Source organism: Plantibacter sp. ME-Dv--P-095, assembly GCF_030209365.1.
Classification (GTDB): Bacteria; Actinomycetota; Actinomycetes; order Actinomycetales; family Microbacteriaceae; genus Plantibacter.
In genome coordinates this window covers 171,634-229,304 of sequence record NZ_JARVSB010000007.1, presented here as the reverse complement: position 1 = coordinate 229,304, position 57,671 = coordinate 171,634, and the positions used below count along the sequence as shown (strand labels likewise).

At 69.6% G+C, this 57,671-nt stretch carries 45 protein-coding genes (1 of these 45 running past the window's edge); 7 read left to right on the top strand and 38 right to left on the bottom strand.

Going from position 1 to position 57,671, the window contains the following annotated elements; translation table 11 throughout:
- The 28 genes from QRN26_RS10980 to QRN26_RS10845 all read right to left on the bottom strand — a co-directional run.
- A protein-coding gene (locus QRN26_RS10980) for a DUF4012 domain-containing protein (RefSeq protein WP_285036751.1) crosses the window boundary here: on the bottom strand, window positions 1-713 show its start. Its footprint begins 1,057 nt before the window's first position; only the first 713 of its 1,770 coding nucleotides appear in the window; its start codon is at window positions 711-713; the stop codon falls past the left edge of the window.
- 225 nt (window positions 714-938) lie between these two features.
- On the bottom strand, window positions 939-2,129 hold the full coding sequence (gene tuf, locus QRN26_RS10975; RefSeq protein ID WP_056008160.1) for an elongation factor Tu: 1,191 nt from the start codon (window positions 2,127-2,129) through the stop codon (window positions 939-941).
- 141 nt (window positions 2,130-2,270) lie between these two features.
- The gene (gene fusA / locus QRN26_RS10970) at window positions 2,271-4,385 is read right to left on the bottom strand and encodes an elongation factor G (RefSeq protein WP_194669304.1); all 2,115 of its coding nucleotides are present in this window, start codon (window positions 4,383-4,385) and stop codon (window positions 2,271-2,273) included.
- 87 nt (window positions 4,386-4,472) lie between these two features.
- Entirely contained in the window at window positions 4,473-4,943 is a 471-nt protein-coding gene (gene rpsG / locus QRN26_RS10965) for a 30S ribosomal protein S7 (RefSeq protein ID WP_056008166.1), read from the bottom strand.
- The gene (gene rpsL / locus QRN26_RS10960) at window positions 4,943-5,317 is read right to left on the bottom strand and encodes a 30S ribosomal protein S12 (RefSeq protein ID WP_056008169.1); all 375 of its coding nucleotides are present in this window, start codon (window positions 5,315-5,317) and stop codon (window positions 4,943-4,945) included. The genes rpsG and rpsL overlap by 1 nt, the downstream gene beginning before the upstream one ends.
- A 346-nt stretch (window positions 5,318-5,663) precedes the next feature.
- Window positions 5,664-7,136: a zinc ribbon domain-containing protein gene (locus QRN26_RS10955; protein WP_285036746.1), complete on the bottom strand. Its 1,473-nt coding sequence runs from the start codon at window positions 7,134-7,136 to the stop codon at window positions 5,664-5,666.
- Between the two features lie 137 nt (window positions 7,137-7,273).
- Window positions 7,274-7,915, bottom strand: coding sequence for a hypothetical protein (locus tag QRN26_RS10950; RefSeq protein WP_056008174.1), 642 nt, complete (start codon window positions 7,913-7,915; stop codon window positions 7,274-7,276).
- A 37-nt stretch (window positions 7,916-7,952) separates the two neighbouring features.
- Window positions 7,953-10,406 (bottom strand): transglutaminase-like domain-containing protein, encoded by a 2,454-nt coding sequence (locus QRN26_RS10945; protein WP_285036742.1) that lies wholly within the window; start codon window positions 10,404-10,406, stop codon window positions 7,953-7,955.
- Window positions 10,403-11,776, bottom strand: coding sequence for a DUF58 domain-containing protein (locus tag QRN26_RS10940; protein WP_285036741.1), 1,374 nt, complete (start codon window positions 11,774-11,776; stop codon window positions 10,403-10,405). Before QRN26_RS10940 ends, QRN26_RS10945 begins: the two co-directional genes overlap by 4 nt.
- Entirely contained in the window at window positions 11,773-12,741 is a 969-nt protein-coding gene (locus QRN26_RS10935; protein ID WP_056008184.1) for an AAA family ATPase, read from the bottom strand. Before QRN26_RS10935 ends, QRN26_RS10940 begins: the two co-directional genes overlap by 4 nt.
- 46 nt (window positions 12,742-12,787) lie before the next feature.
- Entirely contained in the window at window positions 12,788-18,058 is a 5,271-nt protein-coding gene (locus QRN26_RS10930) for an Ig-like domain-containing protein (RefSeq protein ID WP_285036737.1), read from the bottom strand.
- A gap of 77 nt (window positions 18,059-18,135) precedes the next feature.
- Complete coding sequence (locus QRN26_RS10925; RefSeq protein ID WP_194669298.1) at window positions 18,136-18,885, bottom strand: hypothetical protein; 750 nt, start codon at window positions 18,883-18,885, stop codon at window positions 18,136-18,138.
- A gap of 70 nt (window positions 18,886-18,955) precedes the next feature.
- Window positions 18,956-20,590, bottom strand: coding sequence for a serine/threonine-protein kinase (locus tag QRN26_RS10920; RefSeq protein ID WP_285036734.1), 1,635 nt, complete (start codon window positions 20,588-20,590; stop codon window positions 18,956-18,958).
- 1 nt (window position 20,591) lies between these two features.
- A complete protein-coding gene (locus tag QRN26_RS10915; RefSeq protein ID WP_285036731.1) occupies window positions 20,592-21,947 on the bottom strand; it encodes an FHA domain-containing protein in 1,356 nt (451 codons plus the stop codon).
- Between the two features lie 10 nt (window positions 21,948-21,957).
- Entirely contained in the window at window positions 21,958-22,779 is an 822-nt protein-coding gene (locus tag QRN26_RS10910) for a PP2C family protein-serine/threonine phosphatase (protein ID WP_056008201.1), read from the bottom strand.
- Window positions 22,776-23,288, bottom strand: coding sequence for a hypothetical protein (locus tag QRN26_RS10905; protein ID WP_056008204.1), 513 nt, complete (start codon window positions 23,286-23,288; stop codon window positions 22,776-22,778). The genes QRN26_RS10910 and QRN26_RS10905 overlap by 4 nt, the downstream gene beginning before the upstream one ends.
- 60 nt (window positions 23,289-23,348) lie before the next feature.
- Window positions 23,349-24,998, bottom strand: a complete 1,650-nt coding sequence (locus QRN26_RS10900; protein ID WP_056008207.1) for a hypothetical protein — start codon at window positions 24,996-24,998, stop codon at window positions 23,349-23,351.
- Window positions 24,995-25,939 carry a hypothetical protein gene (locus tag QRN26_RS10895; RefSeq protein ID WP_056008210.1) on the bottom strand — a complete coding sequence of 315 codons (945 nt, stop codon included), beginning with the start codon at window positions 25,937-25,939 and terminating at the stop codon, window positions 24,995-24,997. The genes QRN26_RS10900 and QRN26_RS10895 overlap by 4 nt, the downstream gene beginning before the upstream one ends.
- Entirely contained in the window at window positions 25,939-26,490 is a 552-nt protein-coding gene (locus tag QRN26_RS10890; RefSeq protein WP_327078809.1) for a putative T7SS-secreted protein, read from the bottom strand. The genes QRN26_RS10895 and QRN26_RS10890 overlap by 1 nt, the downstream gene beginning before the upstream one ends.
- Window positions 26,491-26,536: 46 nt before the next feature.
- Complete coding sequence (locus tag QRN26_RS10885; RefSeq protein WP_056008215.1) at window positions 26,537-26,833, bottom strand: WXG100 family type VII secretion target; 297 nt, start codon at window positions 26,831-26,833, stop codon at window positions 26,537-26,539.
- Between the two features lie 121 nt (window positions 26,834-26,954).
- Entirely contained in the window at window positions 26,955-31,475 is a 4,521-nt protein-coding gene (locus QRN26_RS10880) for a type VII secretion EssC family protein (RefSeq protein ID WP_056008217.1), read from the bottom strand.
- A gap of 108 nt (window positions 31,476-31,583) precedes the next feature.
- Complete coding sequence (locus QRN26_RS10875) at window positions 31,584-32,198, bottom strand: hypothetical protein (RefSeq protein ID WP_285036726.1); 615 nt, start codon at window positions 32,196-32,198, stop codon at window positions 31,584-31,586.
- Window positions 32,199-32,212: 14 nt separating this feature from the next.
- On the bottom strand, window positions 32,213-32,896 hold the full coding sequence (locus tag QRN26_RS10870; RefSeq protein WP_056778786.1) for a hypothetical protein: 684 nt from the start codon (window positions 32,894-32,896) through the stop codon (window positions 32,213-32,215).
- Window positions 32,893-35,220: a hypothetical protein gene (locus tag QRN26_RS10865; protein ID WP_285036724.1), complete on the bottom strand. Its 2,328-nt coding sequence runs from the start codon at window positions 35,218-35,220 to the stop codon at window positions 32,893-32,895. Before QRN26_RS10865 ends, QRN26_RS10870 begins: the two co-directional genes overlap by 4 nt.
- A complete protein-coding gene (locus QRN26_RS10860) occupies window positions 35,220-35,495 on the bottom strand; it encodes a hypothetical protein (protein ID WP_285036722.1) in 276 nt (91 codons plus the stop codon). Before QRN26_RS10860 ends, QRN26_RS10865 begins: the two co-directional genes overlap by 1 nt.
- 135 nt (window positions 35,496-35,630) lie before the next feature.
- Window positions 35,631-36,944 carry an FHA domain-containing protein gene (locus QRN26_RS10855; protein ID WP_285036720.1) on the bottom strand — a complete coding sequence of 438 codons (1,314 nt, stop codon included), beginning with the start codon at window positions 36,942-36,944 and terminating at the stop codon, window positions 35,631-35,633.
- An 89-nt stretch (window positions 36,945-37,033) separates the two neighbouring features.
- Window positions 37,034-37,528, bottom strand: a complete 495-nt coding sequence (locus QRN26_RS10850) for a DUF6121 family protein (protein ID WP_285036718.1) — start codon at window positions 37,526-37,528, stop codon at window positions 37,034-37,036.
- Between the two features lie 2 nt (window positions 37,529-37,530).
- Window positions 37,531-38,544 (bottom strand): hypothetical protein, encoded by a 1,014-nt coding sequence (locus QRN26_RS10845; RefSeq protein ID WP_285036717.1) that lies wholly within the window; start codon window positions 38,542-38,544, stop codon window positions 37,531-37,533.
- 262 nt (window positions 38,545-38,806) lie between these two features.
- Here QRN26_RS10845 and QRN26_RS10840 point away from each other — a divergent pair, with 262 nt between their 5' ends.
- Window positions 38,807-39,808 carry an amidase domain-containing protein gene (locus QRN26_RS10840; RefSeq protein WP_285036714.1) on the top strand — a complete coding sequence of 334 codons (1,002 nt, stop codon included), beginning with the start codon at window positions 38,807-38,809 and terminating at the stop codon, window positions 39,806-39,808.
- Between the two features lie 27 nt (window positions 39,809-39,835).
- On the opposite strand, the gene QRN26_RS10835 is transcribed toward QRN26_RS10840, so the two are convergent.
- From QRN26_RS10835 to QRN26_RS10810, 6 genes are all read right to left on the bottom strand, one after another.
- Window positions 39,836-40,600: a hypothetical protein gene (locus QRN26_RS10835; protein WP_285036711.1), complete on the bottom strand. Its 765-nt coding sequence runs from the start codon at window positions 40,598-40,600 to the stop codon at window positions 39,836-39,838.
- Between the two features lie 112 nt (window positions 40,601-40,712).
- Window positions 40,713-44,594: a DNA-directed RNA polymerase subunit beta' gene (locus QRN26_RS10830; protein ID WP_056008241.1), complete on the bottom strand. Its 3,882-nt coding sequence runs from the start codon at window positions 44,592-44,594 to the stop codon at window positions 40,713-40,715.
- 45 nt (window positions 44,595-44,639) lie between these two features.
- A complete protein-coding gene (gene rpoB, locus QRN26_RS10825) occupies window positions 44,640-48,131 on the bottom strand; it encodes a DNA-directed RNA polymerase subunit beta (RefSeq protein WP_056008244.1) in 3,492 nt (1,163 codons plus the stop codon).
- 236 nt (window positions 48,132-48,367) lie between these two features.
- The gene (locus QRN26_RS10820) at window positions 48,368-49,237 is read right to left on the bottom strand and encodes a 5-oxoprolinase subunit C family protein (protein ID WP_350223919.1); all 870 of its coding nucleotides are present in this window, start codon (window positions 49,235-49,237) and stop codon (window positions 48,368-48,370) included.
- On the bottom strand, window positions 49,234-49,914 hold the full coding sequence (locus QRN26_RS10815; RefSeq protein WP_285036708.1) for a 5-oxoprolinase subunit B family protein: 681 nt from the start codon (window positions 49,912-49,914) through the stop codon (window positions 49,234-49,236). Before QRN26_RS10815 ends, QRN26_RS10820 begins: the two co-directional genes overlap by 4 nt.
- Window positions 49,908-50,696 (bottom strand): 5-oxoprolinase subunit PxpA, encoded by a 789-nt coding sequence (locus QRN26_RS10810; protein ID WP_285036706.1) that lies wholly within the window; start codon window positions 50,694-50,696, stop codon window positions 49,908-49,910. Before QRN26_RS10810 ends, QRN26_RS10815 begins: the two co-directional genes overlap by 7 nt.
- Window positions 50,697-50,751: 55 nt before the next feature.
- Here QRN26_RS10810 and QRN26_RS10805 point away from each other — a divergent pair, with 55 nt between their 5' ends.
- The 5 genes from QRN26_RS10805 to QRN26_RS10785 all read left to right on the top strand — a co-directional run bounded on the left by QRN26_RS10805 (window position 50,752) and on the right by QRN26_RS10785 (window position 54,901).
- Window positions 50,752-51,606 carry a spermidine synthase gene (locus tag QRN26_RS10805; RefSeq protein WP_285036704.1) on the top strand — a complete coding sequence of 285 codons (855 nt, stop codon included), beginning with the start codon at window positions 50,752-50,754 and terminating at the stop codon, window positions 51,604-51,606.
- 2 nt (window positions 51,607-51,608) lie between these two features.
- Window positions 51,609-52,832: a PQQ-dependent sugar dehydrogenase gene (locus QRN26_RS10800; RefSeq protein ID WP_285036701.1), complete on the top strand. Its 1,224-nt coding sequence runs from the start codon at window positions 51,609-51,611 to the stop codon at window positions 52,830-52,832.
- A gap of 73 nt (window positions 52,833-52,905) precedes the next feature.
- On the top strand, window positions 52,906-53,430 hold the full coding sequence (locus QRN26_RS10795) for a SprT-like domain-containing protein (protein ID WP_056008258.1): 525 nt from the start codon (window positions 52,906-52,908) through the stop codon (window positions 53,428-53,430).
- Window positions 53,427-53,993, top strand: a complete 567-nt coding sequence (locus tag QRN26_RS10790; protein ID WP_285036696.1) for a DUF1697 domain-containing protein — start codon at window positions 53,427-53,429, stop codon at window positions 53,991-53,993. The genes QRN26_RS10795 and QRN26_RS10790 overlap by 4 nt, the downstream gene beginning before the upstream one ends.
- 86 nt (window positions 53,994-54,079) lie before the next feature.
- Window positions 54,080-54,901 carry a TspO/MBR family protein gene (locus QRN26_RS10785; protein WP_285036693.1) on the top strand — a complete coding sequence of 274 codons (822 nt, stop codon included), beginning with the start codon at window positions 54,080-54,082 and terminating at the stop codon, window positions 54,899-54,901.
- 28 nt (window positions 54,902-54,929) lie between these two features.
- Here the strand turns inward: QRN26_RS10785 and QRN26_RS10780 are convergent, their stop codons facing one another.
- From QRN26_RS10780 to QRN26_RS10765, 4 genes are all read right to left on the bottom strand, one after another.
- A complete protein-coding gene (locus QRN26_RS10780) occupies window positions 54,930-55,433 on the bottom strand; it encodes a DinB family protein (protein ID WP_285036691.1) in 504 nt (167 codons plus the stop codon).
- A complete protein-coding gene (locus tag QRN26_RS10775; RefSeq protein WP_285036688.1) occupies window positions 55,433-55,735 on the bottom strand; it encodes a DUF427 domain-containing protein in 303 nt (100 codons plus the stop codon). Before QRN26_RS10775 ends, QRN26_RS10780 begins: the two co-directional genes overlap by 1 nt.
- Window positions 55,736-55,744: 9 nt before the next feature.
- On the bottom strand, window positions 55,745-56,395 hold the full coding sequence (locus QRN26_RS10770; protein ID WP_285036686.1) for a 2-phosphosulfolactate phosphatase: 651 nt from the start codon (window positions 56,393-56,395) through the stop codon (window positions 55,745-55,747).
- Window positions 56,396-56,590: 195 nt separating this feature from the next.
- Window positions 56,591-57,064, bottom strand: a complete 474-nt coding sequence (locus QRN26_RS10765) for an EVE domain-containing protein (protein WP_285036684.1) — start codon at window positions 57,062-57,064, stop codon at window positions 56,591-56,593.
- A 65-nt stretch (window positions 57,065-57,129) separates the two neighbouring features.
- Here QRN26_RS10765 and QRN26_RS10760 point away from each other — a divergent pair, with 65 nt between their 5' ends.
- Complete coding sequence (locus tag QRN26_RS10760; RefSeq protein ID WP_056008274.1) at window positions 57,130-57,666, top strand: hypothetical protein; 537 nt, start codon at window positions 57,130-57,132, stop codon at window positions 57,664-57,666.
- Window positions 57,667-57,671 lie beyond the last annotated feature (5 nt).

Sequence of the window (57,671 nt, the reverse complement as noted above, 5' to 3'; positions counted from 1 at the left end):
GTCACGTCGAGCACCCCGTCCTCGATGTGGACGAGGACCGAAGCGCCGGCGATCCCGCCGAGTGCACGGCTCTCCGCCGAGTTCTGGAAGAGCACCGCCACATCACGCGGACCGTCCTCCCCTAGCAGCCCGGGCAGCGCGCGGAGCACCGGCGCCAGGCTGGCGCTGAGCGACGAGGCATCCTGCAGTGGTCCGTCGACGCCGTCGAGCGCCGCGGACACCTGTGGGAGCAGCGCCGAGCGGTCGAGGCGGTCGAGCCGTGCGACCTGCTCCTCCAGTCGCTCGAGCGCCCGGGCGGAGGTCCGGGCGATCTCACCCAGCCGCACGGTGTCGAGCCGACCGTCGACCGCGAGGCCGTCGAGCGGCAGGGCGAGGACCGGTTCCAGCACGTCGTCGACGACCACGTGCGCCGCCTCGACGGCTGTTCGGACGGCTTCGAAGTTGGCCCCGGCGACGGGGACCCGCTCGGCGATCCACCAGTCGACGCCCCGGGTGACTTCGAGGGCACGTTCCACCGCGCGCCCCGCGCGATCCAAGGCCTCAGTGTCGACACCTTCCGCACCGCCTCCGCCGACGCCGACCCGCACCGCTTCGAGTTCCGGCAGCGCGGCGACGAGTTCGTCACGGACGCCCAGGGCGTGCGTCGCTGCGGAGACCGTCGCGACTCCAGCGCCCAGGAGGACCGACACCCCGAGCAGACAGGGGATCAGCACGCGGGGTCGGAAGCGGCGGCGTGGAGCGGAGGACGAGCGGGACACGTGGACCTCGGGTGGGTGATGCCTGCCCGGGTTGGCAGACGTCTCATATATTACACGCCACCGCTGAACATGTGCTGCGAGCATCGGGGAACGACGAAGGGCCCGGAGCATACGCTCCGGGCCCTTCGTGGAACCGACTCGACCGCGGACGGCCGATCAGGTACTTGCGTCAGCTGATGCTTACGCGAGGACCTTCGTGACGGTGCCGGCGCCGACCGTGCGGCCACCCTCGCGGATGGCGTAGCCGAGGCCGACCTCCATGGCGATGGGCTGGATCAGCTCAACGGTCATGTCGGTGGTGTCGCCAGGCATGACCATCTCGGTGCCCTCGGGCAGCGTGATGACGCCGGTGACGTCGGTGGTGCGGAAGTAGAACTGCGGACGGTAGTTCGCGTAGAACGGGTTGTGACGCCCACCCTCATCCTTGGACAGGATGTACGCGGTGCCCTCGAAGTTCGTGTGCGGCGTGACCGAACCCGGCTTGACGACGACCTGGCCGCGCTCGACGTCTTCACGCTTCGTGCCACGGAGCAGGAGACCACAGTTCTCGCCGGCCCATGCCTCGTCGAGCTGCTTGTGGAACATCTCGATACCCGTGACGATCGTCTTCTGCGTCGGGCGGATGCCGACGATCTCGACCTCGGAGTTGATCGCGAGCGTGCCACGCTCGGCGCGGCCCGTGACGACGGTTCCACGACCGGTGATCGTGAAGACGTCCTCGATCGGCATGAGGAAGGGCTTGTCCTTGTCGCGCACGGGGTCCGGGACGTTCTCGTCCACGGCGTCCATGAGGTCGAGGATGCTCTGGACCCACTTCTCGTCGCCCTCGAGCGCCTTGAGGCCCGAAACGCGGACGACCGGAGCGTCCTCAGCGAAGCCCTGCGAGGCGAGGAGCTCGGAGACCTCGAGCTCGACGAGCTCCAGGATCTCCTCGTCGTCGACCATGTCGGACTTGTTCAGCGCGACGAGCAGGTAGGGGACGCCGACCTGCTTGGCGAGCAGCACGTGCTCACGCGTCTGTGCCATCGGGCCGTCAGTGGCGGCGACGACCAGGATCGCGCCGTCCATCTGCGCAGCACCGGTGATCATGTTCTTGATGTAGTCGGCGTGACCCGGGGCGTCGACGTGCGCGTAGTGGCGCTTCGGCGTCTCGTACTCGACGTGCGAGATGTTGATCGTGATACCACGCTGACGCTCTTCCGGCGCGGAGTCGATCGACGCGAAGTCGCGCTGCACGTTGGTCGCGGACGGGAACTTGTCCGCCAGGACCTTCGAGATCGCCGCGGTGAGCGTGGTCTTGCCGTGGTCGACGTGACCGATCGTTCCGATGTTGACGTGCGGCTTGGTCCGCTCGAACTTGGCCTTTGCCACTGTGAGTCCTCCTCAGGACGTTGTGCGGGGCGGCGGGCACCATTCGATGCCCGACGCACTGCAGGGATGTGTATTCATGTTACGCGATCCGGCTGGGTGTTCGCACACCCGGCCGGACCGCGGTGAAGAGAGAGTGAGTGACTACTCGCCCTTGTTCTTCTGGATGATCTCGTCGGCGACAGCCTTCGGGACCTCCGCGTAGCTCTCGAAGGTCATCGAGTACACGGCACGACCAGAGGTCTTCGACCGGAGGTCGCCGATGTAGCCGAACATCTCGGAGAGCGGGACGTTGGCACGGATCACCTTGACGCCGGTGGCGTCGTCCATGGACTGGATCTGTCCACGACGGGAGTTCAGGTCACCGATGACGTCGCCCATGTACTCCTCAGGAGTACGGACCTCGACCGCCATGAGCGGTTCGAGGAGGACGGGGTTGGCACGCGAGTAGGCCTCCTTGAGACCCATCGAGCCGGCGATCTTGAACGCCATCTCCGAGGAGTCGACGTCGTGCGCCGCACCATCGGTGACGATCGCCTTGACACCCACGACCGGGTAGCCGGCGAGGCCACCGACCTGCAGGGCGTCCTGGAAGCCGGCGTCGATCGACGGGATGTACTCGCGCGGGATGCGACCACCGGTCACGGCGTTCACGAACTCGTAGGTCGTCTCCGGAGTGACGTCCATCGGCTCCAGATCGAACTGGATCTTCGCGAACTGACCCGAACCACCGGTCTGCTTCTTGTGCGTGTAGCCGTACTTCTCGACCTTGCGCTTGATGGTCTCGCGGTACGCGACCTGGGGCTTGCCCACGTTGGCCTCGACGTTGAACTCGCGCTTCATGCGGTCGACCAGGATGTCGAGGTGGAGCTCGCCCATGCCCTTGATGACGGTCTGGCCGGTCTCGGTGTTCTGCTCGGTGCGGAACGTCGGGTCCTCTTCGGCCAGCTTCTGGATCGCGGTGCCCAGCTTCTCCTGGTCGGCCTTGGTCTTCGGCTCGATCGCGACCTCGATGACGGGCTCCGGGAAGCTCATCGACTCGAGGACGACCTGGTTCTGCGGGTCGGACAGGGTGTCACCGGTGGTGGTGTCCTTCAGGCCGATGACCGCGTAGATGTGACCGGCGGTGACGAAGTCGACCGGGTTCTCCTTGTTGGCGTGCATCTGGAAGATCTTCCCGATGCGCTCCTTCTTGCCCTTGGTGGAGTTGATGATCTGCGCACCCGAGTCGAGACGACCCGAGTAGACGCGGACGTACGTCAGGCGACCGAAGAACGGGTGCACGGCGACCTTGAACGCGAGCGCGGTGAAGGGCTCGGTCGAGTCGGGGTGACGCTCCACGACCTTCTCCTCGTCGCGAGCGTCGTGAGCCTCGATGGCGGGGACGTCGAGCGGGGAGGGCAGGTAGTCGATGACCGCGTCGAGCATCGGCTGGACGCCGCGGTTCTTGAAGGCCGAGCCGCAGAGGACCGGGTACATGGTGCTCGTGATGGTGAGCTGGCGGATCGCGGCCTTGATCTCCGCGACGGTCAGCTCTTCGCCACCGAAGTACTTCTCCATGAGTGCGTCGTCGGTCTCGGCGACGGCCTCGAGGAGCGCGGTGCGGTACTCGGCCGCCTTCTCCTTGAGGTCTTCCGGGATCTCCTCGATGGCGTACTTGGCGCCCATCTCGACGTCACCCTTGGCGTCTCCACGCCAGGTGAGTGCGCGCATCTCGACCAGGTCGACGACGCCCTCGAAGTTGGACTCCGCACCGATCGGCAGCTGGATGACCAGCGGCTTGGCGCCGAGGCGGCTGATGATGGTGTCGACCGTGAAGTAGAAGTCGGCGCCCAGCTTGTCCATCTTGTTGACGAAACAGATGCGCGGGACGTCGTACTTGTCGGCCTGACGCCAGACGGTCTCGGACTGGGGCTCGACGCCCTCCTTGCCGTCGAACACGGCGACGGCGCCGTCGAGGACGCGGAGCGAACGCTCGACCTCGACCGTGAAGTCGACGTGGCCGGGGGTGTCGATGATGTTGATCTGGTTCTTGTTCCAGAAGCACGTCGTCGCGGCGGACGTGATCGTGATGCCGCGCTCCTGCTCCTGCGCCATCCAGTCCATCGTCGACGCACCGTCGTGGGTCTCGCCGATCTTGTGGTTGACGCCCGTGTAGAACAGGATGCGCTCGGTGGTGGTGGTCTTGCCGGCATCGATGTGGGCCATGATGCCGATGTTGCGGACCTTGTTCAGGTCGGTGAGCACGTCTTGTGCCACGGGGTCCTCCGGGGATAGGTAGGGGTGAGCTGATTCACTCGGTGATGCGAGGGCGGACGGATCGTCCGCCCTCGCATCGGGCGGCGACTACCAGCGGTAGTGCGCGAACGCCTTGTTCGACTCGGCCATCTTGTGCGTGTCTTCACGACGCTTGACGGCTGCACCGAGACCGTTCGATGCGTCGAGGATCTCGTTCTGGAGACGCTCGGTCATCGTCTTCTCGCGGCGGCCCTTCGCGTAGCTCACGAGCCAGCGGAGAGCGAGGGTGTTGGCGCGGTGAGGCTTGACCTCGACCGGCACCTGGTAGGTGGAACCACCGACGCGGCGCGAACGCACCTCGAGGGTCGGACGGACGTTGTCGAGCGCCTTCTTGAGCGTGACGACGGCATCCTGCTGGTTCTTGGCGGTGACGCCTTCGAGTGCGTCGTAGACGATGCGCTCAGCGAGGCCCTTCTTGCCGTCCAGCAGGATCTTGTTGACGAGCTGGCTGACGATGGGGGCGCCGTAAACGGGATCGGCGACGACGGGGCGCTTCGGAGCTGGACCCTTGCGAGGCATTACTTCTTCTCCATCTTCGCGCCGTAGCGGCTGCGAGCCTGCTTGCGGTTCTTGACGGCCTGCGTGTCCAGGGCGCCACGGACGATCTTGTAACGGACACCCGGGAGGTCCTTCACACGACCGCCACGGACCAGGACCAGCGAGTGCTCCTGGAGGTTGTGGCCCTCACCGGGGATGTACGCGGTGACCTCGGTACCGTTGCGCAGCTTCACGCGGGCGACCTTGCGCATCGCCGAGTTCGGCTTCTTCGGGGTGGTGGTGTACACGCGGGTGCACACACCCGCCTGCTGCGGGTTGCTCTTCAGGGCGGGCGCCTTGGTCTTGACGACCTTGGGGCTGCGGCCCTTCCGAACCAACTGCTGAATGGTTGGCACTACTAGCTCCTTGATGATGACTGCACGGTGACAGTGGTACTGCAGCATTCGTGGGCCGGTCTCCCGGATCACGAGGTCGTATGGACCCACCGGCGCCGCGCGAATGCGCGTCGCTTGGATGGTGGGTATGCCGTGGGGGCGATCGACTGCCGGGACCAGCCCGGCCGGGATCCACCCGATGGTGCGAGACGGGCGTCCGCTCCGCGCGCCACCCTCCGAGGAAGGCGGACAGCACGAGAGCGCACGACAGTGCGCACACCCAACCAAGACTAGCCCGAGCCGGAGCTGCGGTCAAACGACGACGACCCCTGGAAGCCGTGCTCCCAGGGGTCGTCCAGCTGTCGGTCTACGGCAGGGGGACGAACGTCGCGCCCTCGTCCGTGAACCCCTCGACCGTGCCGCCGACGTTGAAGTCGACGGGGCCGCCGCCGCCGGGGCCGGTCTGGCCGGTGGCCGGGTCGGTGAGGGTGCACGTCATCGACATGCGCCCGACGGTCTCCGATTCGACGCTCCACCCGGTGCCGTTGAACTCGCCGACCGTGAAGGTCGGGCGGGTGTCGAACGTCCAGGTCACGCCGGAGGGGGTGTAGCCGGTGGCGTTGCGGATCTCGTAGGGGCAACCGGTCGGCGCGATCTCGGTCGACGCCCCGCAGCCGTCGATGTAGGTGTTGACGGCTTCCTCGATCGCCGTCGTCCCGGCGTCGGTGAGCGCGACCGAGAGGGTGGCCGGCTCAGCCGTCTGCCCGTAGCCGAGCGCCGTCGCGGTCGTGGCCTCAGCCGAGTACCAGTCGCTCTCACTGAGGGCGACGTCGTAGGTGCCCGGGAGCGCCCGCAGCTGGTAGGAGCCTTCGGCGATCGGTTCGACGTCCGTCAGGTCGACCCCGCCGACGGTCGCGACGGCGTCATCCGGTGCGACCACGTCGACCTGGACGGTACTGAGCTCGGGCGCCTCGAGCTTCCACTTGTCGAAGAGCACGGCGTCCTTCCCGACCTTCGTGAGCGTGAACTCCTGGTCGACGCTCTCGCCGCCCTGGGTGAGTCGTGCCTGCACCGTCGCGGTGTCGCCGCTCGTGGTCGTCTTGCCGATCGTGTACCCGGAGACCTTCCCCGAGGCCTCCTTGTAGGCCTCGTCGGTCAGGAGCACGTCGGCCGCGGTCACCTCGGTGCCGGAGAGTTTCAGCGCTTCCTCGGCGTCGCCCGCCTTCAGCGCGTCGAGGTAACCCTTGACCGTGACCTCGGGCGCATGGAGCGAGTTGCCGATGCTCACGCCGACGATGCCGCCGACGATGATGAGTAGGAGCGCGCTGCCACCGGCGATGATGCCGGTCAGGCCCTTCTTCGACAGCTTCTTCTTGGGCGGCTGACCGGCACCGCCGTCGTACGAACCGCCGCCCTGGCCGTACGGTGCCTGACCGTACCCGCCCGGTGCCTGTGCGTACTGTTCGGCGGGCTGCTGGCCGTACTGGCCCGTGTCCTGCTGGCCGTACTGACCCGTCTGCCCGGTCTGGCCGTACTGACCCGTCTGGCCGTACTGGCCGGACTGCTGGCTGTACTGACCCGACTGCTGTCCGTACTGACCGGTCTGCTGGCCGTACTGGCCCTGCTGCTGCCCGTACTGGCCGGACTGCTGGTCGCCGGACCCCGACGACTGCGTCGGCGACTGCCCGTAGGGCGACTGCTGGCCGGACTGCCCCGTCGGGTGCTGGCCCGAGGCGGAGGACTGCGGGCCGTTGCCCTGCCAGCCCTGCTGCGGGTCGGGCTGAGCGGGCGGCTGCTGCCACTGGGGCTGCTGCGGGTTCTGATCTCCTGGACCGGTCATGGTGTTGCGCCCCCAATGAGCATGGATCGTGCTGCTGACAAGTGCTCGAAAGTATAGTGACGCCTGTTGGACAGCACGATGGGGAGATCTCCCCTCCTGGGTCCGGGAAGACCCCGACGCCTCCCAGGCGGAGGCGACTACCAGGGGGACGTCGGTGAATCGAGTTCGAGCGCGAGGTCGTCGAGGAGCGCCGCCACCTGCGGTTCGACGTAGCGCTCGATCGCGTCATGGATGGCCCGGCGGTGTCCGATGAGGAGTTCGCACACCCGGCGACCGGTCTCGTTCGCGCACTGGTCGGCCAGGGCGATCTCGGTGCGCAACGCCTCCTTCGCGTCGTCCGACAGCGGCGGCGGGGGCGGCACGGCTCGCGCCTGGGACGCACCGAGCTCGGTCAGGGTGAAGAGGTACGGCTGGCCGGGATCCGGATCGGGGTCGAGCTGGAGTCCGTCGAACTCGGGGTCGAGCCCCTCCCCCGGCCGGTAGGCCCGCTGCGCCTCACGGAGGTCGGCCGCCCGCAGTTCAGCGCGCAGGATCGGCAGGTTCCGGTCCGTGTACTCCGCGACCGCGTGGTCGACGATCGTCTTCATGCGGGTCGCCAGGCCGTGTTGCACCTGATGCGGGACGTCGTCCACGAGGCCCGCGGCGCGGAGCACCGGTGAACCGATGCACCGTCGGCAGATCCTGGTGCGCCCGCGGTGCGCGGCGGGATGCCAGCGCGGCAACCACCGCAGCCAGGCGTCGACGGCCTGGCTCACCGTGGTCTCGAGCGAGCGCTCCATACTCACCGAGGGTAGCGCCTCGACGGCGGATCGGACCTCAGCGACGACCGTCGGCGCGCTGCCCGCCCGCGGACCGTCCCCGGAGGGACGACGGCGGCTGCAGACGACTCACGATGCTGCGCTTCGCGCGGTACCGGAACCGACTCCGCTGGCGGGCGAACCAGCCGAGCGCCCCTTGGGCACGCGACGACTCCGCCTCGGACCGACGCCACAGTTCCTCGGCGGTCGCGTCGTCGACGTCCCGGCCGGAGAACACCGCGTCGTCGGTCGTCCCGGCGAGGGACGTCAGCGTCGTGGCTCCGTCCGGTTCCTGCGTGCCGAGGGCGGTCGCCGTGCTCGACCGGGTGGCCGCCGCCGGCACGCTGTACCCGAGTTCGGCGTAGCGGTCGATGAGTTCGTCCCAGGCGCCGGCTGCCCGGCGGTCGCCGCTCCCGGCACGCCGTCGATTCGTGCGGCGACGCTTCGCGCCGGCGATGGCCAGGAGCGGGATGACGTACAGCGACACCGGCACACCCACGACGAGGGCGACCCACCACACCCATTCCGGAATGACGAATCCGTCGTCCTTGTCGTCGTCGTCGCCGTCGTCGATCGACGCCTCGGTCAGGAGGCTGTCGTCGAGGTTGTCGCTGCGCGGCGGCTGGCGCACCTGCGGCTGCGGCTCGGTCTTGGGCTTCGGGTCCTGGTCCTGCGGGATCTCCGTCTCGTCCGGCGTCGGCGAGAAGGCGACCCAGCCGTAGCCCTCGAACGGCACCTCGACCCACGCGGTGACGTCGTCACCCACGACCTGCACCGAACCCTGACCCTCGGTCACCTCGGGCGCGAAGCCCATGACGACCCGTGCGGGGTACCCGAGCGAGCGGGCCATGAGCGCGAACGCCGAGGCGTACTGCTCCTCGTCGCCCACCATCGGCGTGCGGGTGAAGAGCTCGGACATGCGATCGGCGCCGTGGCCGGCCCGCGACGGCGAGCTGTCGGAGGCGAGGCCATGGCTGAGGAACCCCGTGGTGCGGAGCGTCTGCTCGATCCTCCGCAGCTGTCCCATGGGCGTCGTCTCGGTGCCGACGAACTCGGAGGCCTTCGCGACGACGATGTCGGGGATGTTCGTGACGGGTGGCAGGTCGACCGGGGCGGTCGGCGTCGTCGCGAGGACGGTCTCGCTCGGCACCGCCTGCGTCGTCGTCCGCTCCTCGTAGTCGTCGCCCTGCCCGAGGCCGGAGGTGATGACGGCCGCCCCGCTCTCGGCGTTGTAGCGGATGTCCTCGGATCGCTCGGACGCCTTGCCGTCGAGGGTGAGCGCGGTCGGATACCCGACACTGGGCACCCAGATGTCGTCGTAGCCGGTGACGTCGACGGACACGCGTCGGTCGCCGCCCTTCGTCATGAGCTGCGGTTTCGGCAGCTGGTCGCCGACGAGTTCGAAGGCGCCGGACCCGTCCGTGGCCGTCGACGGCCCGGACACGGTCCAGAGCCGCCCGTCATAGCTGTCCATCGCCGCGAGCCGGATGCGGTCGCCGGGCTTGAGCCCCGTGGCGGTGAAGAGCTTCGTCTCGGCGAGGTCCTTCGTGTATTCGCGGAAGCCGGCGAGCGGACTCGGGTACTCCAGGGGGTCGAACGGCGGCGTGACGACCTCGCGCAGGACGAAGCGCGAGTCCGCGGGCGGCGAGGCCACGACGGCAGCACCCCCGCCGACGACCACGGCGACGGCCGCGAGGACCACGGTGCCGACGATCTTCTTGCGCCGGAGGACCGCGGTGGTCGACGCGGCGGCGTTCTCCCCGCGTCCGGCTCCGGGCCGCCAGCCCAGCCAGAGGAGGGCGATCAGCGCGAAGGCGATTCCCCGGACGGCGGCGAGGAACGGCGTCTGGGTGCCGAGGAGGACACCGACCGCGTACAGGACGGTCGGGCCGACCAGGACGACGGCGCAGCGGACCGCGATCTGCGGACGACGCGGCAGCCAGCGCACGGCGAGCACGGCGGACACGACGCCGACGAGGAGCCCCGCCACGTACGGCAGGGTCATGATGTAGGCGGGCGCGCTCAGTGGCGTCTGGAGGGTGACGAAGTCCTTCCACCCGAAGACCGCACCGATGCTGATCCCACCGAGCGTCCGCAGGTTCGGCAGGACCGCGAACGTCGCCGCCGACGGCATCGCGAGGGCGCTGCCGAAGAGGTAGAAGACGAGGACGGTCGAGAGCCCCGTCAGGATGGCGTTCAACCGCAGCGCGTGTGATGCGATCCCCACCGCGAGTCCGAGCACCAGCCCGCCGAGGCCGGCGAGGAGGAACCCGGTGCCGCTGAGGGCGGCACCGAAGCCGAGGAGGCCGATGGCCGCGAGGACGAACACCACCACGAGGTCGATCCAGGATCGACCGGGCAGCGGCCAGGGCGCGACGAACGTCGGGACGATGCCCTGCACGTCGACGTCGGCGGCCGATCCGGCGGAGGCTGACGGTGGACGCACGGTCGTGCGCTCGTCGACGCCGCTCACAGGGCCCTCGACATGACCTTGGCGAGATCGCCGAGGGCGCCCACCGTCATCACGTTCATGCCGGCCACGTCCTTGATGCTCGCTCGCGCGCCCCGTTCGACGCGGATGCCGAAGACGTTGACGTCGGGGCCGAACAGTCGCTGGATACCCCGGTACTCCTGGGCCTCGAGCCGCGAACCGGCCACGATGATGACGACGCTCGGAGCCGGCAGCCGTTTCGTGGTCTCGCGGGCGAAGGTCCGCGGCTTCTCGAACGTCCCCTCGGCCAACTGCAGGCGGCAGCTGTCGTCGAGGAAGGAGGTCACCGTGTGGGTCCGCAGGGCGAGCCGGTCGGTCACGACGCTGATCGGCACCTGGTCGAGGATCACCTGCGTCGCGATGGACGCGGTGAGGGACACCGCCAACTCGAACTCGTCCTCGTCGTCGGCGTAGTAGCGGGAGTCGGTCGTCATCACGATGGTGAGCTGCGACCGTCTCGTCTCCTCGAACTGCCGCACCATGAGCTGGCCCGTCTTCGCGGAGGACTTCCAGTGGATGTAGCGCCGGTCGTCGCCGGCGACGTAGCCGCGGAGCGCGTGGAAGGAGATGTCGTTGTTCGTGATCGTCTTCGTGACGAGACCCTCGAGGTCACGGATGAGGCCGGCAGCGGTCGGGTGCAGCCGCGTGGTCTCCGGGTGAACGAAGAGTTCGACGGGTTCCGTCCAGCGCACCTCTCGGCGGAGGAGCCCGAGTTGGTCACCGCGGACGGAGACGGCGGGGCCGGCCGGGATCACGGCACGCCGGTTCGTGGGGACGGCGAAGAGCTCCTCGTGCTCGCCGTCCTTCGGAATCACCGGGATCGCGAATTCGGCGAGCCCGTAGCCGACCGGGACCTCGAGGCGGGTCGGTGTCGTCGCGCGGCCGCCGGGGTTGGCGATGAGGACCTGCCCGATGGCGCGTTCGCCGACGGTGACCCGGCTGGGGTTCAGGTGGATGGAGATGCGGAACGTCGACCGGCCGAACAGGTAGGCGACGGAGGCGAGGATCGCGGCGAGGGGCACGAACCCGAGGAACACGAGCTCCGCCCACCCGAGGATGAAGCCGGCGACGGTCGCGACGACCCCGATGCCGAGGACCACCCAGCCGAGACCGCTGACGACGTCGAGCACGGGTTTCGCGGCGTCCCAGGCGACCGTCGCCCACGGGCCGACGACGGCGCCCACCCCGTCGACGATGCGACGGATCGGGTTCGGCCCGGCCGCGGGTGCGGCGTCCCCCGACTGCCCGGCACCGTCCAGTGAGCCCTCGACCGGCGCGCCGACCGCCGCCGCCCGGACCGCGTCGGGTCCGTCCGGCGCGGGGGTGGCGCGCTGCTCGAGGGTCTCGCTCATGCTGCGCGGTAGGCCGGCGGAGCGATGCTGACGAGGACCCGGGAGACGATGTCCTGGGCCGTCACGCCGGCGAAGTCGGACTCGGGGTCGACGATGATGCGGTGTGCGAGGACGGCCTGGGCGAGGTCGTTGACGTCGTCCGGGGTCACGTAGGTGCGGCCCTGGGAGATCGCCCAGGTCTTCACCGCACGCACGAGCGCCAACGCGCCGCGCATGCTGACGCCGAGCGCGACGTCCTGGTCGTCACGCGTGGCGGCGACGACGTCGGCGACGTACTCGAGGATGCTGCCGTCGACGTGCACCTCCGTGGCGAGCTGCGCCATGGTGATGACCGCGCTGGAGGCGATGATCGGCTGGACCTTCGTCGCCCGGGCCCGGTTGGACGCGTCGAGGAGGAGGTTCACCGAGGTCTGGCGGTCGGGGTAACCGAGCGTCGTCTTGATGAGGAAGCGGTCGAGCTGCGCCTCGGGGAGCTTGTAGGTACCGGCCTGCTCGATCGGGTTCTGGGTCGCGATCACCATGAAGGGCTTGCCGGCGTCGTAGCTCGTGCCGTCGATCGTGACGATGCCCTCCTCCATGACCTCGAGGAGCGCGGACTGCGTCTTCGGCGAGGCGCGGTTGATCTCGTCGGCGAGCACGATCGAGGCGAAGATCGGCCCCTTGTGGAACTCGAAGATCCCCTTGCCCTGGTCGTAGATCGTCACCCCGGTGACGTCGGAGGGCAGGAGGTCCGGCGTGAACTGGATGCGGGAGCTCGTGCCGTCGAGGGTGTTCGCGAGGGCCTTCGCGAGCACCGTCTTCCCCGTGCCCGGGTAGTCCTCGAGGAGCACGTGGCCCTCGGAGAGCATCGCCGTGACGACCAACTTGATGACGTGCTCCTTGCCGAGGATGGCCTGCTCGACGTTGCCGACGAGCTTGCCGAACGCGTCGGCGAACCAGGTGGCTTGTTCCTGCGTGACAGTCATAGGGGTGGGCTGCTTTCGGGTGTCAGGGGTGGTGGCGACGAGTCGGTCACCAGTCGGTGCCGTTGGTCTTTGCCAGGTCGTAGTACTTGCCGTCCGAGAGGCGGGTGAACCGGACGAACAGCGAGAAGTCCGTCTTGCCGTAGTGACGGGTGAACTGGGCGCTCCCGCTTGCTCCGGCGTCGACACTGGCGAGGGTGCTCACCACAGAGCCGTTCTCGTAGAGATCGAGTCGATAGGAGCCCGCCGGGAGGTCACTCCAATTGATGACCACGGGGTAACAGCCCACGCGTCCGTCGCTGACGCAGCGGATGGGACCTGGACCCTTGCTGATGTTGCCCTGAGGGTCTGGCGGTGGCGGATCCTTGACCGTGACCTCAGCCGGGCCCCCCTCGGGTCCGGTCCCGCCAGGACCGGTCGCGGAGACGTAGAGCTGGTACGTGCCGGCGGCGACGCCATCCTGAGATGCACTCGTGCCCCCCGTCGACCCTTGGTACACGACGCTGGACCCCTTGACGAGACGCCAGGCATAGGAGTCGATCTTGCCACCGGTGTCGGACGGTGCGGACCAGCGCATGGACAGCTTGGCGGGAGCGTCGCCGGACGAGCTGAGCGACACGTTCTGCGGCGCGCTCGGGACACCGTAGGCGGTTGCGGTCACCGTCTCCGAACTCGCACTCGGACCGACGGCGTTCGTGGCGTAAGCGCTGAAGGAGTAGCTCTGTCCGTTCGTCACGTCGAAGGAGCAGTCGTTCCCGGGCACACACTGACGGTCCTGGCCGCCGGTCCACTTGACGGAATGCGATTCGATGGGCGCGCCGTTGCTCGCGGGCGAACCGCCGACCACGACGACGATCTTTCCGCTCTTCGCGCTCTTCACGGCGATGGTCGGCGGATCGGGCACGTCCTTCACGACCACGGTGATGCGTCCCTGGACCCGTCGGTTCGGGTCGTTCGTCGCATCCTGGATCGTGTAGATCACGCTCACCGTGCCGCTCTTGGACGAACCGGGGGTGACCGTCACCGTTCCGCCGGAGATGGTGGCCGTCGCCCCGCCGGCCGGAGCGCTCTCCACGGTGGCGTCGAGCACCTTGAGCGGGGTGTCGGGGAACGGGTTGTAGTCGTTCGCGATCACGTTGACCGGCTCGGCCTTGTTCTTGCGGCCCTCCTCGACGCGGTCGTCGATGGCCCGCGGCAGCGGTCGCGTCGACGACACGACCTGCACCTGCACCGAACCGGGGATCGAGTACTCCTTGTACGTCACCGTGAAGTTCAGCGTCGCGGAGGTCCCCGGTTGCGTGCCCTGCGGCGCCGAGACGGACAGTTGCGAGCCGGACAGGGTGGCCTGGATACCGGCAGACGTCCCGGTGAGGCCCTGGTAGGACAGCGCAGCGAGGATCTTGGGGTTGGGGTGGTCGCTCGAGGCGCGCAGGTCGACGACGATGGCCGGCTCGCCGGCCTCGACGGGGATCGTCACCGGGGTGAACGTCGGCGGCACGTCCTCGAGATCAGGATCGCCGACGGTGATCGGCAGGGTGAGCAGCTTGCTCTCGCGGCCGTCGGTCGCCTCGAAACTCACCGACGCCGGACCGCGGTAGTCCTTGGCCGGGGTGAACGTGATCGTCGCGTCGTCGACGTAGCTGGAGGTGCCGTTGCCGCGGAAGTTCACGACGCTGCCCTCGGAGGCGATCGTCACCGGCTTGCCGGACGGCGCCTCGGCGATGTCCGACAGCTTCCAGGTGCGCGTCTCGTTGACCTTCACGATCTGCTCCGGCAGCGGGCTCTTCATCCGCGGTGGCTCGCCGTCGGTGGCCGCCGGCACGATGATGAACGCGGCACCGCTCAGCTGCGTCACCGGATCCGTCAGGCGGTAGGCGATCGCCTGCCGACGGTCGGTGAGCGTGACGCGGATCGTGTCGCCGTCGCGGACCTCGCCGGAGGCGGCGTTTGCCCCCTCGAGGCTCGGCTGCAGGTCGCCGACGACACCGCCGGGGTTCTGCGCGCCGTCGAGCACATCGACGTCGATGGTCGACTTGCCCACGATGTCGGCGTCTTCGAGCACGTGGTCGTCGGCCTCGGGGTACTGCGGCTTCGCGTCCTTCGTCACCTTGACCTGGATGTAGGCGCTGTCGATCCCGCCCTTGCCGTTGGTGATCTGGTAGCGGACGGTGAAGAACGCCTCCTCCTCCGGCACCTCGATGACGACGCGGCTCTTGCTGACCTCGGCGGTCAGGCCGTCGTCGACCGACAGCAGCTTCGGCGCGAGCTTCAGGGTGTAGCCGTTCGGGTCTGAGTCGTTCCCGAGTACCGGGACCGAGGCGACCTTGCCCGGCAACACCTCGACGTAGTCGTCGACGGCGTTCGGCTGCCCGTCGACCTCCGGCCGGCCGATGACGCCGATCTTGATCGTGCCGACGGCGACCGCGCCGTAGGTGTCCTTCACGCGGTACTGGAAGGTGTCCGTGCCAGAGGAGTCGGGTGCCGCCTCGTAGACGAACCAGGTGCTCCCCTGCTCGATGACCCGACCGAGGAGCGGCGCGGACGCGATGTCGTCGACCACGACGGAATCGCCGTTCGGGTCGAGGCCGTCGAGCGGGACGTCGACACGGACCGTCGCGCCGGCGAACACGCGCGAGGTGAGCAACTGCGGGACGGGCGGCTGGTTGTTCTTCTTGTCCTCGCCGACCACGTTGAACGTGACCGTCGCGGTGTCGGCCTCACCGAAGGTGTCGTAGACGCGGTAGGTGGTCGTGTAGGTGCCAGGCTCGCTCGGGGCCTGGAACCGGACCTCGTCGTCGTCGACGAACGCGAGTCCGGCGGTCGGCGGGTCGACGAGTGCGCGGTCGACGAGCATGACGGCGGCGTCCGGGTGGTAGTCGTTCTCGAGCACCGCGACGTTCGCGATGTCTCCGGCTCGGACGACGATCGCGTCATCGGTGGCGACCGGCGCCTGGTGTTTCGGCAACGGTGGCACGGGCACGACGGTCACAGCCGCCGTCGCCGTCGAGGTGCCATCCGAGACCACGTAGGTGAACTGGAGCTGCCGCTCGATCGGCGCCGAGGACGAGACCCGGATGACCGCGCTGTCGAGGACCTCGACGGACAGCGACGCCGACTCGTCGGGGACGGAGACGGACTGCACGGCGAGCACCTGCCCACCCGGCGACTCGTCGTTGGCGAGGACCGGGATCGTGATCGTCTCGTTCGGACGGAGGTAGCCCTCGTCCTTCACCGCGACGGGTGGCCGCACATCGGTCGGCTTCTCGAGGACGTCCACGCGGATGAGCCCGATGCTCGACGCGATGCCGGCGCCGAGCGTGTACTTGAGGTAATAGGTGCCCGGCTCGTTGGAGGAGACGGTGACCGACTGCTTCTCGAGGCTCGGCGACGACACGAGCCCACCCTGCAGGGCGTCGACGCCGATGAGGCCGAGCGGCGCACCGCTCGGGGACTGGTCGTTCGCGAGCGGGAGGACCTGGGCGGACTCTCCGACGAACGTCGACACGAAGTCCGGGGTACCGATCGGGCTCAAGGCACCGGCCGGCTGCACGTCGACCTTGAGCGTGCCCTCCGCCGAGGTCACGCCGTCGGACACCACGAACTTGACGTCGCGCGGGCCCATCTCGGGCGAGGCATGGGTGAACGTGACGAAGCCGTCCGGTGTGAACCGCACGAGGTCGCTGGATGCGGGCGACGCCGACTGGAGGAAGATGTCGTCGCCGTCGGGGTCGCGCCAGTCGGCGAGCACGTTGTAGGTGACCGTCTGCCCGGCCTCGACCGAGACCGCCGCCTCCCGATGGGACGTCGGCGGCTCGTTGACCTCCGGCGGCTTGATGGCGAGGCTCACGACGGCATCCGCCACACCACCAGGACGGCCGTCGTTCACGGAGTAGCGGAACGACGTCGTTCCGGCCACGAAGCCCTCAGCCGGGGTGAACTGGAGCGCCCGGCCGCCGTCGATGGATTCGAGCTTGCCCGTCTCCGCGGAGACGTCGCTCGTGTTCTGGATCGTGAGGACGTCGCCGTCCGCGTCGGAATCGTTGTCGAGGAGCGGCAGGACCGTCGCGCGGCCCGGACGGACCCCGAAGGCGTCGTCGCGGGCGATGGGCGGACGGTTCTCCTCGGTGCGCTCGGCGAGGGTGTCCTCGAAGGACTGCTCGGAGGCCTTCTCGTCGCCGTCCTCGCCGTCCTCCTCCTGCGGAGGCGTCACCTCGTCCCAGTTGTCGACGAGCCGCATGTTCGCCTGCACGAGCCAGGAGTTGCCGGTCTGGACGTTGTTGAGCGCGATCACCGAGCGGTTGACGCGGAAGACGAGCTGCTGCCCGATGGTCTCCGGGTTGATGTCCTCGATGACCGGCTTCTTGTCGGCGCACTCGGCGGCGTACCGGCTGGACGATGCCCAGGCGCCGTGCATGCAGCCGTCGAGGTTGACGGGTGCGGTGACCTCGTCCGCGCTCGTCGCTGCGGTGAGGACGTCCGCGTCGAGCACCTCCGGGTCGCCGCCACCGAGCGGGATGCGGACCAGGGAGTCACCGGTCGCGACGACGGCGCTGTCGTCCGTCGACGAAGGTTCCTGGATCTTGAGCGGATCACCCGGAAGCTCGACGACGGAACCGTCCTGCTTGATGAGGTCTCCGGACTTGAGATCGAGGATGACCGCCTGCTCACCGGCGGCGCTCAGCTGGTAGTCCTTGAGCTTCGGGAGCTTCGACTCGGTCTTCGTGCCGTCGGGCAGGATCCGGTAGAGGCGTCCCTTGGTGGGCGCCACCGCGAGGATGGTGCCCTTCGAGGTGACGACCGCCTGTCCCGCCTTGCCGATCGAGACGATCGGCTTCGTCTCGGTGGGGTCGAAGCGGAGCTCGCCGGCGGCGTCGACCGACCAGAGTTTGCCCGTCTCCCCCGCGACGACCGACAGACGGTCACCGCCGTAGTGCACCGTCGCACCGGTGGGCAGCGAGACCCGCTGGATGAGGCTGGTGAAGGCCGGGTCGATGCGCTCGAGCGAGGAGAGCGCCTTGTCCTGGAGGAAGACGTCGTCGCCGTTCTGCAGGATGTCGGCGTTGTTCGACGCCGTCGAGACCGCGCCGTCGAGCTCGGAGATCTGGTCGTTGAGGCGCCCGGCCAGGAGCGATTCGCCGTTCGTGACCCAGACATCGCGGGACTCGAGGTCCACCTCCGTCACGGGGAATCCCTGGTGGATGAGGGCGGCGGTCACGGGAACGGCGACGAGGACCGACAGGGCTGTGATCGAGGCCGCGGTCTTGCGCTTGCGCAGCCAGCCGCTCCAGTTGCTCACGATCCCCCAGGTGTGTTCGGTCAACGCACGATCGAGCGACCGCGCTGCAAACGCGGAGTCACTCTAACAAACAAGTGAGGCTTGGAAAACGGTTGCGAGGGTCAACCCCGAGCCGGTTGTCCCTCGTCGACCGCGGCCTGCTCGGCGTGGTCGAGGAGCGGCAGATCACTGGCGTCCACGAGGCGGGTCGACACGGCGTACTCGACGAGCCGAGCGCGGCGTCCGGTCGCGAGTTTGCCGGGCCCGCCGCGCAGCCCCTGGACGCCGAACTTGTCCAGTTTGTCGCAGACGTTGTCGAGCTTGCGGTTGAACGTCGTCTGGCTCCAGCCGAGCCGGGCCGCCGCCGCCGCCGAGGCCGGGATCTCGCCACGCCCGGGCGACGCCTGCCGGAGGACGTCCTCGGCGAGCGCCACGATCAGCAGGCGCTGGCTGCTCGTGAGATGGATCGGTCCGACCGTCGTGGTGCCCGCCGTGGTCGTGGAGAGCTGGGACGGGCTGAAGTACTCGAGATCCGAGGTGATCGTGAAGTCGTAGGTCGTCGTCCCGGCACTGAAGAGCACCTGCAGTTCGGGGAAGACGATCGGCAGACGCGCACCGGGGGCGAGCCAGGCCTGCACGTTGCCGGTGGTGTCGGTCACCGTCGCGGAGAGGGTGTTGCCGATGTTCGTGAGCCACCAGAGCCCGGCGTCGAAGGTGATGCTGAGGAAGGTGCGGTGCAGGAACGGGTTCTCGTCGACGACGAGGTCGCCCTCCCGCCCGATGAGGAACGGCTGCCGTGCGTCGACGTCGTACTGCTCGCCGCAGAACTCGACGCGTACCGCGGTCTTCCTCGTCGCCTCATCCGTGGTCATCGTGTGCTCCCCTTGCTGTCCGTGGTCGTCGTGTCCGTTCCCGCCGCGCCCGCAGGGCATCCCGTCGAGGTCACTGCTGTGAGCACATCTCGAGCGGGTCCGGTGAGGTGACGCCCGCTCGGACGATCACCACCTCGATGCAGAGCTGCGCGCCAGGAGCACTCGGCTTCAGGTCGACCGCGTAGGTCGACGTCGGGACCTTCGGCGAGTCCTTGCCGCCGCTCGTCACCTGGTAGATGTAGCTGTCGCCGTCCTGCGGGTCCGGGTTGTCCCAGATGAAGGTGACGACGCTGCCGTCCTCGCTGATGTTCACGCCGAACGCCTTCGGCGAGGGGACGTCGCTCAGCTGGATCGGCGCGCCGGTCGCCGCAGCCGTCGGCTTCGGATCGGTGACGGCACCCTGCCAGACGATGCCGGCGGCGATTCCACCGACGGCGAGCACGGCGACGCCACCGACCACGAGCCACCGCGTCAGGCGGCGGCGCTTGGCGAGCCTCGCGGCGTCGTCCGTCGGGTCCGTCGTCGGTTCGGTCGTGGCCGGCTCGAGGCGGTCGCGACGGATCGTCTCGGAGGGTGCCGAAGCGGAGGCACCGATGACGATGGGTGCCGACGGCTGGATCGGTTGGACGAGCGGACCGGCCGACCGCACCACCGTCTCGTCGCCGAGCGCGGGCTGCACGCCCGGCCGGGGCTGGGCCTCCACGGACGGCACCTGCCGGACGCGGGTCTCGTCGGAGGCGCTGGCGCTCGGCTCCTGCCGCGGGGCCTGCGACTGCGGTTGCACGAGGTTCGGGATGTCGATCGGCGTCGGCGCGTAGGCGAGCTCCATCTCGACCCGCTGCAACGCGCGGGCGAAGTCGACGGCGCTGTCGAACCGGTTCGCGCGGTCCTTCGCGAGACCCTTCTGCAGCGTCGCGACGAGCGAAGCGGGTGCATCGTCGCGACCGAGCGGGGTGACGGTCCCTCGTTCGATGCGGCTGATGAGGTCGGCCGCGCCGTTCGACTGGCCCGGGATCTCGAAGGGCGTCCGTCCGGCGAGCAGTGTGTAGACCGTGGCGGCCAGCGAGAAGACGTCCGACCGGACGTCGGGTCTCGGCTCGTCCTCGAACATCTCGGGCGGCGACCACGGGATCGACAGACCGACCGTCTGGGTACCCGAGGCCCCGGTCGAACCCACGTCCCCCGGGCGGCCCTCCACGGCGGACGGCACTTCGAGCTCGACGGCCTGCGAGATGCCGAAATCGGTGAGCGCGGGCCAGCCGTAGGCGTTCGTGAGCACGTTGGCCGGCTTGATGTCGCGGTGCAGGATACCGGCCGCGTGCGCGGTGGCGACCGCACTGGCGAGGCGGACACCGGTGCGCAGCGCGTCGGCGACGGGGAACCGGCGCAGCTTGGCCTGTTCGGCGAGGCTCGGCCCGGCGCAGTACTCCATGGCGAGGTACGGCCGGCTGTCGGGAGCGACGTCAGCGGTGTAGATCGTGACGATGTAGGGGTGCGCCGACAGCTGCGCCATGAGGTTCGCCTCGGCGACGAACGCTTCGCGGGTCTGCTCGCTGAGGTGCTCGGCGAGGAGGACCTTGACGGCTACCTGACGCCTCGGCAGCTGCTGCTCGTACAGGAAGACGTCGGAGAACCCGCCCGCTCCGAGCTGTCGTTCGAACCGCAGTCCGGGGATGGCCGGCGGTTGTGAGGGAGAACGACGCACGTCAGCCCTCTCGGACGCGGAGTGCGACGCCGCCGCCGAGGTCGATGACGGTTCCGACGATCACGGGGGTCGACTCCCCCGGCCGGAGGGACTGCGGCGCCTGGCCGGGGAGGACGACCTGGGTGCCGTTCCGCGAGTGCAGGTCCGTGACGACGACCGTTCCGCCCTCGACTGCCACGCGGACGTGGCTCCGCGAGATGTCGTCGCCCGCGAGGGTGACGAGCGTGGGGACGACCGATGCGGGGACCTGGGAGACGCTCGGTGCCCGACCGAGGACGACCGGTGACGCAAGAGACTGCCGGGTGCCGCCAGGGAGCTCGAGGTAGGTGAGCGGCGTGGCCGCCGGAGTGGTCGACCGGGCAGGCGGGGTCTCGGCCGCTCGACGTGCACGGAGGGCCGCGAGGTCCTCAGCGAGGATGGTGTGACCGTCGTGGTCGCCGAGCTCCGTCGCCTCCGCGACCGGGGCCTCGGGCGCAGCCTTCGCCGCAGCCTGCTGCTGGACGGCGAGCTCGGTCGCCGCGCGTTCCGCGTCGCCTGCCTCATCGACGGCTGCCGCGCCGACCGGCCGGAGCACGGTCTGGCCGAACAGGAAGTCGTAGCCCTCGTCGACGGGCTCCTCCGGGGGTGCCGGGGGCGCATCCGGGTCGTCCTCATCGTGGAAGAACTGGGTGTCGGAGACGGACGGCACGACATGGAGCGGCTGTGCCGGCTCGACGGGCGTCTGCGGGGCCGACTCGTCATCGCCGATCTCGTCGTCCGGGCCGGCCGACGACGACGCCACCGACGCGGCGGGCTCCGCCTGCGATGGGACGTGCGGGGCGGCGAGCTGCTCGGCAGCGGTGGGCGAACTGATCGACGACTCGGCGGAACGGGGCGCATCCGCCGACGGAGCGGGGACGGCGGCGGTCGCATCCTCGTCGAGCGTCGCCGTGATGGAGGTGGTCCACACGGCGCCGGACCCGAGCGGCAGCCGCACACCGGAAGGGTTCGGCTGGTCGGTGCGGAGCGTCACGCTGACCGCGTCGGCGTGGTGTTCCTCGACCCAGGTGGTCGCCCGGGCGCCCAGGACCGTCTCGGTCCCGGCATCGCTCGTCACGACGGCCGCGGCGAGTCCGCGCACGATGACCGTCGCGCCCGACTCGTCCCACACGGCCGCCGCGAACGCGGGGGTGTTCGAGAGACCGCCGGCGGCGAGGCGGTCGACGATCAACGCGAGCGAGGCGTCGCCGGGGAGGTCTGCGGCGAAGGCCGCAGCCGCGGCGTCGTCGCCCTGGGCGTCGACCAGCACGAGCCTGCCGGGCGCCGCCACAGCGAGCCAACGGCGGACCTCGGCCGGTTCCATTTCGTACGAGTACACGGCCACTCCTCTAGCCTCGCGGCATCGTCTCTTCAAGATACCCGAGACCACCCGCGTCATCGTAGCCGGGCCCGCTGGACATGAGCGAGGTCGACACGACATCGACGACCAGCGCGGTCACGTTGTCGCGTCCGCCGGCAGCGAGCGCGAGCTCCACGAGGCGGTCTGCGGCACCCTCGAAGCCCTGCGAGAGGACCTCGGCGATGCCCTCGTCGGTGAGCTCGCCGGTGAGCCCGTCGGAGCAGAGCAGGAACCGTTGCCGTCCGGCGACCGGGAGCAACCAGACGTCCGGGTCGATGCCGGCCTCGACGCCGATCGCCTTCGTCACGATGTTGCGGTCGGGGTGCTCGCGCGCCTCCGCCTCAGTCAGGGAACCGGCGTCGATGAGTTCCTGGACGGCCGAGTGGTCGACGGTGATCCGCCGGAGCACGCCGTCCGTCCACGTGTAGACCCGGGAGTCCCCCACGTTGAAGACCATCCAGTGCAGATCGGTCTGCGGGGACAGCGCGACGAGGGCGAGACCCGCGACCGTCGTTCCGATGACCCCGTTCGGTGTCGGGATGCTCCGGATGACGGCGTTGGCCGCGACGATCGTCGTCACCACCGCCTCGGTCGTCGTGGGGGTGCCGACCGGGATGCCCCGTTCGAGCGCGGCGGCCACCTCCCGGCTGGCGACCTCGCCGCGTTCGTGCCCGCCCATGCCGTCTGCGACGACGAAGGCCGGAGCGCCCGCGTAGAAGGCGTCCTCGTTGAGCCGTCGGACGAGGCCGGTGTCGGTGCGGCCCTCGCTCCGCAGGACGTGGGTGGATCGGGGCGTCTCGATCGTCGTCATCCCGTGCCTCCCAACGCAGCGGGGAGGGTCGGCACCTCGCCTGGCCAGGATCCGTACCGGGCGTCGAGGTCGGAGCTGGACAGCTCCACGGAATCACCGCCGGCGTACTGCTCGGACGCGATGTCCAGCGTCGCGAGGATCGCGATCGTCGACTCGACGGTCTGCCCGGGGGCGTCAAACGCGAACCGCACGAACCGACCGCGGTCGAGCTCGTCCTGCGAGGCGAGCTGCGCGAGGGAGTAGTCCACCAGGGCGCCGGGGTCGCCGGTGAACGCGTCGGTGGCCGAGAGCGTCGCGGTGACGTAGGCCGTCGTGCCGTCCCAGGCGCGGGCGGCACGGAAGTCGGCGCCGGGGACCTCCGCGACCGCTTCCTCGACGGCCGCCAGGGGCCGCTCAGGGCTGCGGGTCGGGTTCCGCTGCGCCGTCGGTGCTCCGGTCCCGCAAGCGGTGAGGAGCCCCAACAGCACGACCGACACGGCCCCGGATCGGACGATGGTACTGATGCGCATGGAGGGCCTCACGGTCGGAACGGGCTGCGGAGGGGCGACCCGGTGGCAGGCCGCATTCGATCATCTCCGCGTAGGACTGTAGTCGGTCACCTGTTGATCACCGCTGAAGAAGCCACTCGCCGAGTCCAGGTACGACTCGACGCTCGGGTCTCCCGACGACGTCGTCTGATCCGCCATGATCTCGTACCGCTGTGCATTGTGGGCACCCGCGATCCCTGGATCCTGCTGTTCCGGATTCACGCCGCCGAGTCTCGGTGCATCACCCTGCACGGTGGTCCAGTTCGCCGAATCCGGGTTCCCCTGCCCGTCGAGACGCGCGACGGGGTCCTCGTTGAACTCCATCGAGAGGACCTGCACGTCGTCGGGGATGTCGAACCGGGCGATCGGTGAACCCGCGGTGACGACGTGGGTGACGTTGTACCCGAGATCAGGATCCGAGGCCAACAGCCCGGCCGTGATCCCGCCGAGACTGAAGCCCTCGAGCATCACCGGGTCCGTCGGCGAGATGCCGGCCGCAGCCATCGCGTCCTTCACCGCCTGACTGAGCGCGGTCTGTCCGCCCTGCATGGCCGCGATGTCCGAGGTGAGGTCGTTCGAGATCGCTCCGCCGTGCGGGTCCCAGACCTGCGTGCTCGGGATCTGCACGATCCAGCTCGGCGGCGGTCCGGCCGACTGGATCACGCGGATGTTGCTGAGCTCTTCCTCACCCTGGTCGATGTCGGCCGAGCCCTGCATGAGGTCACCGAGGTCGGTGACCGTCCGGTCCCGAGGCACGGCAAGCGGCTGCGTCGGGTTGTCCGGGTCCATGGCGAGGCCGCCCTGGCCGTCCTCGAAGAGTCCGAACCGGCCGCCACCACCGGCGATGGCCGCGATCGCCTGTTCATACGTGAGCGGCGGCCAGCCCTGGCCGGTGAGGACCGACATGAGCCCGTTGAAGCCGGGGACCAGGCCGGGGAGGAACGTGAGGCCGGCCAGGAGACCCGGGGCACCGTCGGTGAGGATGTCCGCGATCCAGGCGTTCTCGCCCAACCACTCGTTGGCGGCCTGAGCCGCGACCGGGGCGAGGTCCTGCAGCCTCGACAGCGCGTCGGCGTAGGTCGCCGCCGTCCGGTCGACGACCTCCTGCGGCGAGTAGGCGGAGACCGAGTTGGTCGCGAACGCTGCGGCGACTCCGGCGGGCGACAGCAACAACCAGGGGTTGTCGCCGATCTGATCCAGCGTCTGCTGGGCGCCCTCCACCAGCGAGTCGACCCCCTCGACGACGACGTTCACACCGGCGACGGTGAGCATCCACGCCCCACCGACCACCACCACGCCCGCCGCGATGACGAGGCCCACCGGCACCGCCAGGACGCCGATCACGAAGGCGACACCGTTGTGCAGCGCGACCGTCGCCGCGGCGATCATCTGGTCGGCCGTCTCGTACGCGACCACGGCGCCCTCGAGGAAGACGGCAGAGACGCCGGTCTCGGTCGCGACGAGCAGCAGGGAACCGGAGGCCAGCACGATGGCGCCCTCCGCCGCCGCCCCGGTCATCGGGGACAGCAGCATCGACTCGAGCAGATCGCCGTCGACGGCCTTCGCGGCGGCCGTCCCGGAGCGGCCGATGAGCTCGTTCGAGAGCGTGGCGAGTTGCTGGGCCTGCAGACGCATGTCGTCGAGCTTCGCGCCGACGCCGCCTGTGCCTCCGGAGACCGTGATGTCGCTCATGCCCGTGCTCCCTGGATCTGGGCCGCGATGGTGAGCACCTCGGCGACGATGTCCGCGCGCCGAACCGCCCGGAGCGAGACCCGGCTCGCCTCGGCGACGGCGGTCGGATCCGTGCGCGACGGATCGATGTCCGGGGTGTCGACCGTCACGGCCACCCACCCGTCGGAGCTCCGGAGCCAGGTGTCCGTCCACCGGCGTGCTGGACTTCCGAGCCGGGACAGCGCGTCGAGCCGGAACCCACCGTCGATGCGCTTGGCGAGTCCACCGAGGAGGGACGCGGCCTGCGGACTGTGGAGCTGCTCGACGACCGCGCCGACGACATCGGGTCGGTCCTGGCGGAGGGCGAGCACGAGCGCCTCGGCATCGGCGAGCGGGAGGACGACGACGTCCGTCGAGCGGCCTCGGGAGTCGGGGACGTCGTGCAGCGCGGAGAGTGGTCGGAGGAGTTGCTGTGCCAACCCGGCCGTGTCGAAGGCGCGGATCTCGATCGCGTCCTCATCGCGTGCGGCCGTGCCGTGCTCCGCGAGCGAGGCATCCGAGTGATCGACCCGCTGCGTCCGCAACAACGCCAGGGCATGCGCGCCGATCACGGAGACGGACTGGATCGCCGTCCGGTCCAAGGTCCAGCACGACGAGTCGACGGCCGCCGTCGCGAACTGGGGCATCGACAGGAAGGCGGCGAAATCGGGATCGACGTCGGCCGTGAGGTCGTCTGGAACGCCGCCGTCGCCGTGGGCGAGGAGTCGTCGCTCTCGGAGTCGGGCGACGGCTCGCAGCTCGCGCTCGCGGATCTCGTCTGGTGACACCTCGGAGCCCCACTCGGTGTGGAAGGCGTGGGGCAGCACGAGGTGCGGGGTCCGGTGCTCGAGCACGTGCAGCTCGTCGGCGGACAGGAGGAACGCGGCGGCGGCGGGAGCCGGCCGGGTGCGCGTGGTGGTCATCAGGGGGTCCATCCTCGGCTGCGGTAGAGGTCGGCGAGATCGAGCCAGCCGCGATCGCCGGGGCTGGGGAGCGACGGGGTGGAGGCGACGATGTCCTTCGCCTGGTGGACGAGGAAGTCCGGGACCTCCTGGCCGAAGAACTCGAACACCTTCGCGGCCCCGTCCTTCACGGTCTCGACGGCGCCGGAGACGAGGTTCACCGCGTCGTTCCAGCGGTCGCCCACCCAGCGGGCGGCGTCCTCGATCATCTGCTTCACGTGGTCGACCGCGGTCGCGTGCTCGTCGAGCTTCGTCGCGGCGTCGTCGAGTTGCGTCGCGGAGGTCTCGAGCGACACCGCCCGGGTGCCGAGCTGCTCGACGAAGGTGTCCGCGGCTGTCGAGGTCCACGAGAGCTCGGCTGCGGATCGCAGCTCGCCCGCCCTGCCTCGGACCTCGGTCGCGAGGGCCCGGAGCTCGGTCGCCCGGAGTCTGATCTGCTGGGTGTCGCCGTACACGGCTCGCTCCTCGTCGGTTCGTCGGTTCAAGGCTCGACAACGACCGCGCGCCCTCACCGACGAGGTGTCGGGAGGGCGCGCAGAGCGAAGCCGACGGTGGTGACTACTGGCCGGCGCCGGCGGCGAGCGCCGCGTCGGTCTGCTCGAGCGTGGTCACAGCGTTGTTGAGGTAGCCCGACAGCTTGTCGAGGTGCTGGATGGTGACCGTCGCGCTCTGCGTGAAGGCCGTGTAGGTCTCGTTGAAGGTGCCGGACGCGGTGTCGGTCTGGAACCCGGAGGACACGAGGTTGTTGATGAGGGTCTGCAGGCGGTTGAGCGTCGTCTCGACCTCGCCCTTGCCCGTCGTCAGGTTGACGGCGGCCTGCTTGATCTCGCTGTAGTTAACGTTGATGTTGGCCATGTCTCTTGCTCCTTCGTTGTGGTCACCGGCACCGTCGGTGCCTTCATCATGTAACCACAACGCCTGTCGGGAACACATGGGGAGCACTCCCCATGCCCTCCCCGCCGGTGTCTGTCGGCCCTCAAACGAGCGGGAACTCGGGGGCGATCGGCACCTGCACGCGTGACAGCGCACCACGGTTCGCGTACATCCCGCGCCCGGGCGGGAAGTCCTTGCGGGCGAGCCGCGGGAACGTGGTCCGGAGGACGAGGTCGCCCTCCATCTGCTCCGGTTGCAGGAGGATGCCGCGCCTGGCGCTCTTGATCTCGCCCATGAGTGGCCAGGACGACGACCAGCCGGACACCTCGTTCTCGGCGATCACCAGGTGGTCGCTGCGCTTGATGGCCTTGATCAGCTCGACGAGCGGCGGGTCGGCGATGCCGTTGAGGTAGTCGGAGATCGTCTCGATGACGACGACGGTGCGCGTGGTGACCGTCTCCGCCGCGATCGCCGCCGACAACGCCTTCGCCTGTTCGACGATCGTCTCCGGGGTGACGGCCGACTCGTCGAACCGCAGTTCGCGGAGCAGGTCCGAGCGCTTGGAACCGAAGTAGACGAATCGGGTCGCCGGGTCGAAGCGGCGCATGGCACCGACGAGCGCCGCGACGGCGTTCGTGCGGCCACTCCCGGGCGGGCCACCGACGAGGAAGGCACCGGAGGGGTCGAAGCCGAGCGGCGCGAGGTCGGCGTCGCCGATGCCGAGCGTCGGGCGGTCGCCGACGCGGTCGGGGAGCTCGCGTGCTTCGATCTCCTTCGGGAGCGCGCCGATCGGTGGCGCCGTGACCGTGGCGCCGGCCCTCGACATCGCCTCGGCGAGCTTGACGGTCGCGAGCGACTGCTCCGACAGCACCGGCGAGCCGCCCAGGATGGCCACCTGGACCTCGAGACCGTCGACGATCGCGCGTCCGGCGGGCGACTCCGGCCCGAGGACGTCCTTCGGCACGCCGAGGAGCTGGTACCCCGTCTCGTCCGCCAGCCGCAGCACCACGCGGCGTTGCACACCCGCGCTGATGTTCGTCGGCACGGACCCCGGCCGGTCGGCGGAGAACGCGATGTTCACGCCGAGCTGGCGACCGTCGGTGATGAGCTGCTGGAACAGCGTGTACCAGGAGGACAGCCCGAGAGTCGTCTCGTACTCCTGCCGGAAGGACTGGAACCCGTCGACGAGCAGCAGGATCCGGCGCTCGTCGTTCCGGCCGGAGACCCGGCGGTAGTCGGTGATGGAGGACGCGTTCGCCTCCGCGTACCGGACGCTGCGGTCGTCGATGATCTCCTTGATGTGCCGGAGCAACCGGATGACCCGCTCCTGGTCGTCACCGGGGATGATCGAACCGACATGGGGCAGCGCCTCCAGCATGCGCAGGCTCCCCGCGCCGAAGTCGAGGCCGTACACCTCGACGGGCCCACCGCGCGGCGTGATGCCGGCTGCCGTCGCGAGGGTGCGCAGGACCGTGCTCTTGCCGGAACCACCGGTGCCGAAGACGGCGATGTGGCCGTCGACGTCCGGGCGGAAGTACACGGGTCGCTGCTCCTGCGAGTCGGGCAGGTCGGCGACGCCGATGAGCAGTTCGGCGTCGGACCGCTGCCGGAGCTTGCTGAGGTCGTAGACGGGCGCCAGCTCGTCGAGCCATGGTCGCCGCGGCGCGGGGATCGACGCGCGGTCGGCGGCGGCGATGATGCTGGCGACGAGCCGCTGCTGGTCGGTCGGGCCGAGGTCTCGTTCCTCCTCGGCGTCCGCGGCTCGCGGCTCCTCCCAGCGGGTGTCGCCACCGAACCGGAGTTCGCGGACCTCGATGTCGGAGCGTTCGGGTTCGTCGCTCGTCCACCCGCCGGCGTACCCGGACTGGAAGATGCTCAAGCGTCCTGGCCCGGTCTTCGCGATGCCGCGGCCGGGCACGCCGGGGTCGAAGTGCGCCGCGTCCTTGACGCCGACGACGTCCTGGCTGTCCGACTCGTCGGCCATGCGGAGGGCGACCCGGAGGTTGGTGTTGGCGCGCAGGTTGTCCTTGATGACACCGGCCGGGCGCTGCGTCGCCATGATGAGGTGGATGCCGAGGGACCGACCGCGCTGGGCGATGTCGACGACGCCGTCGACGAACTCCGGGACCTCGCCGACGAGCGCCGCGAACTCGTCGATGACGAGGACGAGGGCGGGCGGCGAGTCCGGGTCGCCGCGCTTCTCGAGCTCCAACAGGTCTTTGGCCTTCTTCCGGTTGAGCAGGTGCTCGCGGAAGTGCAGCTCGGCGCGGAGGCTCGTCAGGGCACGGCGGACGAGGTGGGGGCTGAGGTCGGTGACGAGGCCGACGCAGTGCGGGAGGGTCACGCAGTCGGCGAAGGCCGAACCGCCCTTGTAGTCGACGAAGAGGAACGAGACGCGGTCGGGGCTGTACTCCGCCGCCATCCCGAGGACCCAGGCCTGCAGGAACTCGCTCTTCCCGGCACCCGTCGTCCCACCGACGAGCGCGTGCGGGCCTTGGGAGCGGAGGTCGAGGTGCATGGCGTCCACACCACCGGAGCCCACGGTCGCGCGGAGCTGGCCGGCCCGGCGGGGCTTCGGCGGAAGCCCGGGGGTGCGGTCGTGGATCGAGGAGTTCTGCCGCCAGCGGTCGACGACGGCGTCGCTCGACGTCGTCAGCTCCGAGCCGAGCAGCGTCACCATCGAGACCGAACGCGGGAGGTCGCTCGAGTCCTCGACGAGGGCGCCCGCGTCGATCACCGAGGCCATGCGCCGGGCGTAGTCGAGCGCCGTCACGGGGTCGATGAATTCCGGACGGGCGTCGTCGACCGAGTACCCGAGTCGGACCATGCCGACGGTCGCGGGTGCGTCGACGCCTGCTCCGGCTTCGGGGACCCGCAGGAAGGTGCGGCAGGCGGCCGGCAGGGAGACGACCTCGTCGGCGATCCAGATGGGGAAGACGCCTGCGTCCGCGGCGATCTCCGCCAGCTGGACGAGCCGCGCGCGGTCGACGCCGACGTCGTCGGAGATGAGGAGCACGATCGCGGGGATCGGCGACTTCGTGCCGGTGTCGTTCGAGCTCTTCGTGCCGATGTCGGCGCCGCGTTCCTGCGCCGCCTGCTTCTCGGAGATGGCACCGCGGCGCGCGTCCCCAGCCCGGGCCGCCTGGAGCCGGGTCTGGACGAGTTCCTCGATGGCCGCCAGCAGTTGGTTGCCGCTCGACACACTATCGGCGAGGTGACCGACGTCGAGCGGACTGTTCGACGAGGAGGCGTGCGGCAGCCACTTCACCCACGACAGGGCGTTCGACCAGGCGGGCGACACGATGGCGGCGACGACGACCTCGGCCGGCGAGTGGAGCGCCGTCAGCTGCACGAGGATGCCGTTCACGGCGCCGCCGGCGGTCTGCGGCGACCCGGCGATACCGAGTGCGCCGGCGTCGTAGAGGTTGTCGATGATGGGGACGTCGGCGACCGTGGCGTACTCGTCCTTGAGCTTCTCAAGTCGCTCCTGGAACTCCGGCAGGAAGCTGTCGCGCGCCTTCGCCGACACCTCGTTCCGCGACGGCATGGTGCCGACGCCGAGCCGGAGGTTCAGGAAGGACCAGTGCTCCGGGCGGCGGGTCCACAGCAGCGGGCCGCGGGTGAGGGCGTGCTTCAGCGCCTCCGAGGTCGACGGCGCCTCGCGCATGCGGACGTCGTGCTCGATCTCCCGCTCCGCCGCGAGCTGCTTGCCGAGCGATTCGAGCCGCTCGTCGAAGATCTTGATCTGCTGCTTGAGCTTGCGCTTGTTCCGACCTCGGCCGGTGAAGTAGTTGCCGATGAGCATGAGCGGCGTCATGGCGATGAAGATGAGCGACAACGGGTTCTTCGTGAAGAAGTACATCGCACCACCGAGCAGCATCGGCGTGAGCATGCCGAGGAGCGGGAACGGCTGGTTCTCGCGCTCGGTCGGCGGCTCGGGGGCGGGGAACGTCTCCCCCGCGTACCGCTGCTCGACCCGAGGGGAGCGGTTGAAGTAGACGGGCCCGGCCTTCGGGACGACACCGGCGCGACCGACGGTCCCGGCGAAGCCGATCTCGACCTCGGTGTCGCCGATGAGCACGCGTTCCGGCTCGACCACCTTGAGCCGCGGGACGATCCCGCCGTCGACGACGATGCCGTTCGCCGCGCCGAGGTCGACGAGTTCGATCTCGCCGCCGACCTCGAGCCGCGCGTGCCGCTTGGAGACGAGCGGGTCGTCGAGGACCACATCGCAGCTCGCCTCGCGCCCGATGGTCCAGCTGCCGGCCGGCAGGGTGAACTCACGGCCGGCGTCGTCGCCCGACAGGACGCGGACGACGGCGACGGCGGGCGCCTGGCCCGTGCGCGCCGCGGAGTAGTAGACCCCGGCGTCGGCGAGTTCGATGACGGCACCGGAGCCCACCCAGGCCTCACCGATGGGTGCCTCGGGCGGGAGCGGGAGGGTCTCGGTCGACCCCGGCAGACGGGCGTGCAAGGTGAAGTCGGCGTTGGCGGAGTCGGGCCCCTGCGGGTCGACGCGTGCGATCGTCGACGCGACCTCGGCGATGCTCGCCGCCGCATCGGTGGTCACGACGATGTCGGCGGACGAACCCGACGGCCTGGTCAACGTCAGCTTGATGCGCATGCAGGGTCCCCTTGGAGGTGCGGGCCGCTCGGCGCGACCTCGATCAGCCTAGCGAGCGCCCGGACGGGCCACGATCCGGCGTGCGCCGTGTCCGAGAGCCTCGCAGGATCAGTCGGTCTGTGGGCGGACGATCTGATCGACACTCGTCACCGGAGATTCCTGAGGCGCCGGAGCGAAGAGCCCGACAGCGGGTTCTGCAGCCGCACAATCGAGGTTCGGTAAGCCGACGATGGCGTCCAGGACGGTTCGGCCGTCGTCGGTCCGTTCGAGTCGGTACTCCGCTCCGGCGGTGTCGAACGAGTCCGGAGGCGTGCCCTGCGTCGACGACCAGTCGAGCGCGACACAGGCTTGGACACTCGCGTTCCGACCGTCCGCGGACACCTCGACGCTCTGCGGCTCCAATGGCTGCGGCCCAGGGTGCACATCGGTCCGTTCGCCGGACTCGACATGATCCCGCGCGCCGCGCCACGCGGCGGACCGCACCTCGTAGGTCGACGATTCGACCAACTCCGGCAGCGTGAAGTCGTTGCGGTTCTGCGCGACGGCGAGTGCGGTCAGCGCCGTCCGTGCCGATTGCACCCAGGCGTCCTGGTCCAACTCACTCGAGGGCTCGCCGTCAGCCCAGATCACCCCGGGGAACGGCTGATCCGTCGTCGGTTGCGCCGCCGGAGTGCATCCCGTGAGTCCGAGGAGCACGGCGGTGAGTCCTCCTGCGGCCGCCACCCACGCCCGAGCCATCACTTCGGCGTGGCACGCTGCGTCGTCTGGCTGTCAGTCAGCGGACGCTCCACGTCGTCCGGGTCTGTCACGCCGGACGGCACCGGTGCGGGGTCGAAGATGCCGATGGACGGGCGCGCCGACGCGCAGTCGAGGGCGGGCACCACGATGACGGCACTGATTCTCAGGACATCATCGGTCGGCGTCAATCGGTACTCGATGCCGCTCGCGTCCATCGCAGCCGCCCCGCCGGTCGGTCGAGCGCCGCTGGGCGTCGCCCACTCGTCGAGCACACACCCTCGCACACGCCAACCGTCCCCGTCGGGAACGACTTCCGTCGGCTCGAACGGCGCCGGCCCTGGGGCCAGCAAGGTCGACTCGCCATCCTCCAAGCGCTTCTCGGCGGCCCGCCACAGGTTCGAGCGGACGTCGTACTCGACGGTCGCGACCAGCTCCGGAAGCCTGAAGTCGTTGCGATTGCTCGCGACGGCCATCGCTGCAAGACCGTCGCGAACGGCGACCACGGCGGTGTCCCCGTCGAATGGCCCTGACGGCTCACCATCAGCCCAGACGATCTCTGGGAACGGCTGTGCGGCTTGCCCGCCCTGCGGCGTGCATCCCGCGATCCCGAGCACGAGTGCCAGGCCCGTGGCGATCCGGCCGAATCGGCGGACCGCCCTGTTCTCAGTGGACGAGCGCGTCATCCTTCACCCGGGTCGTTGTCACCCTCGGCGTCTCCAGAACCATCCCGGTACGCACGAGCCAGGGAGTCGAAGGTCGAACCGCCGCGTTCCTCGTCGAGAGCTTCGAGCAGGTCGTCGAGATGTTCGTCGTACCAACTCTGCAGCTCGGAGCCGCTCATGCCGGTCGGGTCCGGCACATCTGCGAGCGGTCCGTCAGGGGTGTCATGCTCCAGCCGCCACACGAACTGAGCCGTCTGCAGTCGGACCGCTTGCAGGCTCGGGTTCTTGTTCGCCGCGAGATCCTCCACCAAAGCGGCGTGCGTGTCCCCGAAACCACCCTCGAGGGTGTCGCCTCCCCAGCCGATGAGCTGACCGACCGCGTAGCCCTGCGCTGTGTCGATGACCTGCCCCGCCACGCCGCCGACGACCGTACCGAGCCCGGGAACCGGGATCATGCCGACCACCGTCTCCAGTCCGTCGATCGCGTCCGCGACCGCCTGATCGTGGCGCGCCGCCTCGCCGAGGAGCTCACCCGACCCGGCACCGTCCACCATTCCCTGCAAGACCGCGATCCGTTCGGCGGTGCCGTGCACCGAGACGTCGTCGAACTGACCGGCCGCTCCGATGAGAGCGTCCTGATACTGGGACACGACGCCCGACAGCGCTGTGTGACCGTACGGGTCGCTCGATGCGATGCCGAGGATGTCGGACAGCAGGTCCTGGGACACGTTCGCGTAGATGCCGGTGTCCTCGCTGATACCGAAGAACGCGACCTCCTGGGTCGGAGGCGTCTGGGTCGTCTCGTCGAACAACGGGGACTCGACGAACCCTGGGATCTGCGGTGTCAGCGCTCGAACGATCGACACCGACGCGAGGCTGCTCACGTTCTCGCCGTTGAAGGACTCGTTCTCCGAGAGCTGCTGCATGATCTTCTCTGTCAGGACAGCCGCATCATTCCACGCGGCCGAGGTTCCCTCGGTCGGATGCCCGGTCGCGACACCGGGGCCGCCGGTCGCGTACTGCGTGCCGGCCCAGAGACCGCTCGGGCCCGCGAACTCGTCGTAGGTCGACCAGTCGCGGTCGCCGAACCAGTAGTCGACCCGGGCGTCTCCGAGCGAACCTTCGCCCGAGATGGTGTCGTCGGAGCCGTCGGTGAGCCAGTCGAGCGCCTCGTCCGGGTACTCTCCAAGGGTTTCCAGGACACGGCCGGCGAGGTCGACGACGCGGAGCCCCGAGAGCCCCGTCTGCTCCTCCTCGAGCAGGGCGAGCGTCGTGCCGCCGGGCAACGGCGAGCCGTCCTGCCAGATGTGGTAGTTGCCGCGCTCCTCCTGGTCGATCATGTCGGCGAGCGCGAGGGTGGTGGTCACGCCGATCGGTGCGTTGGTCGGATCGCCGAACAGGAAGCCGATCGCCGCGGGGTCGCCACCGACGGTCGTACTGGCGTTCGCCATCATCTCCTCGGCGAACTCCTGCCCGGTGAGCGGGGTCCACCGTTGCGAGCCAACGGACAGCCCGCCGCGGACGCTCTGCGCGAGCGCCAGTGCGGCGGCAGCTGGGACGCTGCCGTCCACCACGCCACGGCCGAGTTCGTCGATGAGGCTGACGACGTTCTCGCCGCCCATGTCGCGGTTCATCTGCGCCATGACCAGCGGACTGTTGCCGTACAGGTCGTAGAGCGTCTGCAGGTTCGCGACGTCCGTCTCGGAGTAGTCGCCGGACGCGATCTGGTTCCCGAGTTCTGCCATCGCCTGTGCCACGGCGCTCGGCGACAGCGAGCCGGAGTCGGTGATGCCGATGGCTGCGAGCGCCTGGCGCTGCGCCTCCCACGCGGTCGCATTCGGAGGGGTCAGCGCGAGCACCAGGGTGCTGTCGGCCAAGGTGCGCTCGTCGGCCAGGCCTTCGAGCGCATTGCGGGCGAGGGTGAGATCGCCCATGGCCGCCTGCTCCTGCAGCTGACGGTGCTGCGCCTGCTCCGGAGTCGGGCCTCCTGCGGGGTCCATGTACTGGCGATTGATGACCTGGTTCGACTCGAACATTGTCTGCTTTACCGACGTCGCGCGGGTGGCGATGCCGGACACGGTCTCGGAGTACACACCGATGGCCGTCCGAGCTGCACTCAGTGCGGTGGTGACCGCATCGATCGTCGCGACCGGGGTGTTCAGCGACGCCGACCAGGTGACCGGGGCGTCTCCGCTCCACACCTCCGCGGTCATGCCTGCCTGCGAGTTGGTCGTGACCGTCCGGGCCTCGCCGAGCGTCGTCTCCACCGTCTGCAAGCCGGTGGCGGCCGTTCCGAGCGACCCGGCGTCGAAGAGTCCCGGATCCTCCCTCGTCCAATTACCCATCAGTTGGCTCCTTCGTCGAGCAGTGCTTCCGTCTCCTGCCACGTCGCCGCGGCGTCGCGGGCGATCTGCGCAGCGTTCGTGATCTGTCCCGATGCGAGCATCGTCTGCACCGTCGCCCACATGGCGAAGCTTTCGGCGGCACCCGAGACACTGGAGCTGGAACTTCCGCTCAGATCCACGGCCACCTCGGTCGGCAGGCTGTATCCGCTCGTCTCCAGTCCGGACGCGACCGTCCGAATGGCTTCGACGTCGACGAAGAGCTGATCCCCGGCCATAGTTCCCCTTGGGTCGTCACGGAGTCGGAGACCATGCGATGGTCGCCGACAGCGGGGTTCGCCCCGCCGGGCACCAGCGTATCCGAGAGCGTCCGGCGCGACGATGGGGAGCACTCCCCATGCGCCGGAACGGCTTCAACCGGCGATCACCCGGATGGGGAACTCGCCGATCCCGATCGTCGAACCCGCCTCGACGACATAGGCCTCGCCCGGCTGGCAGACGGTGACGGCACCGGACGCGTCCGTGATGGTCGTGCCGTTCGTCGAGTGCAGGTCGGTCACCCGGAGCGACCGACGCCCGGGCACGACGGCCGTGTGCGTCTTCGACACGGACATCCGCGGGTCGACGAGTGCCCGCAGTTCGGCGTCGGGCTGCTCAGGACGCGCCGACGGGTTGCGACCGAGGAGCACCGGCCCACGGAGCCGGATGCGTTCGCCGTCGGGCAGTTCGAGGGCGAAGTCGCCGCCCCGCGTCGACGAGGAGACGACCGTCGCGCCGAGATCGGCCTGGGAAGTCGCGACGGGGCCGTCGGGCGTCCGCGTGGGGTTCGACGTCGACGCAGGCCTGTCGGACCCGGGCGGTGCCGACGCGATCAGTCCGGGCGGGACGGTGATCTGGAGTTCCGGCGCCACCGAGGACGTCGAGGAGGCGTCCTGCGACGACTGCGGGATGGCCGCCGGCGGCTGGCGGAACTGCGGCGCACCGAGCGGTGGGGCGGCGACGACGGGGACGGCGTCCGGCTCACGTTCCGGTTCCCGGTCCGATGGAGCGACGGCGGGCGCAGGCGGTTCCGGGGGCGCCGCCTGGGCATCGGGCGCCGGCACGTCAGGAGCCGGTGGCGCATCGACCGGCTGGGCGAGGAAGCTCGGCGCCTCTCCCGGAGGAGCGACGAAGGAATCGGTGCCGTCCGCGAGCTCGCCACCGGAGGAGACCGGCCACGCGGAGGCGACGGGCGCCGCGCCGGTCGGGGCGGCGGAGGGAACGGCGTCGGGCAGGGAAGACCCGCCGGTCGACGACTCCGCGGCGATCGGGGCGAGCTCGGTCCTCGCGCCGTGGACGCGCACCGTGGCCGATGCGCCCGGATCCGACTCGGCCACGAGCGCGGCCAGAGCGTGCAGGAACGCAAGGAACGGCTGCTCGCCGAGCAGCGTGCGCTGCCGTCGTTTCTTCTGGACGCCGTGCTGCAGGATGAAGGTCGCCGCTGCGGTCCCACGGGCGGACGGGGCCGTCGTGATCGCGAAGGCGAGCAGCGGTGCCGGGTCGTCCACGGAGACCACGCGCAAGCGGATGTCGGCGTTCGTCCCACCGTCGATCGCGACGTAGTGCCTGGTCGTCTGCGCATCTGCACCGGAGGCGGCGACCGCTTGCTGGACGAGCGCGACGAGCTCGTCGGCGGTGCCCGCCAGGTCGAGTTCCAGACCGGTGTCGGTCGGGTCGGGTGATCGCATCGGTGGTTCCTCCCCAGGCGCCGTCGGCCGACGGCAGCAACGCAACGATTATCGCGCAACCGGCGCGTCGGCGCGTGAGCCCGCCGGGATCAGATGCCGCCGCGCTCCCACGGCCACCGCGGAGTCGGCCGGCCGCCGGTCGACGAGGTCGCCACCGCGGCTGCGGCGAGCACGATGACGAGCGCCAACACCCCGACGGTCACCGAGAACGGTCCCGTCAGCGTCGTGACCGCGAACGCGGCCGCATCGGCTCCGTCCCGACTCGCCACCGCATCGAAGATCCCGCCGCTGACCCCGTAGGCGAGCCACGCGAGCAGCCCGGCCAGGACGGCCGATCCCACCGAGACGCGCACCGGCGTCCGGCGCGTCTCGCGGATGATCGCCCAGAGCACCACGAGTGCGGCCACGACGACCATCAACGGGCCGGTCAGCGGCCCCGCGTCCGGGTCGGTCACCACATCGAGATCCGCCAGCAGACTGATGAAGCCGAACGCACAGACCACGAGCGCGACATAGGTGATCGCCGCGAACGGAGCGACCCACCAGGGCCCTGGCGCCCCGTGCTCCCGCTCGCGGTCGGTCATGCTCAGCGGGCGGTGGTCGGTCCGGCCTCGAGGACACGCTCGTACTCGGCGCGGGCCTCGAGGTTGGCCTCACGGACCTTGCGTCCGCGGGCGGCGATCCAGCCACCGAACCAGACGGGGATCTCGCGGGCGACGACGAACGCGAGGACCGGTCCGAAGGTGAACGCGACGCCGGTGACTTCGGCGAGCACCTCGTCCACACTCAGCGTCCACGCGCGCTCCTGGATGAGGAACCCGCCGACCCATGCGAGGAAGACGACCAGCCCGATGATGAAGCCGCCGAGCACCCAGTGCACCCAGCCGGATCGGTTGACGATCGTGGCCGTGACCACCCAGGAGAGGAAGAAGCCGGCGGTCGCCAGCAGGAAGGGCCAGCTGGTCGAGATCGTGATGAGGTTCTCGACGAAGGTGCCGTCGCCCTCGAGGACGAGCTCGAGGCCAGCGACGGCGGCTGCGTACAGACCGGCGAAGATGATGGTGCCGAGCAGACCGATGAGGATACCGAAGCCGCGGTTGCCGCGGACCTCCGGCTCCGACGGCGCCTGGACGTAGAGCGGGAAGGCCTGCTGCTGCTGCTCGGTCTCCGTCGCGGCGGCGGTGTCGCTCGCTCCGGAGCGCGCGACCGGCTCGTAGGCTGCCGCCGGGTAGGGGTGCGCGCCGGTGTCGGCCTGCTGGGACGTCGCCGCAGTGGTCGACGTGGACGTGGTGTCGTCGTCGTCATCGACGTTCGAGTACGCGCGCTGCGGGGTGTGCGGGCGGTACGGGCGCGTCTCGCGGACACCGGCGTCGGCGTCACTGCGAGCTGCCGCGCGCCGGTCCTCGACGACCGGGTCGGCGCCGACGCCGTCCGCCGTCGTGATGGTGTCCTGCTGGACGGTGTCCTCGGAGAGGATGTCCCGCTCGACCACGGGGTCACCGCTCGCGGTGGTCGGACGGGCGGTACCAGACGCGGTCTGGGCAGCCGCCGGAGTGGTCGGGTCGGTCGACGATCCGGGCTCGGGGTTCTGGGTGCTCATCGCGTACTCCTTCGGCGGAAGCCTGTTCAGGAGCGCCCGCACGGCGCTCCGTCCGCCACGGTAGCAACACCGGGCCGCGATGCCCGGCAAGCTCGCCGAGCACGCGGTACTCCCGTCCGACGCGATTCAGGTCTGATTCATATCCGAGGGAAACGGTCCCCTCAGCTCCGCGCGATTGAGTGGGACTCACAACAGACACTTGTCGGATCAACGCCGATCCCGCGACGCCGCTCCCCCACGGCGGATCCCCCGGAAAGGCACCATGCCAGAGCAGCTCCCCCACGCCCAGCGCGACGACGCACGTGCCTACTCGCCGCTCCGTCGCCTCTCGGCCCGATACCGCGGCCTGCCCCTCCGCGGACGCCGCGTCGTCGCCGGTGCTGCCGCCGGTGCCGCCCTCCTCCTCGCCACCGCGGTCATCGCGCCGCTCGCGGCGAACGGCTCCGGCTCGCCTCGTTCAGGTGCCGCCGCGCAGCCGAACGGTGATGCGGCGCTGTCGGTCCCCGCGTCGACCGTGAACGCCACGGCGGTCACGGCGATCTCGGAGACGACCGGCCCCGTGGCCGGCGGCAGCACCGTCACCGTCAGCGGAACCGACGTGGACGGCGTCACGCGCGTCGTCTTCGGAGCGCAGGACGCCGAGATCCTGTCGGCGACGAGCACCGAGGTGACGGTCGCTGTGCCACCTGCCTCGGACTTCTCCCCCGCCGACGTGGGGATCGCCGTGTACGCGGACGAGCTCCGGATCGATGGAGACACCCTGAGCTACCGCTACGACATCATGAGCCCGGTCGACACGCAGATGGCCTACGTCTTCGCACACTGGGACGACTACAACCTCGCCGAGTACGGCTCGCTTCCCGACACCGACTGCGCGAACTTCGCCAGCCAGAGTCTCATCGAGCGCGGGTGGACCATGGACGAGGACTGGTGGGCCGAGGGGACGGGCGAGGACTTCGACTTCTCGAAGGCCTGGGTCAGTTCCACGTTCTTCATGACCTACCTGGAGGGGCGCCCGGACCTCGCCACCGCGCTCGACGACACCCAGCGCGACCAGGTCAAGGTCGGCGACATCGTGCAGTTCGACTGGGACAACAGTGGCGACCGGGACCACACGGGCATCGTGTCCCGCGTCGAGATCACGGACGCCGGAACCCAGGTGTACTACGCCGGGCACACCGACGACACCGACTACCGCACCGTCGACGAGGCCATCACCGTCCTGCACCCCGGCGCGGACGTGTACTACTGGAGCATCGCCTAGCCGGAATCCGGAAGCCGGGCCACGGTCTCAGGCGGGGAAGAGCGTGGAGACGATCGTCTGCGTCCAGCCGGTGATGGACGTGTTCGACCAGCGGGTCGCGATCCACGTGCCGTCGCGGAGGAAGTGGCGCTCCCCGTAGGTGCCGGCGTCCTCGGTCGTCTCGGTGAAGCACATCGTGCCACCGGTCTCCTCGGAGCAGGTGAAGCCGGCCTCGTTCATCCGCGCGATCGCAGCGGTCTGCGTGGCGGCGTCGACCACGAGCACGTTCGTCTCGATCCCGAGGTCGCCACCACCGCTCGACTTGCCGAGGATGCAGTTGAGGCGGTCGGTGTTCGCCGAGATGACGGCCACGAGCGCGTTGTCGTTCGACCCGATGAACTCCGTCGCGAGATCCGGCTGTGCCCACGCCGGGTTGAGCTCGAGGATCCCGCCCTCGGTCACCGAGTCGATGTAGCCGGCGGGGAAGAGCTGCGTGCAGTCGGTCGGTCGCACGGGCGCGGCGGGCACGGCGTCCGTCGCGGTCGGCGCCGGAGTCGGCTCCGCGGTGGCCGTCACGGTCGGCGTGCCGGTGGCGTCCGTCGCGGGCGTACCGCCCTGACCGACGACGAGGAGGCCGATGACGACGACGAGCGCGATCACGAGCACGGCGGCCAGCACGCTCAGCCAGATGACGAGGGGGTTCCGCTTCCGCTTCGGCGCCGGTGCGCCGTACCGGACGTCCGGCTGCGCCGCTGCCGAGTCCGGTTCCAGGGGCTGGAAGGAACCGGTGGGCTGCTCGGGCTGATCGCTCATTCCCTCAGCATGTCGGCCCCGGCCCGCCCGCACAACTCGGGCGTCCCCCACAACGGCGGAAGGCCCGCCCTGCATGATGCAGGGCGGGCCTTCCGGTTGAGTCGTTCAACCCCTAGTTGTAGTTCCCGGGGGTGAAGTCGTCGGAGCTGAAGCTGTCGAAGTCGACGAAGCTCAGGTCGGACTCGTTGAACGCGCCGTCCTCACCGAAGATGCGGTTCGGGTAACGCTCCGCCTTCGCCTCTTCAGTGGCCTCGACCGTCACGTTGCGGTAGCGCGCCAGGCCGGTACCGGCCGGGATGAGCTTACCGATGATGACGTTCTCCTTGAGGCCGACCAGCGGGTCGCTCTTGCCTTCCATGGCGGCCTGCGTGAGGACACGCGTGGTCTCCTGGAAGGAAGCGGCCGACAGCCACGACTCGGTCGCGAGGGAGGCCTTGGTGATACCCATGACCTCCTGGCGAGCCGACGCGGTGCGACGACCCTCCGACACGGCCGAGCGGTTGAGCTCGGCGTAGCGCAGGCGGTCGACGAGCTCGCCGGGCAGCAGGTCGGTGTCGCCGTGGTCGACGACGGTCACCTTCCGCAGCATCTGGCGCACGATGACCTCGATGTGCTTGTCGTGGATCGGGACACCCTGCGAGCGGTACACGCCCTGGACGCCACCGACGAGGTGCTTCTGGACCTCGCGGACGCCCTGCACACGCAGGACCTCCTTGGGGTCGACCGCACCGACGTGGATCTTCTGACCGAGCTCGACGTGCTGGCCGTCCTCGACGAGGAGGACCGCACGCTTCAGCACCGGGTAGACGACCGGCTCGTCGCCGTTGTCGGGCGTCAGGATGACCTTGCGCGACTTGTCGTTCTCGTCGATCGTGATGCGACCGGCGGCCTCGGCGATCGGGGTCGCACCCTTGGGGGTACGCGCCTCGAACAGCTCCTGCACGCGGGGCAGACCCTGCGTGATGTCGTCTGCCGACGCGGAACCACCGGTGTGGAAGGTACGCATCGTCAGCTGGGTACCGGGCTCACCGATCGACTGGGCCGCGATGATGCCGACGGCCTCGCCGATGTCGACGAGCTTGCCCGTGGCGAGCGAGCGGCCGTAGCAGGCTGCACATACACCGACGGTCGACTCGCAGGTCAGGACCGAGCGCACCTTGATGTTCTCGACACCGGCCGACACGAGCTTGTCGATGAGCACGTCACCGACGTCCTCGCCGGCCTCGGCGACGACCTCACCCTTCGGGTTGACCGCAGCGGCGGCCAGCGAACGGGCGAACACGGAGTTCTCCACGTTCGGGTCGCGCACGAGCTCACCCGAGCTGTCGGCGTTCGCGATCGCGAGCTCGAGACCCTTGGTCGTGCCGCAGTCGTCTTCGCGGATGATGACATCCTGCGAGACGTCGACGAGACGACGCGTGAGGTATCCCGAGTCGGCGGTACGGAGTGCCGTGTCAGCCAGACCCTTACGGGCACCGTGGGTCGCGATGAAGTACTCCGCGACCGACAGGCCCTCACGGTAGGAGGAGATGATCGGGCGAGGGATGATCTCACCCTTCGGGTTGTTCACCAGGCCTCGCATACCCGCGATGTTGCGGATCTGCAGCCAGTTACCACGAGCACCCGACGACACCATGCGGTTGATGGTGTTGTCCGCCGGGAAGTTCGCGCGCATGGCCTCGGCGACCTTCTCGGTGGCCTCCGTCCAGATCTTGATGAGCTCCTGACGACGCTCGGCATCCGTGGTCAGACCCTTGTCGAACTGGCTCTGGACCTTGGCGGCCTGCTTCTCGTAGCCCTGGACGATCTCCCGCTTGTTCGGCGGGGTCAGGACGTCGCTGAGCGCAACGGTCACACCGGAACGCGTCGCCCAGTGGAAACCGGCGTCCTTGATGTTGTCGAGCGTGGCCGCGACGACCGTCTTCGGGTACCGCTCCGCGAGGTCGTTGACGATCGAGGACAGCTTGCCCTTGTCCGCCACGTCCTCGACGTAGGGGTAGTCCGCCGGCAGCGCCTCGTTGAAGAGTGCGCGACCGAGCGTGGTCTCGACGAGTGCGACGCCGGAACCCTCGTAGCCCTCGGGCCCCGTGCCTTCGGCGAACGTCACGTCGGTCAGACGGATGCGCACCTTGGCGTTGAGGTCGAGCGAGCCCTGGTCCTTCGCGAGGATCGCCTCGGCGACCGACGAGAAGGCACGACCCTCACCCTCGACACCCTCCTTGAGGGTGGTGAGGTGGTGGAGGCCGATGATCATGTCCTGCGTGGGCAGGGTGACCGGGCGGCCGTCGGACGGCTTCAGGATGTTGTTCGACGCGAGCATCAGGATGCGCGCCTCGGCCTGCGCCTCGACGGACAGCGGGAGGTGGACAGCCATCTGGTCGCCGTCGAAGTCCGCGTTGAACGCGGCACATACGAGCGGGTGCAGCTGGATGGCCTTGCCCTCGACGAGCTGAGGCTCGAACGCCTGGATGCCGAGACGGTGCAGCGTTGGCGCACGGTTCAGCAGCACGGGGCGCTCGCGGATGATCTCCTCGAGCACGTCCCAGACCTCGGGACGGCTGCGCTCGACCATGCGCTTCGCGGCCTTGATGTTCTGAGCGTGGCTCAGGTCGATCAGGCGCTTGATGACGAACGGCTTGAAGAGCTCCAGCGCCATCTGCTTGGGCAGACCACACTGGTGCAGCTTCAGCTGCGGGCCGACGATGATGACCGAACGGCCGGAGTAGTCGACGCGCTTGCCGAGCAGGTTCTGGCGGAAACGACCCTGCTTCCCCTTCAGCATGTCGCTGAGGGACTTCAGGGCGCGGTTGCCGGTACCGGTGACGGGGCGACCACGGCGACCGTTGTCGAACAGGGCGTCGACGGCCTCCTGCAGCATCCGCTTCTCGTTGTTGACGATGATCTCGGGAGCCCCGAGGTCGAGCAGACGACGCAGACGGTTGTTGCGGTTGATCACACGACGGTAGAGGTCGTTGAGGTCGGAGGTCGCGAAGCGGCCACCGTCGAGCTGCACCATCGGACGGAGCTCCGGCGGGATCACGGGGACCACGTCGAGCACCATCGCGGCCGGCGAGTTGCCGGTGATGAGGAACGAGTTGACCACGCGCAGACGCTTGATGGCGCGGATCTTCTTCTGACCCTTGCCCTCCGCGATCTGGTGGTGGAGCAGCTCGGACTCGGCGGCGAGGTCGAAGGACAGCAGGCGCTTCTTGACCGCCTCGGCACCCATGTAGGCCTCGAAGTACAGGCCGAAGCGGTCCTGCAGCTCGTGGAACACGGAGTCCTCGGGCTTGAGGTCGCCGACCTTGAGGTTGCGGAAGTCCTCCCAGACGCGCTCGAGGTGAGCGATCTGCTCGTCGTAGGACTTGCGGGTCTGGCTCATCTCCTTCTCGGCGGCGTCCTTGGTGCGACGCTTCTGCTCGCTCTTGGCGCCTTCCTCCTCGAGGGCGACGAGGTCGTCCTCGAGCTTCTTCAGGCGGTCTGCGATGCGCGAGTCGCGCTGGTCGCCGAGCGTCTTGATCTCGAGGCGGAGCTCGTTCTCAAGGCCGGGCATGTCCTGGTGGCGTGCGTCCTCGTCCACGTCGATGACCATGTAGGCCGCGAAGTAGATGACCTTCTCGAGGTCCTTGGGCGCCATGTCCAGCAGGTAGCCGAGGCGCGAAGGGACACCCTTGAAGTACCAGATGTGCGTGACCGGGGCGGCGAGTTCGATGTGGCCCATGCGCTCACGGCGCACCGACGACTTCGTGACCTCGACACCGCAGCGCTCGCACACGATGCCCTTGAAGCGGACCCGCTTGTACTTGCCGCAGGCGCACTCCCAGTCGCGGGAAGGACCGAAGATCTGCTCACCGAACAGACCGTCCTTCTCGGGCTTGAGGGTGCGGTAGTTGATGGTCTCGGGCTTCTTGACCTCTCCGTGCGACCAGGCACGGATGTCGTCTGCGGTGGCCAGACCAATGCGAAGCTCGTCAAAAGTTGTGACGTCGAGCAATGTATCTCCTATGAAAGGTTTCGTCAGTCTCTACAGTGGTCAGGCTTAGATCTCGTCGATGGACGACGACTCGAACCTGGAGGAAATGTTGATCCCGAGCTCCTCGGCGGCGCGGAAGGCGTCGTCGTCGGTGTCGCGCAGGCTCACCGCGGTGCCGTCGGCCGAGAGGACCTCGACGTTCAAGCACAGCGACTGCATTTCCTTGATGAGCACCTTGAAGCTCTCGGGGATACCCGGCTCCTGGATGTTCTCGCCCTTGACGATGGCCTCGTACACCTTGACGCGGCCGAGGATGTCGTCGGACTTGATGGTCAGGAGCTCCTGGAGCGCGTACGCGGCTCCATAGGCCTCGAGGGCCCAGACCTCCATCTCACCGAAGCGCTGTCCACCGAACTGAGCCTTACCACCGAGCGGCTGCTGCGTGATCATCGAGTACGGACCCGTCGAACGCGCGTGGATCTTGTCGTCCACGAGGTGGTGCAGCTTGAGGATGTACATGTAGCCGACCGAGACCGGCGCCGGGAACGGCTCGCCGGAGCGGCCGTCGAACAGACGGGCCTTTCCGGAGGAACCGATCAGGCGGTCACCGTCGCGGGTGACGTTGGTCGAGTCGAGCAGACCGGCGATCTCCTCCTCGGAAGCGCCGTCGAACACCGGGGTCGCGACCTTGGTGTTCGGCTCCGCCGAGTGGGCGGCCGCGGGCAGCTTCTTCGCCCAGGACGGCTTGCCCTCGACGTTCCAGCCCTGCTTCGCGATCCAACCCAGGTGGATCTCGAGGACCTGGCCGAAGTTCATTCGACCGGGGATGCCGAGCGGGTTGAGGATGACGTCGACCGGCGTGCCGTCCTCGAGGAACGGCATGTCCTCGACGGGCAGGATCTTCGCGATGACACCCTTGTTGCCGTGACGGCCGGCGAGCTTGTCGCCCTCGGTGATCTTGCGCTTCTGGGCGATGTAGACGACCACACGCTGGTTGACGCCCGAGCCGAGCTCGTCGTCGCCGTCCTGTGCGTCGAACACCTTGACCGCGATGATCGTTCCGGCTTCACCGTGGGGCACCTTCAGCGAGGTGTCGCGGACTTCGCGGCTCTTCTCGTTGAAGATGGCGCGGAGCAGGCGCTCCTCGGCGGAGAGCTCGGTCTCACCCTTCGGCGTGACCTTGCCGACGAGGATGTCGCCGGGGCGGACCTCGGCACCGATGCGGATGATGCCGCGCTCGTCGAGGTCCTTGAGCAGCTCCGGGCTGACGTTCGGGAGATCACGGGTGATCTCCTCCTTGCCGAGCTTGGTGTCGCGCGCGTCGACCTCGTACTCCTCGATGTGGATCGAGGAGAGGATGTCGTCCTTCACCAGGTTCTGGCTGAGGATGATCGCGTCCTCGAAGTTGTGACCCTCCCACGTCATGAAGGCGACGAGGAGGTTCTTGCCGAGCGCGAGCTCGCCGTTCTCCGTGGCGGGGCCGTCGGCGATGACCTCGCCGGCCTCGATGCGTGCACCCTCGGAGACGATGACGCGGTTGTTGTAGCTCGTGCCCTGGTTGGAGCGGTCGAACTTGCGCAGGTAGTAGGTCTGCGTGCCACCCTCGTCGAGCTGGATCGTGACGGACTCTGCCGACACCTCCTGCACGACGCCGGCCTTGTCGGCCGTGACGACGTCACCGGCGTCGATGGCCGCATAGCCCTCCATACCGGTACCGACGAGCGGCGAGTCCGACATGAGGAGCGGGACGGCCTGACGCTGCATGTTCGCACCCATGAGTGCGCGGTTCGCGTCGTCGTGCTCGAGGAACGGGATGAGCGACGTCGCGACCGACACCATCTGGCGCGGGGAGACGTCCATGTAGCCGATCTCCTCGGACGGGATGAGGTCGACCTCGCCGCCCTTCTTCCGGGCGAGGACGCGGTCCTCCTGGAAGTGGCCGTCGCTCTTCAGGGGAGCGTTGGCCTGCGCGACGATGAAGTTGTCCTCTTCCATCGCGGTCAGGTAGTCGATGTCCTCGGTGACCCGGCCGTCGACGACGCGACGGTACGGGGTCTCGATGAACCCGAACGAGTTGATCCGCGCGAACGATGCGAGCGAACCGATCAGGCCGATGTTCGGGCCTTCCGGGGTCTCGATCGGGCACATGCGGCCGTAGTGCGACGGGTGGACGTCTCGCACCTCGACGCCTGCACGCTCACGCGACAGACCACCGGGGCCGAGCGCCGAGAGACGACGCTTGTGGGTCAGACCCGCGAGCGGGTTGTTCTGGTCCATGAACTGCGACAGCTGCGAGGTTCCGAAGAACTCCTTGATCGCGGCGACGACGGGGCGCACGTTGATCAGGGTCTGCGGCGTGATCGCCTCGATGTCCTGCGTGGTCATGCGCTCGCGGACGACGCGCTCCATGCGGGACAGGCCGGTGCGGACCTGGTTCTGGATGAGCTCGCCGACGGCGCGGATGCGACGGTTGCCGAAGTTGTCGATGTCGTCCGTGTCGAGACGGAGGTCGACCGGCTTGCCGTTGCGGACACCCGGGAGGGTGGCCGTTCCGCGGTGGAGGGCGACGAGGTACTTGATCGTGGCGACGATGTCGTCGTTCGTCAGGACGGAGTCGCTGAGCGGCTTGTCGAGTCCGAGCTTGTTGTTGATCTTGTACCGGCCGACCTTCGCGAGGTCGTAGCGCTTCGAGTTGAAGTAGAAGTTGTCGAGGAGCGCACGCGCGGCCTCGGCAGCGACCTGCTCGCCCGGACGGAGCTTGCGGTAGATGTCGCGGAGCGCGTCCTCCTTGGTGAGGATCGTGTCCTTCTCGAGGGTGAGCTCGATGGACTCGTAGCCCTTGAACTCCTCGAGGATCTCCTCGCTCGTCATGCCGAGTGCCTTGAGGAACACGGTGACGGACTGCTTGCGCTTGCGGTCGATGCGGACGCCGACCTGATCGCGCTTGTCGATCTCGAACTCGAGCCAGGCACCGCGGCTCGGGATGACGCGAGCGGAGAAGATGTCCTTGTCGGAGGTCTTCTCCTGAGCCGACTCGAAGTAGACGCCCGGGCTGCGGACGAGCTGCGAGACGACGACACGCTCGGTGCCGTTGATGATGAAGGTACCGCGCTCCGTCATGAGCGGGAAGTCGCCCATGAAGACCGTCTGCGTCTTGATCTCACCGGTGAGGTGGTTCATGAACTCGGCCTCGACGTAGAGCGGGGCCGCGTAGGTCTTGCCGCGCTCCTTGCACTCGTCGATGGAGTACTTCTCGGGCTCGAGGTACGGGTTGGCGAAGGAGAGCTGCATCGTCTCGCCGAGGTCCTCGATGGGAGAGATCTCCTCGAAGATCTCGTCGAGGCCGCTCTTCGTCGGCAGGTCCTGCCGGCCGGCCTGGGTGGCTTCAGCGACGCGTGCCTTCCACACGTCGTTGCCGACCAGCCAGTCGAAGCTTTCGGTCTGCAGAGCCAGGAGGTCTGGAACCGTCAGCGTGTCGGTGATCTTCGCGAACGAGAGGCGGGATGCTCCGCGGCCGTTCTTGGGTGAGTTGGTGGTTGCGTTGCGCGCAGCAGCCAAGGGGATAACCTCCGGAGGCCTGTTGGGGGCCGAGTTACTGGTCGTCAGTGGAGTTACTCACCAGAAAGGAACATGTGGCGGGTTGAACCCGCACACCAGCCGACCGCAATATGAAGGCATAGAGATTCTGGGAGCGCAAAGAACAACTATATGCCGGAATCTGCGGCGTGTCTACTGTTTCCTTGACGAGTTTTCGACTTTCCGGTATAACCGCCGGGCCGACCCCGCTGTCGCCCTCAGGTCCGACTGAACCGCACCCGCTGGCCGGGCCGCAGCTGCGCCAGGAGGTCGCGGTCCGCCGGCCGCACGACCGCGATGACGGGGTATCCGCCGGTGACGGGGTGGTCGGCCAGGAGGATCGTCGGCAACCCGCTCGGTGGCACCTGCACGGCGCCCGCGACCATGCCCTCGCTCGGCAGTTCGCGACCCGGGTCCCGCCGTCCGAGGGGCGTCCCGTCGAGGCGCATCCCGATGCGGTCGGCGTCGGCCGTCACGGTCCAGGGCTGCTCGACGAACCGCCGGAGGGAGTCGTCGTCGAACCAGTCCACCCGAGGTCCCGGCGTGACCCGCACGAGCCGCTCCCCGGCGTCCGGCCGCGTCCAGGGGGCGATGTCGAGCACCGGGATGCGACGACGCGGGGTCGGCAGGACGGTGAGTCGATCTCCGGTGGCGACCGGATCGGGGCCGAGGCCGGCCAGGGTGTCCGTCGACCGCGAGCCGAGGAGCTGCGGGCCGTCGAAGCCGCCCCGGACGGCGAGGAGGGAGCGCAGGCCGTGCGTCGCCGCGCCGAGCTCGAGCCTGGAGCCGGCCGGCACCAGGACGGCCCGGTGCCCGTCGACCGGGCGGCCGTCGACCGTGATCGGGCCCCAGGCGCCGGTCACCGCGACCCACAGGTCGACGTCCGGGACGGCGGCGAACGGGCCCAGCACGATCTCCAGCGCCGCACGGCCCTCCGGGTTGCCCACGAGGCGGTTGGCGAGGCGCAGCGCTCCGCGATCGAGCGCGCCGGACGCACCGACCCCGAGCGAGGCCGCACCGGGCCGCCCCAGATCCTGGAGTGTGGCGGACGGCCCGGCGGTCTCCACGAGCAGCGTCCCGCCCATCATGCGGTGACCTGCACGAAGCGCACCCGGTCCCCGGGGACGAGCCGGGCCGGTGGGTCCGCCGCGGTGTCCCACAGCACGGTGTCGGTGCGCCCGATGATGCGCCATCCACCGGGCGAGGACCGGGGGTAGACCCCGCTGAACGCCCCGGCCAGCGCCACCGCACCGGCGGGGACGGCCATGCGCGGCACGCTCAGCCGCGGGACCTCGAGCGGCCACGCGGCTCCGCCGACGAGGTAGGCGAAACCGGGTGCGAACCCGCTGAACGCCACGGTCCAGACGCAACCGGTGTGCCGCGCGACGAGCCCGTCGGCGTCCATCCCCAGGAGGGCCGCGGTCTCGAGGAGGTCGGCGCCGTCGTAGCGGACCGGGATGACGACCTCCGGCCGATCCGATGCCCCTGCGGCGGATCCGATCGGGTCGCCCTCGCCCGACCGCAGCACCCGTTCCGCCGTCATGAGCAACCAGGCGCCGACCGCGGCGAGCGCCGGCCCCCGCGCGTCCGTCACCGCGAGCACGGTCCGGGCGGCGGGTACGAGGTCGACGAGACCGTCCGGACGGGACGCGACGAGCGCCCGGTGGACGAGGAGGACGTCGTCGAGCGATCCGAGTTCGAGGAGGACCGCCTCCTCCCCCATCGCCCGGAGGACGGGGCCGTCTGAGGTGTCCGCGGTCACCACGGTGCGACCAGCTCGACGCCGGCCGCCACGAGGGCCGCCCTGACCGCCGCCGCCATCGACACGGCTCCCGGGGTGTCGCCGTGCACGCAGAGTGAGGCGGCTTCGAGTTCCCGTTCGACGCCGTCGACCGTGGTGATCCGACGGTCGAGGACGAGGGTGACGGCGCGGCGGGCGGCCTCCGTCTCGTCGGTCAGCAGGGCTCCCGGCTGATCACGTGGGACGAGCGAGCCGTCCGAGCGGTAGCCGCGGTCGACGAAGGCCTCCGCGACGAACCGGAGCCCGGCGGCTCGGACCTCCTCCTCGATGACGGAACCGGGCATGCCGAGGACCGGGAGCGACCGCCCGAGCTCCTCGGAGGCCGCGAGCACCGCCCGCACGACCGCCGCCGCCTGGACCCGGTCGTGCGCGATGCGGTTGTACAGGGCTCCGTGCGGCTTCACGAACGCGAGCCGGGGTCGGTCGCCGTCGACCTCGCGGACCTCGTCGACCGCCCGGACGAGGGCCCGGAACTGCTCCAGGACCTCGGCCTCGAGCACCTCGGGCGGGACATCCCGGTCGCGTCGGCCGAAGCCCGCCTCGTCCCGGTAGGAGGGATGGGCGCCGAGGGACACCGCGTTGGCCGTCGCGCAACGGACGGCGTCGCGCATGGACGTGTCGTCGCCGGCGTGGAAGCCGCAGGCGATGTTCGCGCTCGTGATCAGGGCGAACATCGCGTCGTCGTCGGCCGTCGCCGCACCGCGCCAGACCTCCCCGAGATCGCTGTTGAGGTCCACCTGGGCCACGGCCGCACCCTTCCCGCTCCGCCTCGTGCTGTCGCGGGAAGTCTAGGCTGGGGGCATGGACGAGGCACAGGTACGACTCGGCGTCAGCGGTTACCTGGCCAGGATCGAGGCCGACCGCTTCGTGCCCGGCACCTACCAGCTGGTGGTCGACGGCACCCCGCAGTCCCACGTCAACCTCGACCAGCCCGAGGAGCTCTTCTTCGAGTACGTCCAGCGCATCGGCCACATCATCGACGAGATCGTCGAGCCCGGTCAGCCGATCACGGCCGTCCACCTGGGTGCCGGCGCGCTCACGCTCCCTCGTTACGTGGAGGCGACGCGGCCGGGATCGCGCCAGCAGGTCGTCGAACTCGAGCGGGAACTCATCGACCTCGTGCGCGAGCACCTGCCCTGGTCCAAGCGGGCGCAGATCCGGGTCCGCTACGGCGACGCTCGAGAGATCGTCGCGAAGCTGCCCCCGGGCCTCCGCGGCACGGTCGACCTCGTGGTCGTGGACATCTTCAGCGGCGCGAACACGCCGGCACACGTCACGAGCACGGAGTTCTACGCCTCGGCGGTCGAGCTGCTCTCGCCGACCGGCGTGATCGTCGTGAACGTCGCCGACGGTCGTGGCCTCGCCTTCGCCCGTGGGCAGGCCGCCACCCTGTCGGCGTCGGTGGCGCACGTGGCCGCACTGGCGGAGACGCAGATCCTCAAGGGACGGCGGTTCGGCAACGTCGTCCTCGTCGGCTCGAACACCGCCCTCCCACTCGACTTCCTGCCGCGACTCCTCGCCGCCGGGCCCCACCCGGCCAAGGCGGTCGCGGGCGCTGAGCTGCGTGCCTTCATCGCGGGTGCGCAGGTCGTGACGGACGAGACCGCCGTCCCCTCCCCGAACCCCGCCCAGGGCATCTTCCAGACGAAGGGCTGACCATGGCCAGCACGCAGACGCCGACACGACGGGGCCTGCGTGCGCCCGCCGCGCTCACCACCCTGTTCGCCGCCGCGCTGGCACTCGTCGCCTGCACGGAGGCCGAGCCCCGCTCGCCGGGCACGGGGGCGCTCTCCCCTTCCCCCGTGCCGAGCGAGTCGGCGTCGGCGCCCGCGGATCCCGTCGGGCCCGTCGCACCGACCGGTGCCGCCACCACCGTCGTCGGCGGCCTGGAAGCGCCCTGGTCGATGGTGAGGCTCCCCTCCGGCAGCACGCTCGTGAGTCAGCGCGACGCCGGCGACATCCTCGAACTCGTCAGCGGCGGAGACGTCCGTCAGCTCGGTGTCGTCCCGGGCGTCGCCGCCGGCGGGGAGGGTGGGCTGCTGGGCCTCGCCGTGCTCACCCCGGAGCCGTCGACCGAGGACAGCACGTGGGTCTACGCCTACCTCACGACGGCCTCCGACAACCGCATCGTCCGGATGCCGCTCACGGGCGAGGCCGGCTCGTATGCCCTCGGCGCGGTCGACGAGGTGCTCGTGGGCATCCCGCGTGCCGGCAACCACAACGGCGGGCGCATCGCGTTCGGCCCGGACGGCATGCTCTACGCCACCGCCGGTGACGCCGGAGACCGGAGTCTCGCACAGGACGGCGACAGCCTCGGCGGCAAGATCCTCCGGCTCACCCCGGAGGGTGCGGTACCGGCTGGCAACCCCTTCCCCGGCTCACCCGTCTACTCCCTCGGCCACCGCAACCCGCAGGGCCTCGCCTGGGATCGTGACGGCGGACTCTGGGCGAGTGAGTTCGGACAGAACACCTGGGACGAGCTCAACCGCATCACACCGGGCGGTAACTACGGCTGGCCGATCGCCGAAGGGATCGCCGGAGCGGACGGCCTGATCGACCCGGTCGCGCAGTGGGCCACCGAGGACGCCAGCCCAAGCGGCCTGGCGATCGTCGACGACACGATCTTCATGGCGTCCCTCCGCGGCGAGCGCCTGTACGGGATCACCGACGGCGTGCACGTGCCGGCCGGGAGCACGACCCTCGTCGGCGTCGTGGACGCCGTCCCCTACCTCGTCGGCGAGTTCGGGAGGATCCGCGACGTCGTCGCCGGCCCGCGCGGGACGATCTGGATCCTCACCAACAACACGGACGGCCGCGGTTCACCGGGCGCCGATGACGACCGGATCGTCGAGCTCCCCCTCGAGCCGCTCGCACCGCGATGACCTGATCTCGCCACGCGGCGGGAAGGCCCGGTTCCTGCCCGGTGGTGTCGGTCGCCGGGGGTACCATCCAGGCATGGCAGAACTGAGTCGGGTCACGGCGTGGGCACAGGCCCTCATCGTGCTGCACCTCGACCCGGCGGTGTGGACGTTCGGATTCGACAACGCGAAGCGCCGAGCCGGTCTCTGCAACTTCACGACGAAGCGGATCACCGTCTCCCGGTACCTCGCCGCCCGCTACGACGACGACGAGATCCACCAGATCCTCCTGCACGAGGTCGCCCACGCGCTCGCCGGGGCGCGGGCCGGGCACGGGCCCAAGTGGCGCAAGGTCGCCGAGGAACTCGGCTACGAGGGCTCACGACTCCACGAGGGCCAGACCGCGGACGAGCTCGCGCCCTGGGTGGGCACCTGTCCGTCCGGACACGTCCTGTACCGGCACCGGCGCCCGAGCCGTGCCACCTCCTGTGGGAAGTGCTCACGCTCGTACGACGAACGGTTCCTCCTCAGCTGGGTGCACCGCGAGGTCACCCCGGCGATGCGCCGTCGTGCGGCCGCGTTCGACGGTTCGACCCCGAACGACCCGGCCGTCGGCTCGTGACCGGCGACCCGGTCCCCGCCGACCGCTGGATCGCACTCCTGCGCGGGGTGAACGTCGGCGGTGTCACGATCCGCTCGGTGGAGCTCGCCGAGGTGTTCCGCTCGCTCGGATGCACGGAGGTGCGCACCGTCCTCGCGAGCGGCAACGTGGTCTTCACCGATCCCGGGCTCGCGCCCGCCGCGGCGACGACCGACACGCGGGGCGCACTCAAGCTCCGCATCGAGCAGGCCCTGGCCGACGCCTTCGGCTACGAGGCCTGGATCGTCCTCAGCCATCAGCGTGCGCTCGCGGACGTCGTCGGCGCCTACCCGTGGCCGGAGACCGAGCAGGTCCAGCCGTACGTCATGTTCTCCTCGGAGCAGGCCTCCCTCGACGCCCTGCTGGCGTTCGCCGAGACGGCCGGAGACCAGCCGGACCGCGTCTCCCCCGGTGACGGCGTCCTCTACTGGGAGGTCCCGAAGGGCTCGAGCACCGACACCGCGTTCGCGAAGGAGTCGTCGAAGGCCCGGTTCAAGCCGCACGTCACCACGCGCAACCTGCGGACGCTGCGCAAGCTCCTCTGAGCCGCCGCCGCAAGCCCCAACGAGGTGCCTCCTGGTGGCGTACGCTGAATTGATCAGCTAGCTGCACAATTCTGGAGGCACGCGTCATGACCGGCACCGAACGACCCACCCCCGCGGACCGCATCCGGCAGAGCGCCGTGGCCGTCAGCGCGGTCCTCGCGATCATCGGCTCGTACCTCGGGTCGGGCGCCGCCGGTGGCACGCAGATCCAGAACGCCGCGAACGGAGCCCTGAGCGCCTCGTCGACCCCGATCGCCCCCGACGGGCCGGCGTTCTCCATCTGGGGTGTCATCTACCTCGGGCTCGTCGCCTACGCGGTCTGGCAGTTCCTGCCCTCGCAGACGACCCGCGAGCGCCACCGTCGTCTCGGCTCCTGGGTCGTCGCAAGCCTGCTGCTGAACGCGGCGTGGATCCTCGTCGTCCAGGCGGGGTTCCTGGTCCTCAGCGTGTTCGTGATCGTCGCGCTCCTCGGCGTCCTGGCGCGCATCTTCGTGATCGTGCTCCGCACCCGGCCGAGCGGCGTGGCCGACGCGATCATCACCGACGGCACGATGGGCCTCTACCTCGGTTGGGTGTGCGTCGCGACGGCGGCGAACCTCACCGCGGCGCTCGTCGGATCAGGGATCGGCAGCGCCGACGGGCCCGCCGCCGGCGTCTGGGCGATCGTCGTCCTCGCGGTCGCCGGCGCAGTCGGGGTCGTGCTCGCGGTCGTCGGTCGCGGACGCCTCGCCCCGATGCTGTCGCTCTGCTGGGGCCTCGCGTGGGTGGCCGTCGGCCGCTTCACCGGTGAACTCCTGTCGACCGAGGCGGGGGTCGCGGCGTCGATCGCCGCGGTCGTGGTCGCCGTCGTCACCGTGGCCGTCCGGGTCACCCGCGGACGCGACCGCGCAGCACTCGTCGACGCCTGACCAGCTGCAACTCGGTGGCCGCGGCCGGCTACTCGCCGGTGCGGCCGTCGAGCAGTTCGCGGAGGACGTCGAGGTGGCCGAGGTGCCTGGCGGTCTCCTCGATCATGTGGAGCTCGATCCACCGCAGGGTGAACCGTTGGTCGTTGCCGCGACAGCGGTCGTCGAGTCCGTACCGGGACGCCACCTCGCGGGACTCCGCGCACGCCGCCTCGTAGTCCGCGATGATCCCAGCCAGGCGGTCCTCGGCCGTGACCCGCCACTCGCCGTCGGGGTCGTCGTCGGTCCACCGCGCAGGCACGTCCGATTGCCCGTCCATGTCCTCGCGGAACCAGCTGCGCTCGACGTCGGCGAGGTGCCGGATGACGCCCGACACCGTCGTGATGCTCGGGAGCAACCGCTTCGCGGCTTGCTCGTCGCTCAGACCGCTCGCCTTCCACACGATGCTGGCGCGCTGGAAATCGAGGAACCCCTCGATCGTCTCGCGCTCCGCACCGCGCTCAGGCGGCTGCGGGCGGTCGCCCCAGTCGGCCATCAGTCGACGACCGAGACCTCGTTCCCGAAGGCCACGTAGCCGGAGAAGTCCTTGCCGACGCGGTCGAACGCCGTCGGGTACGGGGTCGGGTACGACCAGGCGACATCGGGCTTGACCTCGCCGCCGTCGGTGACGCCCCAGTACTGGGCGTCGCCCTTCCACGGGCAGTGGTACTGAGTGTCGGTCTCGACGAAGCGCTCACGGTCGAGGCTCGACGGCGGGAAGTACCAGTTGCCCTCGATCTTGATGAGCTCCGATTCGGGGGCTTCGGCGAGGACGGTGGTTCCGAGGAGTGCGCGCATGGCCAGAGACTACGCCCGGAACACGGCTCCGTCCAGGACCGGGACGACGCTTGACACGTCGACCTCGCGCGCGGCCTGCACGTGTTGCGGGTGGCCGGACTGCGCGAGCTGCTGGGCGGTCGCCGAGGCCGACAGGAGGTGGCCGACGCCGTTGCGCAGGCCCTCGAAGGCGGCAGCGGCGGCAGCGGCTTCCGGCGAGGTGAAGTCGATGCCGCGGAGCCCGAGCGCCTCGATCACGGCGCCGGCACCGAAGAGGTCCTCGACGGCGAACCGCGTCTCGGCCGTGTCGTCGAGTTCGCCGACTGCGATGACGACGATGCTCGTACGTCGGCCGAGTTCGGCCTGCTTCGCGATGATCCAGTCCGCGACCGCCGAGCGGTTGCGGAGGCACGCCGCGACGACCGTCGCACCGGTGTCGGCGAGGAGCGTGGCGATCTGCGCCGTCTCGCCGTGCTCGTCCAGCTCGGAGGCCGCGACCGTCTCGCCGGCACTCACCCGCTGCTCGAGGGAGGTCGTGGCATGGAGCACGTCGACGATCACCGCGACGTCCGCCGTCTCGACCCGGCCGGCCCCGGCGACACCCCAGTCGAACCGGACCTGGTACTTGGTCTGGGCGAAGGGCGGGTGGACGGGCGGCGGTGTGGCGGCTGCGGTACTCACCCGTTCATCGTATCCAGCCGCCCCGATCCACCCCACGAGTGTTGCGTCCGAAGACCCCTGCGGGCAGGCCGCCAGCGCGGTGCGCTGACGCGAGCGCGGGCCACCGGACGTGAGCGCGGGTCTCCAGAGGGGCGCGCTCACGCGTGCGACCCGCGGTGACGTCAGCGCACCGCGCTGGCGCCAGGGCAGAAAGGGTCAGCGGGAGGCGATGGGGAAGCGACGGTCGTCGGGGTGGGGCGGGCGCATCTCGGTGCGGATGAGTTCGAAGTCGTGGCGGCTGAGCTCGATGAGCCCACGCCGGAGCTGGATACCCCAGTCACGGGTGAAGCTCGTGAAGTCGAGGAGCGCGAGCATCGGCCGGATGGGCGTTTCGACGGCGTCCGGGTACCAGTCGACGCTCCGACGCCACGGACGCCAGTCCGCACCGTCGGGTCGCGGCACCGCTGCCTGATACACGGTGTCGTCGGCGATCCGCCCGATCGCCGTGAACGCCTTCAACGGCTGACCGTCCGGCGTGCTGACGCGCGGCGAGTAGTACACGATCCCGTCGGACTCGCGCATCTGCTCGAGAGCACCGCGCTGCCCGTGGTTGATCTGCAGGAAGCCGTGCCGGACCCCGAGGACGACGTGATCCCGCTGGATCACGCCCAGCCAGTACCGGATCGCCATAGGCACAGTCTTCCCTACCCGCGCCTCCCCTGCCGCCGCCGGGCCGCGCGTGCGACACTGAGGGCATGCGCGTGATGCTGAAACTCGTCCTGGACTGTGATGTCGACGTCGCCTGGCGGGCGCTCCGCTCCCCGGCCGTCCTCCGGGAGCTGTACAGCCCGATGATGGGGCTCGAGGCGCTGGACGCCGCCGGCTTCCCGACCGTCTGGGAACCGGGAGCGCACCGCGTCCGGGTCAAGGCCGCCGGCGCCGTCCCGCTCGGCGACCAGATCATCGACCTGGAGTTCCTCGAACGCCGCGACGGCACCCGCATCCTCCACGACCAGGGCGACCCGATCACCGGGCCCCTGAGCAAGCTCGCCGGCTGGGACCACCAGATGGCCGTCTCGCGCGACAAGCACGACCCGACGAAGACGCTGTACCGCGACCGCCTCGTCATCACCGGCGCCATCGCCCCGCTCTACTGGTACCCGCTCTGGGCCACCTGGCAGTGGCGCGGTGCCCGCATCAAGGCGCTCGCCCCCACCTGGGCGTACGACCCGCCGCTCCCCGGCGACGTGGAGGACGACGAGGTCGGCGCCACGGTCGAGGGGGCCGTCTAGCCCCA

What these genes read in the sequence shown, in the direction of transcription:
- QRN26_RS10785 (WP_285036693.1), top strand. Translation starts at nt 54,080, where the DNA reads ATGACCGGCACCGAACGACCCACCCCCGCGGACCGCATCCGGCAGAGC.
- QRN26_RS10845 (WP_285036717.1), bottom strand. Translation starts at nt 38,544, where the DNA reads ATGAGCACCCAGAACCCCGAGCCCGGATCGTCGACCGACCCGACCACT.
- QRN26_RS10850 (WP_285036718.1), bottom strand. Translation starts at nt 37,528, where the DNA reads ATGACCGACCGCGAGCGGGAGCACGGGGCGCCAGGGCCCTGGTGGGTC.
- QRN26_RS10870 (WP_056778786.1), bottom strand. Translation starts at nt 32,896, where the DNA reads ATGACGCGCTCGTCCACTGAGAACAGGGCGGTCCGCCGATTCGGCCGG.
- QRN26_RS10895 (WP_056008210.1), bottom strand. Translation starts at nt 25,939, where the DNA reads ATGACCACCACGCGCACCCGGCCGGCTCCCGCCGCCGCCGCGTTCCTC.
- QRN26_RS10840 (WP_285036714.1), top strand. Translation starts at nt 38,807, where the DNA reads ATGCCAGAGCAGCTCCCCCACGCCCAGCGCGACGACGCACGTGCCTAC.
- QRN26_RS10760 (WP_056008274.1), top strand. Translation starts at nt 57,130, where the DNA reads ATGCGCGTGATGCTGAAACTCGTCCTGGACTGTGATGTCGACGTCGCC.
- QRN26_RS10925 (WP_194669298.1), bottom strand. Translation starts at nt 18,885, where the DNA reads ATGACCACGGATGAGGCGACGAGGAAGACCGCGGTACGCGTCGAGTTC.
- rpsG (WP_056008166.1), bottom strand. Translation starts at nt 4,943, where the DNA reads ATGCCTCGCAAGGGTCCAGCTCCGAAGCGCCCCGTCGTCGCCGATCCC.
- QRN26_RS10950 (WP_056008174.1), bottom strand. Translation starts at nt 7,915, where the DNA reads ATGGAGCGCTCGCTCGAGACCACGGTGAGCCAGGCCGTCGACGCCTGG.
- QRN26_RS10765 (WP_285036684.1), bottom strand. Translation starts at nt 57,064, where the DNA reads ATGGCGATCCGGTACTGGCTGGGCGTGATCCAGCGGGATCACGTCGTC.
- QRN26_RS10775 (WP_285036688.1), bottom strand. Translation starts at nt 55,735, where the DNA reads ATGCGCGCACTCCTCGGAACCACCGTCCTCGCCGAAGCCCCCGAATCG.
- QRN26_RS10880 (WP_056008217.1), bottom strand. Translation starts at nt 31,475, where the DNA reads ATGCGCATCAAGCTGACGTTGACCAGGCCGTCGGGTTCGTCCGCCGAC.
- QRN26_RS10885 (WP_056008215.1), bottom strand. Translation starts at nt 26,833, where the DNA reads ATGGCCAACATCAACGTTAACTACAGCGAGATCAAGCAGGCCGCCGTC.
- QRN26_RS10905 (WP_056008204.1), bottom strand. Translation starts at nt 23,288, where the DNA reads ATGCGCATCAGTACCATCGTCCGATCCGGGGCCGTGTCGGTCGTGCTG.
- QRN26_RS10935 (WP_056008184.1), bottom strand. Translation starts at nt 12,741, where the DNA reads ATGACTGTCACGCAGGAACAAGCCACCTGGTTCGCCGACGCGTTCGGC.
- QRN26_RS10855 (WP_285036720.1), bottom strand. Translation starts at nt 36,944, where the DNA reads ATGCGATCACCCGACCCGACCGACACCGGTCTGGAACTCGACCTGGCG.
- QRN26_RS10805 (WP_285036704.1), top strand. Translation starts at nt 50,752, where the DNA reads ATGGACGAGGCACAGGTACGACTCGGCGTCAGCGGTTACCTGGCCAGG.
- QRN26_RS10780 (WP_285036691.1), bottom strand. Translation starts at nt 55,433, where the DNA reads ATGGCCGACTGGGGCGACCGCCCGCAGCCGCCTGAGCGCGGTGCGGAG.
- QRN26_RS10795 (WP_056008258.1), top strand. Translation starts at nt 52,906, where the DNA reads ATGGCAGAACTGAGTCGGGTCACGGCGTGGGCACAGGCCCTCATCGTG.
- QRN26_RS10835 (WP_285036711.1), bottom strand. Translation starts at nt 40,600, where the DNA reads ATGAGCGATCAGCCCGAGCAGCCCACCGGTTCCTTCCAGCCCCTGGAA.
- QRN26_RS10955 (WP_285036746.1), bottom strand. Translation starts at nt 7,136, where the DNA reads ATGACCGGTCCAGGAGATCAGAACCCGCAGCAGCCCCAGTGGCAGCAG.
- QRN26_RS10910 (WP_056008201.1), bottom strand. Translation starts at nt 22,779, where the DNA reads ATGACGACGATCGAGACGCCCCGATCCACCCACGTCCTGCGGAGCGAG.
- QRN26_RS10940 (WP_285036741.1), bottom strand. Translation starts at nt 11,776, where the DNA reads ATGAGCGAGACCCTCGAGCAGCGCGCCACCCCCGCGCCGGACGGACCC.
- QRN26_RS10800 (WP_285036701.1), top strand. Translation starts at nt 51,609, where the DNA reads ATGGCCAGCACGCAGACGCCGACACGACGGGGCCTGCGTGCGCCCGCC.
- QRN26_RS10820 (WP_350223919.1), bottom strand. Translation starts at nt 49,237, where the DNA reads ATGATGGGCGGGACGCTGCTCGTGGAGACCGCCGGGCCGTCCGCCACA.
- QRN26_RS10865 (WP_285036724.1), bottom strand. Translation starts at nt 35,220, where the DNA reads ATGGGTAATTGGACGAGGGAGGATCCGGGACTCTTCGACGCCGGGTCG.
- QRN26_RS10900 (WP_056008207.1), bottom strand. Translation starts at nt 24,998, where the DNA reads ATGAGCGACATCACGGTCTCCGGAGGCACAGGCGGCGTCGGCGCGAAG.
- QRN26_RS10860 (WP_285036722.1), bottom strand. Translation starts at nt 35,495, where the DNA reads ATGGCCGGGGATCAGCTCTTCGTCGACGTCGAAGCCATTCGGACGGTC.